The organism is Parasphingorhabdus sp. (assembly GCF_039977335.1).
Taxonomy (GTDB): Bacteria; Pseudomonadota; Alphaproteobacteria; order Sphingomonadales; family Sphingomonadaceae; genus Parasphingorhabdus.
Map to the genome: position 1 here is coordinate 140,001 of NZ_JBDWDI010000001.1, position 57,671 is coordinate 197,671.

The window sequence follows — 57,671 nt, forward strand, 5'->3', positions numbered from 1 at the left end:
CGGGTAAGTTCCGACCTGCACGAATGGCGTAACGACTTCCCCACTGTCTCCAGAATATGCTCAGCGAAATTGAATTCTCCGTGAAGATGCGGAGTACCCGCGGTTAGACGGAAAGACCCCGTGCACCTTTACTGCAGCTTCAGAGTGGCATTAGGAAAGAATTGTGTAGAATAGGTGGGAGGCTTTGAAACTTGGGCGCCAGTCCGAGTGGAGCCATAATGTGAAATACCACCCTATTGTTTTCTGGTGTCTAACCTAGATCCGTTATCCGGATCAGGGACCCTCTGTGGCGGGTAGTTTGACTGGGGCGGTCGCCTCCTAAAGAGTAACGGAGGCGCGCGATGGTGGGCTCAGGACGGTTGGAAACCGTCTGTTAGAGTGCAATGGCATAAGCCCGCCTGACTGCGAGACTGACAAGTCGAGCAGAGACGAAAGTCGGTCATAGTGATCCGGTGGTCCCTCGTGGAAGGGCCATCGCTCAACGGATAAAAGGTACGCCGGGGATAACAGGCTGATGATTCCCAAGAGCTCATATCGACGGAATCGTTTGGCACCTCGATGTCGGCTCATCACATCCTGGGGCTGGAGCAGGTCCCAAGGGTTTGGCTGTTCGCCAATTAAAGTGGTACGTGAGCTGGGTTCAGAACGTCGCGAGACAGTTTGGTCCCTATCTGCCGTGGGCGTCGATAATTGAAAGGAGTTGACCCTAGTACGAGAGGACCGGGTTGAACATACCTCTGGTGTACCAGTCATGCCGCCAGGCGTGCCGCTGGGTAGCTATGTATGGACGGGATAACCGCTGAAAGCATCTAAGCGGGAAGCCTCCCTTAAGATAAGTTATCATAGAGTCGTGGAAGACCACCACGTTGATAGGTTGGGTGTGGAAGCGCAGTAATGCGTGAAGCTAACCAATCCTAATTACTCAATTCGCGCTTGTAGAATCCCGCCATCAACAACAATGTTGGAAGACAATGTCGTTGATGCTGGACATTATAAGCTCAGCCCACGGTAATATGTGCATGGATTTAGACATGCATATCTTACCAACGATATATCGATTAAAAGACCCGTGATTACAGCTTATGCGCTTGCTTCATTGCTTGGTGGCCATAGCGTCTGTGCCCCACCCGATCCCATCTCGAACTCGGCCGTGAAACCAGATTGCGCCGATGGTACTTTGTCTTAAGGCATGGAAGAGTAGGTCGTCGCCAGGCATTGCAGCAGGCGCATCGAGATGTAGTCACGAGGAAATAACCCATTCACTTTTTCAAAAAGCGGCCTGTCCATTGATTGGGCCGGCCGCTTTTTTAGTTTTGGCAGCTGTTGAAATATGGCTTCCATTGGTAGCGCGGGATGGAGCAGTCCGGTAGCTCGTCAGGCTCATAACCTGAAGGTCGTAGGTTCAAATCCTACTCCCGCAACCAAAAAGACTAATAAAGTCAAAGCATTACAAGCCTCGCTGTTACCAGCGGGGCTTTTTCGTGTTTAGGCAGTAAGCAAATAGTAAGCAAGCGAATAAGTGTTGATGAGTATTTCTGAGTAAACACAACATGTTAAAGCTCTCTAGCAGTAAGCACTGGCGCAAGGCCCGACGCTATTTACATTTAGGAGCAGGAAGCACGCCATCACGAAAATGGATGTAAATCAGTATTTTACTGAATTAATCGGTTGGCAGGTCAGCTTCTTCGTGAGAAAAAGTAGGAACTTTCAGGTTGTTGGGTTGCTCGTCAGCCAGCTAGCCTCGCTACGTGAAGTTTGAAGTGCTCTCGGAATAGGGAGATCGTCCATTTATCACCGGATTAACTTAGGACGCATTGAGGTGAAGCATATTGGCTGGCGAATTCATATTTTTAAATCCGAAATCGAGAGATAGCAGCTCGATGGAAGCCAAGATTTGGCGAGTATCGCAGTGGGTCTGAGTCCTTTGGAAATTGGGCTTAAAAGAGCACCTGACGGGCATTGACAAGGGTCTTCAAATACCGCTAAGCGCATCGCCTACCCCGTGCCCAGATGGCGGAATTGGTAGACGCGCTAGCTTCAGGTGCTAGTATTCGCAAGGATGTGGAGGTTCGAGTCCTCTTCTGGCACCAGACATTTGATCTTTGATGTTTCCTAATATTAGCCAAAGAGGCTTTGAAGCCGCTCGAGACGTTGGAAGCTGAAGAACGCTCGAAACACAATGAGCGGTTAGCGATCTATAGAAAGTAGCTAAAAGAATATAAAATTCGGAGATCAGCAGCCGACATGGCGCAAAGAAAAAGCCGTGGAAGAAAACTAACAGGGATTCGCCATATCAATTGCTGAAGGCAATCGATGTGATGGTATTGAAACGATATGTCGTTGCCCAGTCCATCTATGACGACGCGAAGCAAGCACTCGAACATTTCAATCTGGTCATTCGTTATCCCGGTGGTGCTCCTGCCAACAATCCTTGGCTGGGTATATTGAACCGGCAAGCCGAAATTCTATTATGTTTGGATGCCGAATTTGGTTTTACGCCCAGCGCCAGGGTGAGGATCGGGTTCTTGGATAATCCTGACGACGACGATGATGAGGATTACTAGCGAATTCGCTCGTGACCTACTCGGGCGTTAAGTCGGCAATAACCTTCGCTACCGGCTAGCTTTTGCATGACAGGCTAAATCAGGATCTTGTTGCGCCTTCAACACAGCTCCGAGCCGGTTTTCAGCCCCAAGTTTCTGTAGCACAGACGAGACATGGTGCTCCACCGTTCGCGGCGATCTTGAAAGACGTTCGGCAATGTCGGCGTTACTTAACCCTTCGGTCATGAGGGCCAGCACCGATTGTTCCTTCGCGGTTAGCCCAAATGCATTGGCGCGTGCTGCTTTATAGGGTCCGCGCGAGATACGGATGGCATCACGCGGAATACCTCTCTGCGCGGCTAAGTTTACCAGCCGCGCAATGGCAGGTGTTGCGCCCTGCAACTGCAAAGTCGCTAGTGCATCAGAAATCCTTTCGGGATCATTTGTCAGTCCCAGACATATCGCCCCAAGATATTGGCTACCCAAGTCGTCAAAAACGTCTCCTGCCTGGTCCATAGAACCTCCCACTGCCAGCCGGAATGGGCGCGGCATGGTTGGCAGTTTGCCGGCTTCCTGCACGCCTGCCAACGTTGCCCAAAATGTGCATTCGGCCATACCCCATCGGCTGAACCTATTGTCTTTGATCTTAGCAAGCGCGCTCTGTGCTTCTTGGGCTTGGCGCTTGTCGCCAGATAGCCATGCTCGTTCAAGCAAAGCTATCAGAACGGGAATTTGATATTGAACCTCTCCGGTCAACAGCGCATCGGCGCGAGCCTGTTCCAGCGTCTTCAGCGCATTTGCATGTCCCAAACGCAATTGCGCTTTACCCTGCATGATAAGGGCAGGAAGTTGCATCAGCATGGTCTGGTCTGGTTGTGCCAAGACTGTGTCGGCAATCTCCCGCGCTTCTTGCAATCGGCCTTGTTCCAGCCGCAACTGTGCCTGCCGCCCGCGAAGATAGAAGGTCCAGGTATCGAGATCATGTTCGATATCGAACGCAATGCCTTGTTCAAGCACAGCCTCGGCTAAATCCAGTTTGCGCAAATCAACGGCATATTCCGATAGGTTAGTAAAAACCCGAGCGGCATCTTCGTGCAGATGGTTCTTAAGTGCGATACTTAAGCTCAGCTGCAAATCCTCGATACCGTCTTCCTGACCGAGAAACAGTCTCGCAGTGCCAATGTTGTTTAGCGCATGTACGCGAATTTCGGCGGATGCGTCAGTGTCTGCTGTTGCCAACGCCCGATACCCCCAGTCGATGGCTTCATCCATCCGGCTGTTCAACATCATCATTTGTGAACGCATTGAATAGGCCATCGCTAATTTTTGCACGTCATCCAATTGCTCGAACAACGAGATGGACTGATCAAGATAGCGATCCGCTTGTGCTACTTCGCCGCGATACCAATGGAGCCTTGAAAGCCTACGCAGGTTTTCTGCGACTTTATCGGGCCGCCCTATGGCGCGCCATAGGGTAAGTGCATGCCGACGCGCCTCGATCACTCGGTCATCAACCTTAAGCGCCAAACCGGCTTCATAAGCCCAATTTTCGTAAAGCTCCGCGGCCGCTTCTGCGCTCGCATCATCGACAAAATCCAGTGCTGCTCCGTAATAGGCTGCCGCCTCGCAATGTGCGCCGAGCCGTGCGGCCTTTTCTCCCGCCATTGGCGCATAACGGAGCACAGCTTGAGCATCCGCGGCGCCCTTTGCATGATGAACAATTTCACCCGCAGCAAATTTTTCCGGTTGTTCTAACATCAGCGCCAAGTGTTTTTGATGCAGGCTCAATAGTTCGTGGGAGGAACATCGTTGGCTAGTCGCGAGCCGGGCCAACTCATGCCGGAAGCGCAGGCGTCCATCGCTGTCACTTACAAGAATACCCAAGCTCAGTGATTGATCTAGCCACAGGTCGTAGTCTTCTATCCAGCGCCCATGGAGCAGCCGGTCAATGGGGACGGGGATTACACTAAGCGCTTCCAGAAAAGTCCGATGCTGTTCATCCAGCCGGGCCAGGCGGCTAGCCACGGCGTCTTGTACGGATTCCGGAACGCGAGTTTCTTCGGCATCATTGTCCGAGAGAATTTCTGTCACAAAAAAAGGGTTGCCGCCTGTTATCTGCAACAGTTTTTCGGCGTTCCGCTCACTATCGGTGGTCAATCTACGTACCGCATCAATGCTGAGTGGCGATAATTCAATCCGCTTGACCCAGTCCGACGGCAATTCACCCAAGACACGGCGGAGTGCATGGTCGCGATCAACCTCGTCATCGCGAAAAGAAATCACCAGTAGCACCGGGCAAAGAGCGATCCGGCGGCCCAGAAAGCGGATAAAGTCGAGTGTGCCGACATCTGCCCAATGCACATCCTCAATTATCAGGGCAGCAGGTGCATCCCGCTGTTGCAAGCGTGCAAAAAGTTGCGGGAACAGTTCCATTCCGCCTTGGTCGCCCCGACTCCCATTTTCACTGAGCAGCAGCGCTGCAATATCCTGCACCGGGCCAAGCGGGCGGGGGGTGAACAACGCGTCGCACATACCCCAGTAACATTCGCTTTGGCCGGCAAGTCTTGCTGCAAATTCGCGCAGTAGAGACGACTTTCCGATACCAGCCTCTCCACTGAGCGCGACTACATGGCCTACGCCGTGGACAATGTCGGCACCCAAATCAGCAAGAAGCTGCAGTTCAGTTTCACGCTCGAAAAGCATGGAAGCAGGATGGGCTTGTTTTTTGGCTTTGCCAATCAATTCTATGGGAAAATTAGGCAGGCGCTAACTCAAATTTGGGTACCAGCCCCGATGATTTCTGTTCCAGACAGCCTATTCTTCTCGTCAGCATCTCGATTAGCGTGGAGAATTCCGAATGTTTCACCGACCTACCTCGCGCACAGCGCGGTAGCTTTTCTATAACTTGAGATCGCATATCTAGCGGACTGTCCCAATCAGCAGATCGCGCAAGAAAAGGACTATTCCATGACCGATGCAATCCTCCGCAGCCGCCAGAGCGACCTCGACAGCCTCAGCAAACGTGCATTCAGCAATCATATCGCCACGTTGCGAAAACGGTACAGCGTGCCAGAGGAGGTAAAGATCAAGAAGGAAGCTTTTGAGTCAGTGGGCGATCTCGAAGACTTCATGGCCCATCACCACAGCGCTGAGATGCGTTCAGGTAAGCCCACCGCACTCACAAGTCGCAAGACTGGCATCACCCGAGCAACAGACGCCAAGGCCAAGAAGGCCATCGCCACGGCTCTCGCAAAAAAGAAGGCAGATCGCGATGCCCGGCGTCCCCGCCGCGCGGCGCCGTCAGCGCCAAAAGCGAGGAGCGGCCAACCACCTAAGGCTAGCAAATCTGCGTCGAAACCTTCGATCTCGAGTCTCATGACGCCCGGGATTTACAACGATAATCCTTGGCGGCACGTGGGCCTTAAGAGCTTCCCGCGCGAAATCGATCCCACTGTAACCAAGTTTCGGCGACAAAAACGCGGCGTAGGCAAATGTACTGGAAACAAGCTCAAAAGTGTCATGAGTGCTTATTCCAACGCTTATTATCTCGCCGAGAGCGCAAGGCAGGAGGTCTTGGCCATTCGCCAAAGCCTCGATGCCGAATTACTCTGGCACGCATCCTACAAATATGAAGAGGCCTCGCTTGCCCATTGGTTTGGTGCCGATTATAGCCCGCGCCAAATCAATCGTATGTTGACCAAGATCGAGGCCATTCTCACTGAATGGTCGCTGGCCTTTTGCGGTGGCTTTCGAGGGCTTCTGCCGGTGTGGATTCGCTGTAAGTCCAAAAACGGCGTCGGAGGGGGTCCTGCGCGGCATCTCGTGGCAAACACGATTGAGCTCTTCCCGCGCTATTTCGAAATGTCTCAGTATCGCCGCTGGATTACTATGCTGCATGAAATGGGCCACCGCAGCACGGCGCTACTTACCCCGCGCGACGAGCGACACGATCTTTGCGAGGGCGGCTGGAACCGTGCAAACAATATGTGTTACCGTAATCCGGGAGATGTGGATGAACCTAAAACAAACAACTTGTTTCTTGGCGACAACCCCAGGGAGCTCGCGATCGCTGCTACCGATGGTAATCTGAGCGCGCGTAAAACCGCACTCAACAATATCGACAATTACGTTTGTTATATGTGGAACCGTCACCGGGATCATAAAGTCAACATGCTCTATATTCTGCCACCAGGTACCAAGGCGCCGAGACTCTCCCCGGGAGAGCGTACGGCACCGAGCCGATAGTCCTAGATGGTTCAAGTTTAATGAAAAAGTGACTAAAGGGTACTTTTCCGGAGGACCAAAAATCGTATCTCTTAGCTAAACTACGAACCTGAAAGTTTTTCGCTACTAAACAGTTATTTATACAACCATCTCGAGGATCGTCTGTTTTATCCTATAAACTAATCGCAGTTCGGTATCTGCTAATCATCAATCCAATATAGTCAGGAAGGTGCTGATTATCTGAAGGGTTAAAAATATCCGGGTCGTTCATTGAAAGAGCTTGTTCAAAACAAGCCATGCTTAAAGTGAACTGGAATTAGCCATGAAAAAGATTTTGTACTTTGCCGTAATGTTGGCTGCGATGCCTTCGACCAATGCGTTGGCGAGCTATGGTGGGAGCCGAGTTGATCAACAGCGCTGTTCTGCTGGCCAAGCTCGCGCTATAAGAGATTTAGCGTTTATGAAAAGGATTGCATCTGCATCCCCCAGTTATCCAGCTAAGTTAAGCCAATATGTCCGCGAGAGATACGAGCCTCGAGACATCCGGTTACGAAATGAGCCATACAAAAACAGCACTCGGGTTGTTCAAACTCAAAAAGCTCTAGAGGTCGCTCGGAGTAGCAATTTTCTGGAAATCAATTGTCGGAAAATTTTGGCAGGCGGGAATGGTCGAGCATATGACCGCATTGGCGGAGGTTTTGAAACCGACGATCGGAAGAAATACTTCCGCGAAGAAATTCAAATCGACAACGAAGATTTGAGTGATCAGTTTGAAACAAGTGCTGCTGCGCGGACGACCTATTTAAGGCGCATGGGTACTATTCATCATGAAATTTATCACAACTGGAGTTACGATCACAAACCACACGGTAATGATGATTACAATAGCAGCATGAACCAGGTCGCGAGGCATGCGCTGCAAGACTCATTTAGTCAAAAATGGATCCGACCCGCTGACGCTCCTGATGGCAGTTGCAGCCGCCTATGGCGGTGCAGAAATCAGGGCTACCTGTTGATGCGTGACTCGCAAGACCAGAATTATTTGGCTTTTGATCCGGCGCGGCGAGGGTTTGGGTTGTTGGGTTTCAACTACACCGATGGATCCTTGCTACTAAAGAATGACTTGGTTCTGAGAGATGCCGCACTCATGGGTGAAAGTGTTCGGTTTGGCTATTCAGCGGGAGTTACGCCCCCGAGCCCAGTGCCAAACTGGCAACCAGCTCGGCAAGATGTAGTTGTCGCAACCAGTGAGAAAAATACACTGAGCAGCCGGTTGCCAAGCCTCAACGAGTTTTTCGTCAGAACTGGAAACGGTTACAGGGTTATAAAATGGTCTGGCCGTGCCAACGCACCAAATTTTAAGACAAGGCTTCAAATCCCGTTTGATACTGTACTGAATACTCGTGGAGGCGTCAGTTCAGGATGGCGGCTGCGGCGCAATACAGAGTTCCTGGGATATGATCAAACCGGACGAAACCGTGTTTTCGTATCGAATTCAGAAAACGAGATTGTCGTACTCAGGCCCTTGAATGATGAAGTTCAGTTCGCCCTGAGAATAGCGTCGGGTACTCGCCTGCCACTGCACAATGACCGTTCTCGTTCGGTCTTTATCGACGGCCGGTTACGGTTTTTGGGCCAGGCAAACTTTACCGGCCGGGGTTCTCAAGATATTCTTATCGGCACAGAAAGTAAGCTGGTCCTACTTCGCCAAAGCGGAACTGGATATACCGTGCTGGCATCAACCGTCGAAGAAGCATGGTCGGGTCCCAGTCGTTTTGATCGGGATATGCAGCAGAAGAGACCGTCAATGGCCGGCGACTTTGATGGTGACGGGCGGGATGAAATTTTGTTGTTCAATGATAGTGGGCTGCGCATATTAAAGTTTGACGCAGCAGATCAAACGTTCAGGCGAATAGATCAATTCGGTTTCGGGCAAACGAGTGGAGATTGGACGTTTGATAACTCTTACTCGGCAATCAAATTTGGCGAGTATTCAAACTTCAATGACCGCGAAGCAGTGCTGTTTTTTGGCGACGGTATTATGCGTCTGGTCTTTTTTCGGGCCAACGGTCAAGATCCTTCAGTATTTGCTAGATTTGGTACTCAAGTCGAACCAAGAACAGGTATCCGGGGGACTTTAGGCAGGTTAAGAAACCGGCCTTCATTCGCTGGGAGAACCGCCCACAACCGGAGGTTCTGGAGATACATACCGTCTATCGATGAACCGGTATTGGTTGCTGATATGACGGGCAACGGTTTTAGTGAAATTGTTATGCAACGAAACTCTGGTTCAGGCAGTATCGCGGGTCTTGGTATCTTGCAGCTAACCGGTGATAGAAGTTTTTCGATGCGTGATTATCGCTATACGGGCTGTTTCGAAACAGAAGCTTGCCACGAAGGACTATTCGGTCATTGGCTACTGCGAAAAAATGATCAACCGATCGGTTTCTTGAACGACAACGAAACCGGAAATGCTTTGCTATTGATGCAAAACGGACCGGCAAGTTAAGGCTAGTCCTTCGAGCACCTTACGACGAGAACTACAGGCCTAGTTCTGACTTTTGGGTTCAAAGCAGACAGGAACGTTGTGGCTGTAATATCCCGAAAGCGGACATTAGCTAATTATCAAAAGGAGCGTTTCAGAACGGCTCGGTTTTGCCTAGATTATCTCTGGGCTTCAATCCGGTTCAAAATGAAACGGTGAACGACAATCCAAAAAAATTGAACATCACCAAGACCAAAACTGTTGTAATGAATTCAGCCCATCCTTCAAAATCATTGAATTTTTCGTTCAAAAAGAAGGACAGAATAGTGACTGGAACCAAAATTATTGAAATACAAAACACTGTATTTCTAGCTAGCCGACAAAGCTGTTCCTGAACTCGGAGAGATATTGTCGAAGAGCGCTTTCGCATTAAAATTGCCTATCATCCAAATCAGAACACAGCAAAGACACTTGATTTCTAACGTCCGCTTTTGAGCCCAAAGCGGACCCTGACTTAGTTGGACGGGAATTTTTTGGCCGCCGCTGGGCTGCTGGGCACTTGATCCGGATTCCTCGGATATCGTCTCGCCTTCTCATCTGGACTCCATATCAAGTGTGCAGCACAGCCTGCCCTTTTCACCCTCACTTACTAACATGCCTGTCAATGCTCTTGGCAAGGGATCAAAATTGCGTCATTATTGCTCGCAATTGGGAGAGAGAAATATGATCCGGACTTTACTAGCCGCCACCGCTTTGTGCTGTTCTATACCTGCCGCGGCGAAAACAATCACTATAGAAGCTGGAGCGGATGCGCAGGAACGGCTGCAGGAAGCGTTGATTTTGGCGGAGCCCGGTGATGTGGTTGCATTGGGTGCAGGTAAATTTGAGCTGACTGATGGACTTTCTCTGGACGTCGATAAGGTGACCGTTCGCGGTGCCGGAATGGATAAGAGCATCCTCAGCTTTGCCGGACAGCTCGGAGCGGGTGAAGGCTTGCTGGTGACGTCCGACGATGTTGTACTCCGCGATTTTGCGGTTGAGGATAGCAAAGGCGACGGGATCAAATCCAAGGGTGCAGACCGGATTGTCTATCATGCCATCCGTGTCGAATGGACGGGCGGGCCTAAGGCCAGTAACGGCGCTTATGGCATCTATCCTGTCGAGGCGAGTGATGTGTTGGTTCAGGACAGTATCGTACGCGGTGCATCGGATGCGGGCATCTATGTCGGCCAGTCGAAAAATATCATTGTTCGGCGCAACACGGCGATCGAAAATGTTGCTGGGATCGAGATTGAGAATAGCTTTGATGCTGAGGTGACCGAAAATCTGGTGACCGAGAATACCGGCGGCATATTGGTGTTTGATCTACCGAACCTGCCGCAAATGGGCGGTCATAATGTGCTGGTCGCGCGCAACGCTATCATCAACAATAATACCGATAATTTTGCACCCGAAGGCAATATTGTCGCCAGTGTTCCGGCTGGAACCGGCGTGATGGTCATGGCCAATCGCAATGTGCAGGTCATCGAAAACGCGATGATCAACAACGGCACGACCAATGTGATGGTGGTGGCCTATACGCAGAAATTTGATGATGCCAATTATGACCCAACACCGCGCGAGGTTTATATCGCCGATAACGTCTATGGCCGTGCCGGTTTTGCTCCGGACTTTGATGGCGGTAAGCAGTTGGCGGCGGCATTTGGCGGTGCGCTCCCCGCGATTGTATATGATGGTCTCGGCAAAGGCCTGATCGTCAATGACGCGGTTGCAATCCTCAATCTTGGTCTGACGACAGTTGGTCAGGCACCTACGGAAGCCAAGCCATCGCTCGATACAGAACGCGGTGCGGGAGAAACCGTCGCATTGTCTCCGATCGTCTTGCCCGCTTCGATGGAGGCAGCCCTTAAATAATGCGCACCTTCTTCGCTGCCATTACTCTTTGTGTTGCCGGTTTTGCGGTCAGCGCCGCGCCGACTGCGCCTATAGCGCCGGTTGCCGATGCTGTGATTACATCAAAGGGTATGCCTAAAAAACTGTCTGATTTCGGTTTTTTTACCGATGCTGCTGGCTGGAAACCCAATAAGGGTGTCGAGCTCTATCAGCTCAACAGCGCATTGTTCACCGACTATGCCGAGAAATATCGCTATATCTATATCCCCGCAGGGCAGCAGGCGGTGGCCGATGGTGACGGCCTGCTTCAGTTCCCGGTCGGTTCCGCTTTGATCAAAAGTTTTGGCTATAAAATTGATGGTAAAGATCGGCTACTCGAAACCCGTCTGCTGCTACACCGCGCCGATGGCTGGATTGCTTTGCCCTATGTCTGGAATGCCGAGCAGACCGAAGCGACACTGAAGGTTGCGGGGAAGCGGATTCCGGTAAGCTTCACAGATCCGTCCGGGAATAAGCGCGACATCAGCTACGCCGTGCCAAATAAGAACCAGTGCAAAGAATGTCATTCGCTATCCGGCGCTGTGATGCCCATTGGTCCGAAATCACGCAATCTGGCGCATGATACGCTCGATATGCTGCTCAGCAATGCGATGTTGGAGCAAAAATCTGGTTATCACCCGCCCATTGCCAATTATGATGACGAAGCCATGCCGCTGGAAAGCCGGGCCCGCGCCTATCTCGATATTAACTGCGCCCATTGTCATAACCGGCAAGGTTCAGCGAGCAACAGCGGCCTGTTCCTGACTTATGAAGAAGAATCTCCGGTCCATGTAGGTGTCGGCAAACGCCCGGTCGCGGCTGGACGTGGCAGCGGCGGCTTCGAATTTGCGATTGCGCCCGGACAGCCTGATCAGAGCATTATGATGCACCGGCTCAAAAGCCTGGAACCCGGCGTGGCGATGCCGGAAGTCGGCAGGTCGTTAGTGCATGAAGAAGGTGCAGCGCTGCTGAGCGAATGGATCGCAGCGATGGAGAAGGATTAAGGTAAACTACAAAACCACCTATTTCGCCCGGGTCCAATTCTGGCCCTGACAGAAGAAGGCAATACAGCCTTTCATCTTCAATTTCGTCGGCGACGTCAGACTAACTTCTGAACGATAGGTCTTCCCGGTCTTCGGGTCGTAGACCTTTCCGCGCCAGATTTTACCATCCGGTTTGAAACCAGTCAGAATCGCCATGCCCAAAAGCTTGCGATTGCGTAGTTTCTTATTGGGGTTTTCGATGTCTTTCTGGTTCACACCATTGGGCGGTGTCACAAGATATTTGTGAATGCGTCCGCACACCGTATTGCCGCATTTTCCGATTTTGATAATCGCATCGCGATCCTGCGTTACCCAATTGCCGTTAATCGAGTCAGCGGCCAGCGCTGGTGCTGCCATCAATAGACCGCCCATCAACATGGTGGCTTTTGCGATCTGAAACTGATTCATATGGTCGTGCCTCATTTATTCCTAAGATATCTATTCTTTCGGCGATAATGGCTCTTTGGTTACAACTGTCTGAACACGCCGGAAAAGAACGCCCTGTTCTGCCCATAAAATAAACAGAAACGAAGCGATCCCGCAAAAGAAAAATCCGATCACCAGCGGCAGAGTGGTACCATCAAATTGCAGGCCGATAGCGCCGCCAATTGCTGCCGATATCAGGGTCCGGGTGAAATTCTGAAACGACGAAGCAACGCCGGCTGTTTTCCCGAAAGGTTGCATGGCGATGGAGCTGAAATTGGCGCCGGTAAAGCCGACCATGCTCATGGACGCTGCAAGCAATATGACAAAAACTGGCAGGGATAGCCATCCTGCCAACGATATGCCCAGATGGATAATCGCGATGAAGATGAAGAATAGTAGCGCCGCCTGCGACACACGGCGCGCCCCAAATCGCATCACGATCCGGCTGTTGATGAAATTGCCGAAAGCCATAGCCATGGCATTAACCGCAAAGATGAAAACGAAGATATCGGCAGCATCAAAAGTGTCAGAGAATATCTGCTGCGCCGATGCGATAAACGCGAATAGCGGCGCCATCATCAGGCCGCTGGCAAGGACATGACCGACGGCGTTGCGGTGCAGTGTGACGCCGATCCAAGCGCTGGTTACGGAGGACATATTGATCGGTGTTTTGTCTTCCGGGTTAAGCGTTTCAGGTAAGCGGATCAGCACCCATATCAGCGCCAGCGCTCCAAAGGCCGACAGGACGATGAAAATTACCTGCCATGGTGCAAAGACCAGCACGAGTTGACCCAGCATCGGTGCCATCACCGGAACCACCATGAATACCATCATGATTGTCGACATGGTGCGGGCCATTGCATCGCCTTCATAGCGATCACGAATGATGCTGTTGGCAAGGACGCCCATGGCGGAGGCGGCCAGACCCTGAACGAAACGTGCGCCGAGCAGGAGGTCGTAATTCTCACTGAACGCGCACAGGACACCAAAGCCAACATAAATGGCGATCGTCACCAAAAGCACAGGCTTCCGGCCATAGCGATCGGCCAGCGAGCCATAGAGGATCGAGCCAATTGCCATGCCATAGATATAGGATGTGACGATCCATTGCCGGTCATTCTCGCCGGTCAGACCGAAATCATCCGAAATCAGTCCGAGCGCGGGCAGCATGATGTCTATCGCCAGCGCGTTGAGCGACATCAGGCTGGCCATCATGAAGATCAGCTCAAGGCGACCGATGGGAAAAGGAAGGGACTTGTTACTCACTGGCGGGCTATGGCAACTAATATTCATCGTGGCTATAGGTGAAAATGCTATGGTCATTGGCTGGCGTACAAACAGGGAGTTTTCGGGATCGTGAAGAACGGGAAGATGTTGCTTTTGGGCATGATATTGGCACTGTCGTTCATGACCAACCCTGTCGCTGCACAATTACCAACGCCGCCGGTACCGGGCTGCCAATATGCCTATGGCAATATCTATGGCACCGCCGATGGCGCGGCCGCAGGCGAAGCGATGAAAACCTATGACGGCACGAAAATCAGATCGCCTGAGCAGCTCGCTGGCTATTCCAAGGCCGCTGGCGACAAGACCATCCTGATCGAGGGTGGCAATTTTTCTGGCTGGGATTTCACAGGCGTTGAATTGTCCAACATCTGTTTTGTGGAAAGTGATCTCCGCCGCACGGACTGGACCGGGGTAAAGGCGCCCGGCGTTGGTTTCATCAAATCAAATTTGGACGCCGCTGGAATGATCGGCGCAAGAATGCAGGATATCCTGATCCGCAGCAGCATCTTTTCCCGAGTCGATGCCAAAGCCGTTGATTGGAGCAGCGGCAAACTGGATGGCGGCTGGGATGGCGATGTCGAGGGATTGAAACTGGACGGCGCGAACTTGACCGGTTTCAAATTTGATTGCGGGATTACGGTTAGCGATGGCTGTCCGATAGCGCGCAATGGCATTAGTGCGCAGGTCACAAATCTCGCCTTTGCCGATTGGAGCAGCTTTGGCTTTTACGATGCCAATCTGACCGGCGTGGTGTTGAACCAGACAATCATAAGCCCCCGCCAATTGACCCAATTTCAGGATGCTTACCTGATGGGGCCGGTTTTTATATCCGGCGGCGATGAGAAGGTCATGGTGCTTCCCGAAACTTGGGCGGTGCTGATGGCGTCAGCGCTGGCAGCACAGGAAAATGACGCGCCGTCCTTTGATTGCGGCAGGGCGAGGACCGATGTCGAGAAGGAAATCTGCGGCGAATATAACAGCGCCATGCGCTTCTATGACCGGCAAGTTTCTGCGCTTTACAAAGAGGTGCTCAAACGGGATCGCACCGTGAAGGCCAGTCAGAAAGCCTGGCTGAAACGGCGGGATGCTTGCGGACTGGAACAATATCCAACCGATTGTTTGCGCCGCACCTATGATCAGCGTGTCGGTCATTTGATCGGGCTTCTGGGAGAACCGGATTGGGTTAAGCCCGGTGAAGAAGCCTTGTTTTTGGAAGATGTTCTCCCGCTCACCGATGACATCAAACAGTCGCTAAGCTACGCGCAACTGACGCCAATATTGGCAGGTGAGGCGCGTGCGAGCCTGTTTGTAAAACGCAGCATGGACGGCAGTCTGGAGGCCTATGGCGACGCGATTGGTGCTAATGCTCATATTTGCGGGTTGAATGCAGAAGGGCTGCGCTTTGATGCTGCCACCGGCTGGTACAGCATCAAGCAAGAAAAAGACGGTGTGACCCGCAATTTTCCGGTAATGCGCTATCATGACGGGCGCGTGGAAATCTATAAAAGTGGACAGTTGCGCGGTGATGAGGATGGTCCGATGACGGACTATGTCAGCTGCGGCGCGCGGGCGAGTTTTCCGCCCATGGTTCGGATGGCGGTGCCTGAGGCGGTGATGGAACGCTATCGCGAGGCGGCCGAAGAGGAACGATGACGGAACGGCTCGGCATCCGCAAAATCATCCATATCGATATGGATGCGTTTTTTGCCAGTGTCGAACAGCGCGACCATCCCGAACTCCGTGGCAAGCCTGTTGCGGTCGGCGGGTCAGCAGCACGCGGCGTTGTTGCGGCGGCAAGCTATGAAGCACGGCAATTTGGCGTGCGTTCCGCCATGCCATCGGTCACCGCGAAACGGCGTTGCCCCGATCTGATTTTTGTCAAACACCGCTTTGATGTCTATCGCGAAGTGTCACAACAAATCCGCGCGATATTCCGCAGCCATAGCGATCTCGTCGAACCGCTCTCGCTTGACGAAGCCTATATCGACGTGACGCAAGACAAGATGGGAATAGGCAATGCGACCCGGATTGCCGAGATGATCCGCGCAGAGATCAAGAAGCAAACCCGGCTCACGGCCAGCGCGGGGGTAAGCTACAACAAGTTTATTGCCAAGATCGCATCCGACCAGAACAAGCCGGACGGGATTTGCGTCATCAAACCGCATCAGGGCGCAGATTTTGTTGCGCAATTGCCGGTGCGACGGTTCTTCGGGGTTGGTCCTAAGACAGCCGAGCGTATGGCCAAGCTCGACATCCACACAGGCGCGGATTTGCGAGCACAGTCAGAGGACTTTCTCCGCCAGCATTTTGGCAAATCGGCCGGCTATCTGTTCCGTGCTTCTCGCGGTGTCGATCACCGAGAGGTCAAACCAAATCGTATCCGCAAATCGGTGGGCGGCGAACGGACCTATGGCAGCGATCTGGTCAGCGACACGGATCTCGAAGACGCGATGGAGAAGATTATCGATATCGTCTGGAACAGCATCGAGAAATCTGGCGCGCGCGGGCGGACGGTGACGTTCAAGGCGAAATATGCGGACTTCCGTCAGATTACCCGGTCGAAATCACTGGAACGCAATGTCGAGGGCAAAGCGGAATTTGCCGATATCGGCCGCGAGTTGCTCGCTAGCATCATGCCGGTGGAAAATGGCGTGCGGCTATTGGGCCTGACGCTGGCCAATCTCGAAGGGGTCGAAGAGGCGGAAAAGATATCCGCCTCTCATGACGATGATTCAGAGCAATCAGCGTTTAACTTCTGACTAGAATTTGAACCCGGCCTCAATGCCCCAGATGCGCGGTTCGTTGACGAAGCCGGTTAGGTTGTTGAAGTCGATCGCGCCGACGGCGGATTGGTCATTGGTCAGGTTGCGGACGAAACCAGCAACGTCAAAGCTGTCGGTTTTGTAACCGATGCGCAGACCGCCTTCGAGCTGACCGCCATCCTGGAATTCAACTGATTCATAGAGGAAGAAGTTGATTTTCGAGCGGTAAGACCAGTCGGTAAAGGCATAGACTTCGCCGGAACCAACGGGGATACTGTAAGCTGCAGTCCAGTTAGCAATCCAGCGCGGGCTCTGCGGCAAGCTGTTGCCGTCGATATTCACGATAGCGGCCGAGAATGGAGCGGCTGGAGTCACTATTGGGTCAAGCAAAGTACAGAGTGATACATCCGGGAAGGTGTCCACCCGGGTCGCACCGCAAGCTGCAGTAGTTAGACCGTCATCCTGTATCTTGGTATTGTTGTAGCTCAGGCCAGCGGTCAGCAACAGCGCCGGTACGGGCTTGAACTCCATGTCCAGTTCCAGACCATAGCCGCGAACATTATCCGCGTTTATCAAGCGGTTAGCGTTAACTCCGCCACCAACAGCGGTCAGCTGCGCGTCGTTGAGATTATACAGGAAACCGTTGAGGTTGATCCGGCCGCGACCGTCGAGGACCGTCGCCTTGATACCGGCTTCATAGGACTGGCTGGTTTCGGAATCGCCAACCGTAACGCCGTCTTCGAGCGGGGTTGCGGTCGCTGGCGGGAACAGGATGCGGCCCTGAATGCTCGGCGCGCGATAGCCTTTGGCGACGCGGGCATAGAGGTTGATATCATCGGTCGCGGCATAGGTAATGCTCGCGTCCCACGTAACATTGTCATCTTCAACCGAACGGGTAACCGTGCCCAGCGGGTTTTGCAGGAAGGTCGGGAATTGCGTATCCTGAGACCGCACCACGCTATAGTCGCGCTCATCATTATTATAGCGCAAGCCACCAGAGAGGGTTAGTTGATCGGTAATGTCATAGCTTACCGCACCAAAAATACCGAAAGCTTCACTGTCCTGGCGCTGGCGCACAAAGATGTTCACGCCGCCCGGTGCATTGAGCGGATCACCAAGGGTCGAGTAGTTTTCACTGTCGATGCGCAGCTTTTCCTTGAAGTAGAAAACACCGCCCTGATAGCTGAACGGGCCGTCATTGTTGCTTTCCAGCCGCACTTCTTGCGTGAACTGGGTCAGGAATGGCACGCTGTCGCGCGTTTCCGCTGTGAACGGGATATTACCCGGGCCGAATAGCGCGGGTGGCAGGAAGTTTGCGCCAAAGCCGCCATCGACATCGCCAACGGAGCTGGCATCGCCGCCCCAGAAGCTGGTGACAGAGATAAGCGATACGGGCCCCAGATCATGGGAATAGCGCGCTGCGATATTGTAAGTTTCGACGTCCTGCTCATTCTGGCCGTCGGTCGCCACTTCATCGCGCTCGAAATCATCATTGATGCCGGATTGACCGCGGGTGAAGATATTGGCGCGGAACACACGGGCTGTGCCTTCGAGTTCGCGATATTGACCAGTGAGCAACAGTTCTTGCTCGTCGCTAGGCGTGAACAACAGCTGCGCGCGTACGGCAAATTCGTCATAGCCTTCAAAGGCGTTATTTTCCGGTGCGGATGGGTTGGTGTTGTCGACCCAATCGTCCTGACGCTGGTACAGCGCAGAAATGCGCGCGGACAGAACATTGTCGACCAGCGGCACGGTGACAGCACCTTGCGCATTGACGGCATTGAACCGGCCATAGCTGATCTTGCCATAGCCGTTGAGGTCGTTTGTTGGCTTGACCGAGTCAAACTTCACGATGCCTGCCGGTGTGTTGCGGCCAAAGAGCGTACCTTGTGGTCCGCGCAAAACTTCCACGCGGTCGAGATCGAAAACCGGAAAACCTTTGAGGATCGGGTTTTCGAGAACCACGTCATCATAGACCAGGCTAACCGGCTGGGCTGCGTTAAAGTCAAAATCGGTATTGCCGAGACCGCGAATATAAAAGCGCGGGAAGGTACGGCCGAAAGAGGATTCAACCACCAAGCTTGGCACGCGCGCAGAAAGGGCGCGAACGTCCTGACCACCGGCACCGATCGCGTTCAGCTTGTCATCGCTCAATGTAGAGATGGAGAGCGGCACATCCTGCAAGTTTTCTTCGCGCCGCTGTGCGGTCACGACGATCGTTCCAAGCTGATCATCGTCAGCCCCGGTTTCATCCTGTGCGAGAACGGATTGTGAGAGGCCGCCTGCGAGTAGAGCTCCAGCAAGGGCGAAACGAGAAATGGCAGATACAGATATGCGGCGCATGACGATGATCTCCGGCAATGGCGTTGGTATAGGACTCGGAGAGGTTCCCTGTTCTCCGTGCCGCAACCCCTGACCATCCGGTGGTCCCGGGTCAAGTTTACGGCCGTGTTAAAGCGCGGGATCGTGCCGAATCATTAAGAACTGTTGCAATTGCGTTACAAAACCGTCGCTGAAGAAGGTTTTGGGCCGGTATTAGAAACTCATCTCGTCATAGATATGGGATAAATCCCCATTCCAGTCGCCATGATAACGATCGAGCAGCTGCGCGGCAGGTGATTTGCCCTTAGCGACCACTTCGCGCAGCGGATCGAGAAAGCCACTTTCATTGTCGCCGCTGGTGTTGAGGCGGCCACGGGCGGTCAGGCCAGCGGAGGCAATATCGAGGATTTCGCTCGCGAGATCGCGCAGCTTTCCGCCGTTCGGAAGCGGCGCGCTTAGGCCTTGTTTCGGCACAGCGTTGCGCAGTGCTTCGCGTTCTTCCATGCTCCAGCCTTTGACCCGATCCCAAGCGGCATCGAGCGCGGTCTGGTCATAGAGTAAGCCCACCCAAAAAGCAGGCAGCGCGCAAATCCGGTTCCACGGACCACCATCGGCGCCGCGCATTTCGAGGAAGCTTTTTAACCGTACTTCGGGGAAGGCGGTCGAGAGGTGATCATTCCAATCCGCTATGGTCGGCTTCTCGCCGGGGAGCACTGATAATTCCCCTTTCAGGAAATCCCGGAAACTGAGGCCCGCCGCGTTGATATATTTGCCATCGCGAAACACAAAATACATCGGGACGTCGAGCATATATTGTGCATAGCGTTCATAGCCAAAGCCCTCGTCAAATACGAAGGGCAGCATACCGGTGCGATGGGGATCGGTGTCAGACCAGATATGGCTGCGGAAACTTTCAAAGCCGTTGGTCTGGTTTTCCGTGAAAGGCGAATTGGCGAATAGCGCCGTGGCCAGTGGTTGCAAAGCAAGGCCAACGCGGAATTTTTGGGCCATGTCGGCTTCGCTGGAATAGTCGAGATTTACCTGGATCGTGCAGGTACGCAGCATCATATCAAGGCCGAGATTGCCGACTTTCGGCATATGATCGAGCATGATCCCGTAACGCCCTTTGGGCATGATCGGCAGTTCGGCGCGGGTCTTGTCCGGCCACATGCCCATGCCGAGAAAACCCTTTCCGGTCTTCTCGCCGATTGCTTTCACTTGCGTTAAATGGCGGCCGGTTTCGTTACATGTCTCGTGGAGATTTTCGAGCGGCGCGCCGGAAAGTTCCAGCTGTCCGGCTGGCTCCAGGCTAACGGTGCCGTCATCGCCCGCCATGGCAATGACTTTGCCGTTTTCCTCAACCGGCTTCCAACCAAATTCCTGCAGCGCGAGTAGCAGGTCTTTGATCCCGCCGGGTTCGTCATAGCTGGGGGCGTGATGATCGGTGGTGCAATAGACAAATTTCTCATGCTCAGTGCCAATGCGCCATTGGTCTTTCGGCTTCTCCCCGCCTCGCATCGGTTCGATAAGCTGGCTGACATTCTCGATCACAGGATCGTTGCTATTTGAAACTTGTCTCGTGCTCATCACTTGCGTTTAAGCAAGTGTCCGAAATATCGCTAGAAATATTTTATTCGGGCGCGAGGAGTCTTTGTTTGACCTCAGGCGCCGGGCGCGGGCATCCGCCCGCTTGGCCGCGCGCCATAAGGCGCGGCGGCCGGTCGGCCTTGCCTCGCTGCGCTCGGTTACATTACTTCAAGACTGGCACTAAACCGACGCACCGCGTCGGCAAGCGCGACTGCGCGCCCGAGCTTATGCGAGGAAAGCCAAGCGGGCGGATGCCCGCGCCCGGCGCCTGAGGTCAAATAAAATTACAATAACCACTTGACCGCGACAAAGCCGCCGACGAACAAAATACCGCCGAGCGTGGTCGCCAGCGCGAAGTTCTTGTCGATCCAGTCTTTCATAGGCGCGCCAAACTTGGCGAGAAGAACCGCGACGAGAAAGAACCGTGCGGACCGCGCAATAATCGCAGCAAAGATCAGGACATAAAGCGGCATGGCGGTGCTGCCAGCGGCAATGGTGATGACCTTAAACGGCAAAGGCGTGAACCCGGCGAGCAGGACAACTATCCAGCCTTGCTCATTGAAATTTTGCGCAAAGGTATCGAATTTCTCGCCCATGCCGTAAAAGTCCAGAATGGCGATACCTATGGTCTCAAACAGGAAAAAGCCGATCGCATAGCCAAGCAGCGCGCCAAGTACCGATGAAACCGTGCAAATGAAAGCATACCAATAAGCGCGTTTGGGTTTTGCCAAACACATCGGCGCGAGCATGACATCGGGCGGGATTGGAAAGAAACTGGACTCCGCAAAACTGATACCGGCGAGCCATTTGGTGGCTTGCGGATGACCGGCCTTATCGAGCATCCAATCATAAAGGCGTTTGAGCATTGTTTATTTTACCTCAGGCGCCGGGCGCGGGCATCCGTCCGCTTGGCTATCGTGCCAATAAGGCGCGGCGGCCAGTCGGCCTTGCCTTGCTGCGCTCGGTTGTTTTACCTCGAGGTTCGCACCAAACCGACGCATCGCGTCGGCAAGCGCGACTGCGCGCCCGAGCTTATGCGAGGAAAGCCAAGCGGACGGATGCCCGCGCCCGGCGCTTGAGGTTAAATAAAACAACCTAATGCCCTGCTGCGCCCGACACTTCTTCTTGCAGCTCTTTCGGCGTCTCACGGCCATGATCCGTGCCTGCCGTACGGTTGCCCTTCGCAAGAGCAAAGACGACGCCGGACAGCGCCAACAACGCGACGATATTTGGCAGCGTCATGACTGCGTTGGAAATATCGCCCAAGCGCCAAACGAGTTCAAGCGGTGCGAACGATCCTAGGAAGATGACCAAGCACCAGAGAACGCGCCAGGTAAAGTGGAGTTTCTTTTCGCCGCTCAGCGTAGAACTTGGCAGCAGATCATAGAGATATGTAATCGCGCGTTCGCCATAATAGCTCCACGTCAGCAAGGTCGTGAACACGAACAGGATCAGCGCGATTGAGACGATCAACGTGCCGATTGGAATGCTGAAGACTTCAAACGGGAAGGCGGCTGCATAGGCACCCGATGTCATCGCAAAGCCATTGAGATCGGATTGCCAGGCATGTTCCACCACCTGTTTCACGCCATTGGCATCGGTAACGGTAAAGTCGCCAGCGACTGTCAGCATGACCAATGCGGTCATGGTGCAGATCACGATGGTATCGATAAACGTGCCCATCATCGCAAAGCGGCCTTGTGCCGCCGGATCATTGGTCTGTGCCACCGCGTGGGCAATCGGGGTGGAACCCTGACCCGCCTCGTTAGAGAACAGCCCGCGCGCCACACCGGCGCGAATGGCAATCATGATCATCGCGCCAAGGAAACCGCCAGCGGCTGCGTCATAGCCAAAGGCGCCAGCAAAGATGCGGGAGAAGGTTTCCGGCAGATAAGGCAGGTTGATCATCAGCGCGACAAAAGCCATCACCAGATAGGCAGCCGCCATCCACGGAACGATTGTTTCAGCGACTTTACCGATGGATTTGATACCGCCGATAATGACCGCGAAGACCGCAACAGCAGCAACCGCGCCGCCAATCCATTCTTCGACGCCGAACAGCTCATTGGCGCTGTCACCCAGACTATTGGCCTGAATACCGTTGCCAGTAACCAGCGCGGAAAATAGAGCGCCGATACAGAAAAGCACCGCTAGCCAGGTCCATTTCGGGCCGAGGCCAAGGGTGATATAGGTCATGGGTCCGCCGCGATACGTGCCATCTTCCGCCTGTTCGCGAAAGCGTATGGCCAGCGAGCCTTCGGCAAAGGCGAGCGCCATGCCGAACAAAGCAGTCACCCACATCCAGAATATCGCGCCGGGTCCGCCCAGCGTAATCGCGGTAGCCACACCGGCCAGATTACCGGTACCGACTTGCCCGGAAAGCGCGGTCGACAGGGCGGCAAAGGGAGAAATCTCGCCCGCACCCTTATTGTCCGATTTCTTGAAAAGCCCTGCAAGAGCAGGGAAGAGGCGGCGCAGCGGATAGCCGCGCAGACCGATCATGAAATAGATGCCAGCGCCCAGCAAGATTATGACCATTGGTGGGATCGGCTGGCCAGCGATTGAAATAACCGCTTCCCCGTTCCAGGTCCCGCCCCAGATAAAGTCCGATACATTGGTGACTGGTTGAATAGCGGCTTCAAACCCGGAAACTGGCGCTGTACTCACTCAAATTCTCCCCGTTTCGCATGCTTTGATAGCGAAATAATTTCTGTAATTTAATTACAATCGCAACAGGATTAGCAGTCCCGCCGTTTTTGGCAAATGCTTTTGCCAATCGCGCATGAAAGCCTATGATAATGTTAGAAAATCAAAACCAATAATATGATTCTTTGAAAGATGGAGCAGCACATATGAGTGATCAAGTCAGCAGTCTTTGGGTGAAAAAGGCGGACCTTCCGCAAAGTGAATGGCGCAGTTCATCAACGCCGGAGCTCGCTGATGGCCAGATTTTATTGGAGATCGAGAAATATGCGCTGACCGCTAATAACATCACCTATGCCGCGGTTGGGGATGGCTTTGGTTACTGGAATTTCTTCCCGACCGGTGACGCGGACTGGGGCATTGTGCCGGTCTGGGGCTTTGCCAAAGTGGTTGCGTCCAAGCAGGATGGCATCGCGGTTGGCGAGCGGGTTTATGGCTATCTGCCAATGGCCAGCCACCTGTTGGTGTCGCCGGGCAATGTCACCGAAGCGGGTTTTGTCGATCATGCCGAGCACCGGCAGGGTCTCGCGATCATCTATAATCAATATCACCGTCTCGGCACCGATGCCGGGCAGATGGAAGACGAACGCGCGCTGTACCAGCCGCTGTTTACAACGAGCTTCCTGATTGAAGACATGATGCGCAAGGCCGATTGGTATGGTGCGGAAGCGGTGCTGCTGACCAGTGCATCATCCAAAACGGCCTTGGGTCTGGCGCAGGTTGCGAAAAATCTTAGCCCCAACATCAAACGCATCGGCCTGACATCGGCTGGCAACAAGGCGTTTGTTGAGGGAACCGGGCTTTATGATGAAGTGCTGACCTATGACGATTTGCCGAGTGCCGATGCATCGCAAGCTATTGTGTCGGTAGACTTTGCTGGCAACAGCACTGTGCTGGCTGCGATCCATAGCCATTGGGACGCGAACCTGAAGTTCAGTTCCATGGTGGGCGCAACCCATTTTGAGGAACGGACGGGTAGAGGCGATCTGAAAGGGCCGGAACCCATCTTGTTTTTCGCGCCAACGGCCGCGGAATCACTGATGAAAGAAGTCGGCCCCGCAACCTTCCGCGCGATGGTGGACGAGCAATTCGCAGCTTTTGTCGCCAGCGTGGCAAACTATCTGTCAGTCGAACATCTCGCTGGGCCCGACGCCCTGCAAAGCGCCTATCTTGAGATGCTTGCCAATAAGGTTGCGCCCAGTCGCGGTTTGATCTGCGCCATCGGTTAGGACCGAAAGCCATTGATTATCAAGGAGGAACGGCAGATAATGGGCTGAACGAGGTCGCACCTGTTAGGGGATGGGATGAATAAAGCACCGGTTTCCGGCCCAAATCTGGCCCGCCATGCGCTGTTTGACGGCGTGTCTGCTGCGGCCGTCGATGCGCTGCAATCCGTCTCCACATTGAAATCCATATCAGGCGGCGAGACGCTGGTGGCGCAAGGCGATGATGCCGATGCGCTCTATTTTGTGGAATCCGGACGGTTCCGGGTGGTGGTTAACAAGGTCCATATTGTCGCGCATATCGAAGCCGGTGAAGCGGTCGGCGAGTTAGCCTTTTTCGCTGGCGGCAAACGCACGGCCGACGTGATCGCAACCCGCGATTCCGCTGTCCTTAAAGTCTCTCGCAGCGCTTTTGATGACATAGCCCGCTCGCATCCTGAACTCACGCAAGCGATGCTCAAACTTGTTTCCGAGCGGCTGGTGGTGGCCACCAGCCGGGCCGGTTCGGTGTCAAGCAACACCCCGCGCGTCATTGCCTTGCTCCCCGCCGGGACCAGTCAATTACCAGACGGTTTGCTGGCGCGTCTGACCGCGGCGTTTGAGGCGGTCGTGGACGCAGACACGCCGGTTATCGCGGTGGACCAAGCAACCAACGAAGCCTCCGACGGCGCGGCCTATCAGGCGTGGCTCGCAGAGCAAGAGGCCAAGGGCGCCTATGTCCTGATCGATGGCAGCGGCTCGGACGAATGGGGCGAGCAAGTCTGCCGCAATGCCGATGCGCTGGTAATGGTAGGACGCCCCGGACGGGCTGAGCCAGCACCCAATGCGATGGAGCAGTCAGCGATGCGCTGGATCGCCGCACCGCAGCGGACGCTATTATTGGTCCGCGAGAAAGCGGACAAGACGATCAGCAAAAGTGCCGCGTGGATCGACCCACGCGAACCCAAATTACACCATCATGTTGCGCTTGATAGCGATGCCGATTTCGCCAAGGCCGCCCGTTTCCTGACCGGGCGCGCTGTCGGGCTGGTGCTCGCCGGCGGCGGTGCTTTGGGCTGTGCCCATCTCGGTGTGATTCAGGCGTTGAGAGAGGCCAATGTCCCGATCGACTTTATCGGCGGTGCCAGCGCTGGTGCGGCCATGGGCGGTGCTATTGCGCGCGGAATGACGGTTGAGGAAACGCTCGACCAGATGGAAGCGATGTTCATTAAGGCCAAGGCGATGCGGCGGCTGACCCTACCGCTTTATTCCTTGCTCGACCCGACCGTGTTTGATGCCGAGCTGCGCCAGCGCTACGGGACCAAGGATATTGCCGATCAACCGATTAATTTCTTTGGCGTTTCCACCAACCTGTCGACCAATGGTTTGCATATCCACAGGCGCGGACCGCTATGGGAATGTGTCCGTGCATCGGGGTCGCTGCCAACCATTTTGCCGCCGTTTATTGATGGCGACAGCAATATTCTTGTCGACGGCGGTGTGCTCGACAATGTGCCGGTGAAGGTCATGCACGGCCTGAAGACCGGACCGAATATCGTTGTGTCGCTCGGTGATCCCGACGAGATCTGGCGCACGGACGTTGAATATGACGATATCAGAGGCCGCTGGACGCTGATGAAAGACGTGCTGCTGCGCAGAAAGCGTGAGGCGGAATTCCCGTCCATAGTTGAAATCATGTCGCGCTCGATGGTCGTGGCGAGCCGGATGGCGTCGAAAGAAATGCTCGGCGATGAAGATATATTGGTTAATCCGCCGATCATCCCTGATATGCAAATACTCGACTGGCATTTGGGCCGCGAGCTAGCCGAAATGGCGTCCGAATATATCAGCAGCCAGGTGATCGAAAGTGCCGGGTTGAAACATCTCTAGGCGAGCAGGCCATCCCCTGGCCAGACGCGCAAACAGGAATGAAGCGTATGACCTCTACCGCTAATCCGTCACAAGTCCTTGAATTTCAATGCCAATGCGGCGCCATTCAAGGCGCTGTGCATGAAACCGCACCGCCAACCGGCCGCCGGCTTGTCTGTCATTGCAATGATTGCCAGGCCTTTGCCCATTATCTCGGCAAGGAAAAACTGATGCTGGATGATCATGCTGGCACCCATGTCTATCAGATGGATTCGTCGAAATTCACGATCAATAAAGGTCAGGATCAGCTCGCCTGCGTCACCGTCACCGGCGGGCCGCTGCTGCGCTGGTATTGTGCAACATGCAAAACGCCGATTGCCAATACGCTGAGTTCCACGCGCTTTGCATTTTTGTCACTGATCCTCTCCGGCTTTGATCGCGGCAAAACCGATGCTTTATTGGGCCGGGAGGTCGAACATGTGGCTATCCCTTCAGGGGTTGGCGAATTGGGTAAGGTCAGGACCGCCAATATGCCGGGCATGTTATGGAATTTACTGGTCCGCACGATCAAAGCGCGGTTCAATCCGGAGCTCAAAAAATCGCCATTGTTCGATGACACGACTGGCAAGCCGCTGGCCGTGCCGGTCAAGCTGGAACCGGCTGAGCGTTTGGCGATAGATGAAAAAGCGGATATTTACCGCGAGGTGTTAGCGGAGATAAAATAGGCGATCAGGCCGTTCCATAATGCCTGAGGACTGGAATGATCCGTTCAGCACTTTCTCGACCAATCGAGTTTGATTCAAGTCAGCTTTAGAGTTAGCTTTGGGCGCAAAGCCCACATAAGAAGATTGTCCCAATTCGACACAGGTAATCCAAATAAGATGAGACGGTTGTCAGCGACGATGAAATAGGTTAAAAAAGTGTTAGGGTTCGCAAAATTTCGGCGCAGCTTGGTCGTTTGTGACCGACCTTCTGCCTTCGGTACACATGGGGTAAAAATGAAAAAAATTATACTTGCAACAGCAGCAGCGATGCTGCTGTCTTCGACCGCCAATGCAACGGTTCTCTTTTATCAAGAGGGCTTCAGCAATAACCTTTATTCTTATGATACAGACACAGCAACCGAAACGCTTGTTGGTGATTTGGGACTGGGTGCCGATTCTACGGGGCTGAGCTTCGGCCTGAACGGCGCACTCTATGCGTTTGAACGCGCTTCACAGAGTCTTTATACAATCAATACAGCTACCGCTGCGGCGACGCTTGTGGGCAACGCCGGGATCGGCGCAGAAGATTTTACCATTAGCTTAGATGGCACACAGGGCTTTGCGACAGCTAGCGGCAGTTTATATAGCATTGATCTTGCGACTGGAGGCTCGACTCTTATCGGCGCCACAAGCCCAACACTAGATGGCCTGACTACGGCTTTAACTGATGTCACCATCAATGGTAGCATGTTCGCAGCTGGCTCTATCTTTGGTGTTGATAGCGGTGATATCTTTTCAGTGGATGTTTTGACTGGGGCATCAAGTCTGCTGGGCAGCTCTTCCGGCGTGAATGAGGCGTTGGCCTTTGGATCGGATGGGTTTTTATACGGTTACACCGGTGGTGGTCTCAATACTATTGACCTTGATACTTTTGCATCAACACAGATTTTCGATGGCACCCCTGGAAATGTGTTTGGTTTGGCAGCACAAACAAATCGTTCAGTAGGAGCAGTCCCTGAGCCAGCCACATGGGCTTTCATGATCTTCGGCTTTGGTGCCATTGGCGGAGCAATGCGTCGTCAGCGCAAAGCGAATGTGAAAGTTAGCTACGCTTAAGCAAAACAACAAGTTTACCCCAAAGCCCTGCCAGAGCAATCTGGCGGGGCTTTTTGTTTTTGCGCTAATGTCCGCTTTCGGGATAAAATAGAAGCAAGTCCTTTGACCATAAATAACCAAATAGGTAAAAACATCTTGACATCGTCACGCTGTTTGGGTACATATCGGGAACATCAAGAAATTGTGATTCGGGCCGAGCGGCTCTGGACCATCGGCTTCCCTTCTCTTTAGGGGCGCCGGATGTTTCAGCGCGCTAGCCCCTTTTAATGCCCGCGTTCCAAGCGATCCGGGCGTGAGGATAGATATGGCTGAAACAAACGAAGACCCTACAGTGCAAGCGGACCCGCGCGGAAATCATAAAGTGACCAGGCAGAAGGTTTTTCTGGAACAGCTGGCGATGACATCCAGTGTCAAGCAATCGGCGGAGATTGCCAATATCGCCAATTCGACGCTCTATTCGTGGAAGGAGAATGATGCCGATTTCGCTGCTGCCTGGTTGAAGGCGCTAGCAGCGGGCTATGAACTGCTGGAAATGGAAATGCTCGAACGGGCCCGCAAAGGGGTGGAGCGCAAGATTTTCTATCGTGGCAAGCAAGTCGATACTGTCCGCGACTATGATCATCGCGCGGCGTTGCAACTGCTGCGGCTGCACAAAGAAACCGTAGCGCTGGTCCGAGCAGCTCAAGCGGAAATGGCAGCCGAACCGGAGCCGGTGCGTGATACGCTGGATGAAAAACTGAAAAAGATAAACGTGCGCCTGCGAAAATTTCAGGCGGAGAAACGCCGCAAGCAGGCGGGCGATTCCGCACCTGATCGCGGCGAAAGGAACGGTGCAGTGCATGGAGCATGATGATGACGTTGATGTGATCACCGCACAGCAGATCAACCGGCTGGATGATGAGGACCACGCGTTTTTCCTGAAAGGCCTGGGTCCGGAATACCGCCTCGAATATGAAGCGAGTTGGCACAAATGGGCGCGTGATGAACAGCTGGCTCCCGCTGGTGACTGGACCGTGTGGATGATCATGGCCGGACGCGGTTTCGGCAAGACCCGCGCCGGAGCGGAATGGGTCCGCGAAATTGTCGAAGCCGATGGTAGCGCGCGTTTTGCTTTGGTGGGAGCAAATTTTGCAGAAACGCGAATGGTGATGGTGGAGGGGGAAAGCGGTTTGCTATCCATCGCTCCGCCAGAGAACCGGCCGCTATGGGAACCATCGCTGAAACGCCTGCGCTGGAACAATGGCGCGGAGGCCTATCTCTATTCGGCGGCGGAACCGGAAGGTTTGCGCGGACCGCAGCATAGTCATTCATGGTGCGACGAGATCGCGAAATGGTCCAACAATAGCGGGCAAGCGCAGGCGGCATGGGACAATTTGAAAATGGGATTGCGCCTTGGCCACGCACCGAAAATTGCTGCAACAACAACGCCAAGGCCGGTGCCGCTGGTGCGCGCGTTGGTGAGTGATAGCGGCACCGTGATTACGCGTGGCGGAACGGTAGATAATGTCGCGAACCTGTCTGAGGCATTTATCGAAGTGATGCAGTCCGACTATGGCGGAACCCGATTGGGACGGCAGGAGCTCGATGGCGAACTGATCGAAGAACTTGAGGGCGCATTGTGGACGCAGGCGATTATTGAGGAGGGCTGGGTAAACGCAGACGATATATCCCAAGCGGTTCGCATCGTCATCGGCGTCGATCCGCCTGCCTCACAAACCGGGGATGCTTGTGGGATCATTATCGCCGGCCTGCGCGCCGACAATAAGGCTGTCGTCCTCGCCGACCATAGCGTTGAGAAAGCCAGCCCCGAAACATGGGCGCGCGCTGTTGCCAATGCCGCTGTCCGGTGGGGCGCAGACCGCGTGATTGCGGAAGCCAATCAGGGCGGGGCGATGGTGAAATCGGTCCTGCAAGCGGCAGATATTTCGCTGCCGGTAAAGCTGGTGCATGCCTCGCGCGGCAAGGTTGCGAGAGCCGAACCGGTGGCGGCGCTTTATGAAGCAGGGCGCGTGCTGCACGCCGGAACCTTCCCGCGCCTGGAGGACGAGCTATGCGGGCTGCTCATCGGCGGTAGCTATGAGGGACCGGGCCGTTCACCAGATCGGGCGGATGCGCTGGTCTATGCGCTGACGGAGTTGATGTTGGGGCGGAAACGCGAGCCGCGGGTGCGGGTGTAGGAGGGAATTTTTATTGATTCCCTCAAGTGCCGGGAGTTTTTATTTAACCTCAGGCGCCGGGCGCGGGCATCCGCCCGCTTGGCTATGCGCCAAAGGGCGCGGCGGCCGGTTGGCCTTGCCTCCGCTTCGCGTCGGTTTGGTGCCGGTCCTAAAGTCAGTCTACCGAGCGTAGCGAGGTAAGCGCGACCGCGCGCCCGAGCTTATGCGAGGAAAGCCAAGCGGGCGGATGCCCGCGCCCGGCGCTTGAGGTCAAAAAAAAGGAACCATAAAACCATGAACATTTGGAACAGTCTAACCCTCGCCTTCAAAGGCGGGGGAGAGCGATCACAGCCGCCTTTGGGGCGCAGCTATATCGGCACCTATGGCGGTGCTTCTTTTTCAGGAGACACACCTTTTTCTTATGAAGGGCAGGTGCGTGAGGCCTATGTTAATAATGCCGTGGCCCAGCGTGCCGTGCGGATTGTCGCCGAAGGGGTTGGCGGTGCGCCGCTGGCATCTATGGGCGATGATATCGCACCGCTGGTCAACGCGATCAGCGCGGGACAGTCATTGCTCGAAACCATCGCCGCGCATCTGTTGTTGCATGGCAATAGCTATGTGCAGGTGATGTGCGGACCGGACGACCAGCCCGTCGAACTATTCGCCCTGCGCCCCGACCGGATCACGATTGAGCCGGACGAAAAAGGCTGGCCGGCCGCCTATGCCTACCGTGCGGGCGAGCATCAGACCCGCTTTGCCGCGCTGGATGCGATGGGCCGGCCCGCGATCATCCATATTAAGGCATTCCACCCGACCGATGATCATTATGGTCTCGGCTGTTTGGGGGCAGCGGCCAAGGCGGTCGCGGTACACAATGCGGCGGCGCATTGGAATAAGGCGCTGCTCGACAATGCCGCGCGGCCTTCGGGCGCGTTGGTGTTTGATCCGGGACCAGATGGCTCCGTTTTGTCTGCGGACCAGTTTGATCGTTTGAAGGCCGAGATGGAAGCAAGTTTTGCCGGCTCTGGTAATGCCGGAAGGCCGATGCTGCTCGAAGGCGGTCTGAAGTGGCAATCGATGAGCATGACCCCGGCGGACATGGATTTTGTGGCGCTAAAAGCGGTAGCTGCGCGGGAAATTGCGCTGGCTTTCGGGGTGCCGCCAATGCTGCTCGGGCTGCCCGGTGACAATAGCTATGCCAATTACCGTGAGGCCAATCGGGCGCTGTGGCGGCTGACAATATTGCCGTTGGCGGGCAAGATTTTGGACGGGCTGTCGGGTGCGCTTGGCGCTTGGTGGGATGATGTCGGTTTGACGGTTGATCGCGATCAGATACCCGCGCTGTCAGAGGATCGCGAACGGTTGTGGAAACAAGTGAGCGCTGCAGATTTTCTGTCGCCGGAGGAGAAAAGGGCGATGTTGGGGGTGGAGTAGAGGTTTGAGTTTTTATTAGATTGAGTTTTATTTTTAACCTCAAGCGCCGGGTGTTTTTATTAGACCTCAGGCGCCGGGCGCGGGCATCCGCCCGCTTGGCTTTCCTCGCATAAGCTCGGGCGCGCGGTCGCGCTTGCCTCGCTACGCTCGGTAGACTGACTTTAGGACCGGCACCAAACCGACGCGAAGCGGAGGCAAGGCCGACCGGCCGCCGCGCCTTATGGCGCGCAGCCAAGCTGGCGGATGCCCGCGCCCGGCGCCTGAGGTCCAAAAAAGGAATCACACAAAATGCAAAATGAAGAAATGCTCGCCCGCTTGGTGGCGCAGGCGGAAGGCGATGGGGCGGACCTGGTCACGCTCCGCGCAATTGTCGAGGAAGCAACCGATAGCGGGGCCGAGCGTGTGCTCGACCGGCTGGGTCTCGCCGATCATAAAGCGCAAGATGATCTCGACGAACTGCGTGAACTGCTTCGGGCTTGGCGCGACGCCAAGGCCAGTGCATGGAAAGCGGCGATTACCTGGATCGTGCGGGGCGCGCTGGCGCTGCTTTTGATCGGAATTGCCATGCGCTTTGGGTTCGGGAATCTGATAACATGAGCGCCATATGCTTTGCCGGTTATGCTGCGATCTTCAATCGGATCGACAAGGGTGGCGATATCATTCGTCCTGGTGCCTTTGGGACGCTGGGCAAAGGGCAATCCCTGCCATTGCTATGGCAGCACAATCCGGACCAACGCATCGGCAACATCACTTATGCGCGTGAAGACCGGCGCGGCTTGCGAGTGATGGGGAATTTCTCAACCAACACAAGGGCCGGACGCGAAGCGGCAGCGATGCTGGACAGCGGTATCGTGAAGGGGCTGAGTTTCGGTTACCGGGTGACGCGGGCGGCGGGACAGCGACCGCGTGAGCTCGTCGATCTTGATGTCGCCGAAGTGTCGCTTGTCACCCATCCGATGCAGCCTTTGGCGCAGATCCACCGCATTCTCTGACACCCCGAACTCCGCATCCAGTGCAGAGCGCGAATATTGATATTACCCACAAGAAAGGAATAACATGGACATTTCCCACACCCCACTCGAAACCAAAGCCGACCCGCTGGAGGCCTCTTTCGATGCCGTCTTGCAGGCCGAAGAAAATGAAAATCACGGCAAGGCAATTGCCGATCTCCGCACTGATGTTGATGGCTTGAAAACCCAGATGACGGATATTTCCCGGGCATCGGCGCGGCCGGCTTTGAACGGCGCGAAAGGCATGATGCCGTCTTCTGCTGCACGCGATTTCACCGCAAAATATCTCCGCCGCGGCGATCATGCCGGGGTGGAGCTGAAAAGCTTTTCCGGCGCATCCGGCCCCGAAGGCGGCTTTGCGGTGCCGCAGGAAATTGACGCTCTAATCGGTCGGACGCTTAAAGATATCTCGCCGATCCGGTCGATCGCCACGGTCGTACAAACGGGCAGCGCGGGCTATCGCAAGCTCGTCACCAATGGCGGCACACCTTCTGGCTGGGTCAGTGAAACGGCGGGACGACCAGAAACGGATACGCCCAATTTTAACGAAATTACGCCGCCGACCGGAGAGCTTTATGCCAATCCCGCGGCGTCTCAGGCGATGCTCGATGATGCCGCCTTTGATGTCGAAACCTGGTTGGCCGATGAAATTGCCCGCGAATTTGCTGCCGCAGAAGGCGCAGCCTTTGTTGGTGGTTCCGGGGTCAACCAGCCGCGCGGTTTCCTGAACGCGCCCGTCACGGATGAGCTGGATGATGTGCGGGCTTTCGGGTCTCTGCAATATATCCCGTCGGGGGCAGCGGGTGCTTTCGCTGGAGCGGATGGGGAAGACGCGTTGGTCGATCTCGTCCACGCACTGAAACCCGCCTATCGGCAGGGCGCAAGCTTTGTGATGAACAGCGCGACACTGGCGCAGATCCGCAAATTCAAAACCGCTGATGGCGCGTTTCTGTGGCAGGCTTCGCTGGCGTCGGGTCAGCCGGATATGCTGCTCGGTTACCCCGTGGTGGAGGCGGAAGACATGCCGGATATTGCGGCGGACAGCCTGTCCATCGCCTTCGGCAATTTCCGCGCCGGTTATCTGATTACCGAACGCAGCGCAACGAGCATCTTGCGTGATCCGTTCACCAACAAGCCGTTTGTGCATTTCTACGCAACCAAGCGTGTTGGTGGTCAGGTGATGAACAGTGAAGCGATCAAACTGATGCAGTTTAGCGCGAGCTAGGTTTTTATTTTACCTCAGGCGGAGGAATTTTTTTAGAACCTTAAGCGCCGGACGCGGGCATCCGCCCGCTTGGCTACCCTCGCATAAGCTCGGGCGCGCGGTCGCGCTTGCCGACGCTATGCGTCGGATCGGCGCGACCTTGAGGGGTATCACCAAACCGAGCCTAGCGAGGCAAGGCCGACCGGCCGCCGCGCCTTATGGCGCGTAGCCAAGACGACGGATGTCGCCGCCCGGCGCTTGAGGTTAAATAGAAAATCTCCGCCTGAGGGAATAAACAAAACTCCTCCCCCCAACTGAAAGGACCTCCGACCTGTGAGCTTCCCCCCTGAAAACCTGCCCGCTGTGCCGGTAGAGTTGATCCAAGACATGAAAAGCTTTCTCCGCATCGATCATGGTGAAGATGATGATGCCATGAAACAATTTCTGCGCAGTGCCGCGCATTTATGCGAAAATTTTATCGGTCAGATGCTGATTACCCAGTCCGTTTGCGACCGCATGCCGGTTGGTGCCGAGTGGCAAAAGCTGAAAAGACGACCGGTACAAGCGATTAGCCTTGTCGAAGCCGTGGCACCCGATGGCGCCACGACTGCGTTACCTTCTAGCGACTATGCGATTGATATTGATGGTGATGGCACTGGCTGGGTGAAAGTCCATGCTGCACGCGGTATTACGCGTATTGCGGTTACTTATCACGCCGGATTGGCCGTCGATTGGGCGGCAGTGCCAACGGCCTTGCGGCAAGGCGTCGTGCGGCTGGCGGGCTATCTCTATTCCCATCGCGATGGCATGGATGCAGCCGGACCACCCAGTGCGGTGACCGCTTTGTGGCGACCGCATCGCCGGATGAGATTGGCATGAGCGGGTCAAAATTCCTTGGGCGTGAATTTAGCGGACTGTTGCACGAGCGCATCCGCATCGAACGCCAGTCATCACAGCGCGACGCCATCGGATCAGCGGTCGATCAAAGCCAATGGATCGGCGACTTTTGGGCTGCAGCAGAGCCAATCGGCATGGGCAACGAAATGCAGGCGGAAAGCCGGTCCGCTCTGCCGCGCTGGCGTTTCATTCTGCGCCAAACAGACGCCATTCGCCCGGGCGATGATCTGAATTGGGGCGATCGCAAGATGGTCGTTCGCACGGTTTCCGCCGATCATCGCTTCATCCCAAAAACCATGTTGGAAGCGGAGGAGAAACGGTGATGGAGAATCTGAAACGTAAGGCGGAAGGCTTGGCAGCGAGCAAGGTTGAAAAAACCAAAGCGCAATTGAAAATGGCGCTGGTCAAGGAGTTACCGGGCGAAGTTTCGGTCGAAGAGACCAGCGGCGGGGTCGTGGTTTCCGATCGTCATCTGGGATCAGAGATAATCGATAATAGCAGCTTGCGCGATGTCGCTTTCCTGATGCGAGGTGTCCGGTGAGCGGCGCGCTGGAAGCGGTGCAGCACAGTCTCTACAGCGCCCTGAACGCGCATCAACCGTTTATGGATGCGATTGACGGAATCTACGATGGCCCTCCGCCGCGAGCCCGGTTTCCCTATTTGGCGCTAGCCACGGGTGCGTCGCTGGACTGGAGCTTTAAAGGGGGCGTGGGCCGCGAACTTAGCTTGGCGCTGACGGTGCATGATGATGGCGATAGTGCCGCGCGGTTGCACCGGATCATGGCACTGGTGGAAGAGGCGTTGGCGGCCGGTCTGACGGACCCGGACGATTGGCAAATCATCACCTTCGATTTTCGCCGCACACGAGTTTTGCGCAATGCCGTGAGCCCGTGGAGCGGATTAGTCGAGTATCGCGCGCGGGTTTTGAGAAGAGATTTTATTTAACCTCAAGTGGAGTTTCTATTTGACCTCAAGCGCCGGGCGGCGACATCCGTGCCCTTGGCTTTCCTCGCATAAGCTCGGGCGCGCGCCATCTGTTTTTGGCGCGCTTGCCTCCGCTTCGCGTCGGATCAGCGCGACCATTTACGCAACCTCAAGAGCATTGTCCGAGCGCAGCGAGGCAAGGCCGACCGGCGCTTGAGGTTTAACAAAAATTCCCGCGCCCGGCGCTTGAGGTCAAACAAAGACTCCACACCCTTTAACCCCCCGCTCCCCTTCAAGCGTGGAGTACCCCTTCACAAACTATAAAAAAGGAACCCAATATGCCAGCAGAAAAAGGCAGTGCCTTCCTCCTTAAAATCGGTGACGGCGAAAACCCGGTGGGCTATTCCACCATCGCCGGGCTTCGCACAACGCAGCTATCAGTCAACGGCGAGCCGGTGGCGATTACCAACAAAGATAGCGGCGGCTGGCGAGAGCTTTTATCCGGCGCGGGTGTGCGGTCAGTATCCGTATCCGGCGCAGGCGTGTTCACCGGCTCGGACGCCGAAATCCGTATCAAGAACCACGCGCTGGGCGGGGTGATTGACGCCTATGAACTCAGCTTTGAAGGCGGCGATCGGATGCGCGGTGATTTCCTGGTCACGCGGCTGGATTATAGCGGCGATTATAATGGCGAACGCAGTTACACACTGAGCCTCGAAAGTTCTGGTGCGGTGATCAATGTCTGAGCGGGCGAACGCCCTGCGCGGCGAGGCAGAGCTGATCTTCGGCGGTGAGCGATTGGTATTGCGACCGAGCTTCGCGGCGCTGGTTGCGGCCGAAGAGGAACTTGGCTCCCTGTTCGACCTGGTCGAGCGGGCCGCAAATGGTCGGCTAAAGCTGTGCGAAGTTGCCGGGCTATTCTGGCATGTGATCCGGGACCGCCCGGATGATCTGACGCGAGAGGCTTTTGGGGAAGAGGTGATGGCGATCGGCCTGACCGGTCTCACGCCTCCGCTGAAAACCCTCCTCAAACAGATTTTGCAAGGGCGGTGATGGTGGCTCCGCAGGAATGCAGTGATTTCTGCACCTCGGCGGCCCATCTCGCGGGGCTTATCCCTGCCACTGTCGGCTGGACGCCGGACCAATTCTGGGCCGCAACTCCCGCTGAATTGACCGCCATCCTCACCGCCTTTTCGGCTGCATCGCCGGTTCCCCAAAACACCGAACCGCTCGACAAAACCCAACTCCAAAAACTGAAAGAAACCCTCAACCATGGATGAAGAAATCGAACGTCTGGTCATCGCTGTGCGCGCCGATACCGCCGGTTTTGCGAAGGACGTCGCGGACATGAAAAGCCAGTTAGATGGTCCGCTGGCCAGCGGTATGGAGCGCGCTGGTTCTGCTCTCGAAACCAGTCTGAGCCGGGCGATCCGTCGCGGGTCGCTGGATTTTCAGGATCTGAAAGGCGTCGCGCTGTCCGTCATGGCGGATATTGCCAGTGCGGCGGTAAGCAGCGGCATTGGCAGCCTATTTGGCGGCGGTACCGGAGGCGGCGGCTTGCTTGGTCTTGGAACATCGATCCTGGGTGCAGCGTTCGGTGCGCCGGGGCGAGCGACCGGCGGTCCAGTAACCGGCGGCCGCGCCTATATGGTGGGAGAGCAGGGGCCGGAGCTATTTGTGCCGACTGCTGCAGGGCGGATCGAGCCCAATGGCGCACTGGCGACGGCACCCAATGTCCGCCTGACCATCAATGTCTCTGACAATGGCCAAGGCAGTGCGCCTGATCAGATGCGTCGTTCGAGCCGGCAGGTTGCCCGCGCGGTGCGCAGTGCGCTGGCCTATCGGGAGGGTTGAGCAATGGGTTTCTGGCTCGCGAAAGAACGCACCGCTCAACAGACAAATTTCATTCAACGCTTTGACCCGCGTTTCTGGACGGTCAACTTTCCGCGCCCGATGATGGCATCGGTGGTGACGACCGCGCCCGATGCGCTGCGGGTGGATGCGGTCTTTTATAATTCGGATGATCTGGCCGGACTGATCTGGGACAGCGAAGATACGCTCGACCATCCGTTGCTCGCTTATGAGACAAGTCATGATTATGCGCGACTGAGCCTGAATTTCCGCTGGCGCTCGTCGGGGATCATGCCGCTCGACCAGGTCAATGGACCCACCTTGACGATTGAGGGTCGGGATGCGACGGGCAATCCGAAAGCTTGGTATGTCCGGTTGTGGAACTATGCCACCGGCACGCCAACCGATGCCTATATCAAGCTGGAATTTTCCAGTCTGGATGGCGGTTTCTTGCTGCCGGGAGAGGCCGACCCGGTCCATCCCGAAGATATCGACCGGCTGTTTATCTCGATCATTCCGCCGGATTATGATGGCACGGCCACACGCTATCCCACACCCCAAATCGGCTGGGTCGAAATGAGCGCTATCGCGGCCGATGGGGCAGGAGCGGTGCTGGAAATTGGCGATATCATGGTACCCGAAAACGGCCTGTCGATGGCGACCGGCTATGACGACAGTTTCAACCAGACACCGGAACGCCTGCTGCGCTCGGTCCGCGCGCTCGGCTATCGCGGGGCGATCAACCATTATGTCGGGATGAGCCATTATTTCCGGCTCGAAACCAACGGGGCAGGGCTCTATGTCAGCCTGTCGGCACCGCAGTCGGGTGAAGAATTTGCGGCTATCAACCAGCCTTGCACGGCTTGGCACCGCGACTTTGTCACGCGGGCTGAGGCGATGGATTTCACCGTTATTTTCTCGCTGTCTTACGAGCTGTTCGATGCCCATTGCTGGAACAATTGGAAACAGCGTGCGGAAAATGGCGATCCAGCTCTAACCGGTTGGGTGCCGCCGTCGACCTTGTTGTCCCCGGCACGGCAACCGGCGATGCGCTACCTGCAAGCTGTCGCGCGAGCCTTTACTGCGACTGCGCGCGATGCCGGGGCAGCGATCCAGTTTCAGGTCGGTGAACCGTGGTGGTGGGTGATGCCGGACGATGGCCGGATTTGCCTCTATGACCCCGCAGCCAAGGCGGCATTTGGCGATGCGCTGGTCAGCATCCCCGATATCCGTGGACCGAAAACAGCAGCGCAAAAAGCGATGTTGGATCAGGCTGGAGAGATGCTCGCGCAGTCGACAGCGGATCTCGTCACTGCTGTTAAGGACGAGGCGCTGGGCGCGCCGGTTAAGACATTTTTACTCGCCTATCTGCCGACCATATTGGATGAAGCTGCTCCCGAAGCGAAGCGTGCAAACCTGCCGGTTGGTTGGGCCAGCCCCGCCTTCGATATCTTGCAGCTTGAAGATTATGACTGGGTCATTGCGGGCGATCAGTCCGCGACCCAGCGCGGCATTGATCTGGCCACCGAGCGGCTCGGCTATCCCATGGCGCAGCAGCAATATTTTTCCGGCTTTGTCCTCACCGCTGATGGCAGTTTTATCTGGGCCAATATAGTCGATGCCGTTGCAGCGGCACAGGCTCGCGGGACGCCAGATATCTTCATCTGGGCGCTGCCCCAGGTGGCGCGAGATGGCTTTACTTATTTTCAGGAACAGGAGGATGATATGAACGCCTTTGATGACGTGCAGTTCCCGATTGCAATCGGTCGCGGCGCGACTGTTTCGCCGCGTTTTTCAACCGATGTTGTGACCACGCTTTCCGGTCATGAAAAGCGCAATAGCGACTGGGCTGATGCGCGGCTGGAATTTGATGCTGGCCCGGGCGTGCGGTCGGAAGAAGAGTTGCGGACGCTAATCTCTTTCTTCCGTGCCAGACGCGGCGCAGCCAAGGCGTTTCGTTTCGCCGACCCCTATGATCACAGCAGCAACAACATGGTTGAAACGCCGACCCCTACGGATCAGTCCATTGGCATTGGCAATGGTGAGCAGACCCGGTTTCAGTTGGCCAAAAGCTATGGCGAAGAAGAGGGCGAGAGACAGCAACGACTGATCACGCGACCAGTGTCATCATCTATCCTTGTTGCGATAAATGGTGCTCTGGCCAGCAATTGGTCATTGGGCGCATTTGGACAGATAACTTTTGATAGTCCGCCGCCTCCCGATGCCAAGATAGAAGCCGGCTTCCTATTTGATGTTCCGGTTCGATTTGCGGAGGACCGGCTCGACGTCAGTGCCAGTACATTTCTGGCCGGTGACATATTAGAGGTACGCCTGATTGAAGTGCGGGAAACGCCATGAACTTGGCTTGGCTTGATCTCCCACTGACAACCAGTTGCTATGCGTGGCGGCTGGAGCGGGTCGATGGTGTCGCTTTGGGTTTCGTGTCGCATGACCGTGATCTGGTCATCGACAATCTCCTCTATCGCGCCGCGCCGGGTATGGTCCCATCGACCATCGCTTTGTCCGACAATCTGGAGATGGACAGCGTCGATATAGAAGGTGTGATGACCAGTGGGGCCATTGCCGAAGCCGACCTGATTGCAGGCCGATGGAATGGTGCGCGCCTACATATATCGCTGATCAATTGGGAAAGCCGGGAGGAGGAGCCGCTTCATTTGATCAGCGGAGAATTTGGTGAAATCACTCGCTCCGGTGCCGCGTTCCGCGTGGAAATGCTGGGTGCGACTTCGTTCCTTGATGAAGCGATTGCGCCGCTGACCTCTCCTACCTGCCGCGCGCGATTGGGTGATCGGCAGTGCAAGGCCAGTCTCGTGACGCATCAGACAGAGATAACATTGACACAGGTCACTGGGGGTGAGTTAAAATTTGCCGATCTGCAAGGCAGGGCCGCGGACTATATTTATGGCGAATTGCGTTGGTTAAGCGGTGAAAATTGCGGCCTGAGTTTCGCGATCATCAACGGTGAGGGCAATGCGATCCGCCTCGCTGATCAGCCCGCGCAGCCTGTGTTTGTCGGAGACCGAGTCCTTCTGACTGCTGGCTGTGACAAGAATTTCGCGACCTGCAGGGACCGCTTTCAAAACAGCATCAATTTTCGCGGGGAGCCCTATTTGCCGGGCAATGACCTGCTCACGCGCTATCCGGGAGCATGACTAATGACATCCAATGAATCGCAAACAGACCGTTCCGCCATGATTGCCGAAATGGCGCTGCAACTATGCGGCGCCGATTTCCGGCTGCATGGTCGCAGCCCGGATCATGGACTGGACTGCATTGGATTGGCGGCCCAATGCCTCGATGCAGCTGATATGACCTGCGATATTCCCACCGGCTATTCCATCCGTGGCGGGTCCGCCGAGCAGATCGAAGACGTGATGACGCTCGCTGGATTTGCAGCCCTTGCGCCCGATGAAGCACCAAAAGAGGGCGATATCGTGCTGGTAAAGCCTAGCCCGATTCAATGGCATTTGATGGTGAAAACCGAGGGCGGTTTTGTCCATGCTCATGCCGGGCTGGGTCAAGTGGTTTTCACGCCCGGCTCGGCGCAATGGCCGATCGAAAAAATCTTTAGAATAGGGGAGAGCTAGATGGCGACCTTGGTTTTGACCGCCGTGGGCACGGCTCTGGGCGGGCCGATTGGCGGCGCACTGGGCGGGCTGCTTGGGCAGCAAGTAGATCAGAATATCCTGTTCAAACCAAAAGGCGTAGAAGGTCCGCGCTTGCAGGAACTGGCGGTGCAAACCTCAAGCTATGGTTCGCAAATACCCCGGATCTTCGGTAAAATGCGAGTTGCCGGGACTGTGATCTGGGCCACCGATCTCAAGGAAACGAGAGAGACGCGCGGCGGCGGCAAGCGACGCCCGAGCAGCACAACCTACAGCTATTCCGTCAGCTTTGCTGTTGCGCTGTCGAGCCGAAATATTGAAAATATTGGCAGGATATGGGCGGACGGGAAAATCTTTCGTGGCAGGGCTGAGGATTTCAAAACCGAAACGGGATTTCGGTTTTACAAGGGCCGTGAAGATCAAGCTGCTGATGGCCTTATCGCCAGTGCTGAGGCGGCGGCAGGAACGCCAGCCTATCGCGGACTCGCCCTAGCGGTGTTTGAGGATATGGATTTGACGGATTATGGCAATCGCATCCCGTCATTGACCTTCGAAATTATCGCTGACGACGGGACGGTAAGCCTCGGCACCATTGTCGATGATATCTCTGGACATGCAATCGGAACATCTGCGGATGAGACGCTTCAGGGATTTACCGCTGCGGGGCAAAATCGCCGCGAAGTTTTGGACGCGATCAGTGATAATTTTTCGCTGTCATTCCAATCTGTATCGTCCGGAAAAATAGATGTGAAATCCCGTGAGTTGGCTACAAATGATGTAGTCTTTGCTATGGGTGATCAAATATTGTCCAGTCGGAATGGCCGGCCTGTTGACCGCGCCGAAACGCAAATCTTGCCCGAGACCAAATTACCACGGAAATTTGCACTACGCTATTATGAACCAGCGCGGGACTATCAGTCGGGCTTGCAAAATGCGTTTCGCCCCGGATTGAGCAGAGTGGTGCTTGATCGCGATTTTCCGGCTGCCATGTCCGCCGCGCAGGCGAAACAAATCGCTCAGGAAAAGCTATGGTCTCTCTATCAGGAACGCGTCACGGCGCAGGTACATATTGCCCGGACGGGACAGCCTGTTGCACCTGGGGATTTCATTCGGATCGATAATAGCGATGACATCTGGCTGGTTCGGAATTGGGAACAGAACCATATGAGCATTGCTCTGGGCCTGTCGAAAGCGACCAGTATATTGGCGGTTGCCGACAGGCCAACGGATAATGGTCGTCCGGTGAAGGAACTCGATGTGCTGGCGGGCCCTACGCGTCTCGCATTGGTTGATCTGCCCTTTGCGCTTAATGCGCCGACGCAAGTGTCCGAGAGTTCAAGACTCTATGCCGCTGCTACTGGTAATATCGGCTGGCGCAGTGCGCAGTTATTTGCGGCAGGTCCTGTTGGGACTGGCAATGATTTTATCGGACAGATTGCGGTGCCAGCTGTCATGGGAACAACATCGGAAGCTCTTGGACCCAGCGGGCGGCATATTATTGATCGGAAGAACAAGCTGTTGGTGCAGATGCACAACCGCAAGATGATCCTGAATGACGCAGACAGGGCGCAGCTGCAGGCCGGACATAATATAGCCGCCATTGGTGCAGAACTCATTCAATTTGGTTTTGCCGAGCCAATTGGCGATAGCCGTTACCTGCTCTCCCATATTTTGCGCGGTCTGGGCGGCACGGAGCAAGAAATGGACCGCCATATCGCCGCCGAAGATTTCATATTGCTCGATGGCTCCGGCCTGACCGAGATTGATGCGCGTTTCTATACGCCTTTTCAGTCCTTCCAATTGTCAGCGGTGGGGAGGGGAGATGATGAGCCGGTATTGCGTTTGATTGAAGCACCGGGTCGCGCCCTCAAACCCTGGTCTCCGGTTCATCCACGCTATGACTTCAACGCGCAAGGAGACCTTGAAATTGGCTGGACCCGGCGTTCGCGTGCCGGACTAACATGGCCGGATAATATCGAGATACCACTGGCCGAGGAAACCGAGCTTTATCGTATCAATATCGGGCCAAATGTAGCTCTCGAGACGGTGCTGCCATCAGCCACTATTTCGGCAGATCAGGTGCAGGACTATCGGGACTCTGGGGCAACGAAGCTGGCCATCGAGGTGCGGCAGGTTGGCCGCCACAATATTTCGGACGCCCTATCGTTTGTCGTGGAAATATAGATGCCTTTTTCCGGCCTGATGATATCTAATCAAAGGAAAGCAAATGACAATATTTGAAACTCCACGTTTTTCACTGCCCTTACTGGCTGCCGGACAGGCGCATAAAGAGCTATTTCACAATGACGCGCTTTTATTACTTGATTTCTTAATTCATCCGGTGGTTCAAGCTGTCGCAGATGACCCGCAAGATTTATCGCCAGCGGCTGGCCAATGCTGGCTCATCGGTCCTGCAGCTGTTGCCGAATGGAGCGGTAAGGACAATCAGATTGCAGGTTGGTCAGATGGTGGATGGCATTTCATTAAACCGCAGGAAACAATGAAGATTATGGTGATCGAGAGCAAGCAATCAGCATTATATCATGATGGCAACTGGCGGCTTATCCCAGCGATTGATGTGCCAGCGGGAGGTGCCATTGTCGATATAGAGGCTCGATCGACGATTGATTCGATATTGAACGCCTTAAGAATAACCGCGATTTTACCTCAAATTCCCTGAGATGATTCTCATTCTGGCTAACAATTTACCCTGTTTGCAGCACCTTAGAGGGCATTTTTTCGGTTAAATCACGAAAATGGCGACATTTTCGCAACAGTTACGCGATTTGTCGGCTTGCACTGGCTTTGGCGACAGGTTACAAAGCGCCGTGAATTCAGAACCTAAATGAGAAGGGGAATATAAATGCGGAAGCTTGCCATAGGATTGGCGCTTGCCTCCACGGCGCTCGCTTCACCTGCCCTGGCCCGTGATGGCCAATGGTATGTGGGCGTAGAAGGCGGCGCGATGCTGGTTGAAGATGTTACATCCGATATCGGTGCAAATAGTAATGCGTCAGAAGTTGACCACGATGCTGGTTACGATTTCGACGGTATTGTCGGTTATGACTTCGGCGGTTTCCGTTTGGAAACAGAAGTTGCTTACAAATCAGCAGCGGCTGATCGTCTGCAAGTCGGCGCACCAGGAATTCCATCCAATCCCAACGGAACCGGAACCTTTGCTGGTACTACTCCAATTAACGGCGAAGTTAATGCGCTGAGCTTCATGCTCAACGGTTTGCTCGACTTTGGCGATGATGACGGCATTCAAGGCTTTGTCGGCGGCGGTGTTGGTGTAGCCCGTACCGAGGTTACCAATATTTTCGCTGGTCCTTATCTTGATGATTCGGACACTGGTTTTGCTTGGCAGGCTATTGCGGGTATCCGCGCGCCACTGAGCGATAGCTGGGACGTTGGCCTGAAATATCGTTTCTTCAATGCTGACAAGATCGACCTCGTTGATCAAGTTGGCAATGATGTAAGCACCCGTTTGCGTACGCATTCGATTTTGGGTAGCTTGATCTACAACTTTGGCGGAGAACCGGATGCACCTCCACCGCCTCCACCTCCACCGCCTCCACCACCTCCACCGCCACCACCGCCGCCACCACCGGCTGCAGTATGTGCGCCTGGACCGTATATCGTGTTCTTTGACTGGGATCAGTCAGACATCACACCAGAAGCTGCTACAGTTCTGGACAATGCGGTTACAGCATATGGTGATTGTGGTTCGGCTCAGGTTATGTTGGCGGGTCACGCTGATAAATCTGGTTCAGCTAGCTATAACGTTGGTTTGTCCCAACGTCGTAACGCTTCGGTTCGTGCATATCTCGAATCACGCGGCATCGGCGGCGGAGCGATCTCCAGCGAAGCCTTCGGTGAATCGCGTCCTCGCGTTGAAACCGCAGACGGTGTTCGCGAGCCACAAAACCGGCGTGTTGAAGTTATGTACGGTCCTGGTTCAGGAAACTAATAACTTTCAATCTCGATTTAATGAAAAGGGCTGGTCTTCGGACCGGCCCTTTTTGTTTGTGCGGCTTGCAGGCTTTGCGGGACTGCAGGCCTCACTACCCAAAAGCCATATCAGTATGCTCATTTGGCCTTTCGGGGATATCCATTGATACTTGACCGCGAGGCCCAAATCATCCTTCATGGCCAAGAAGGTCATGACCCGTTTTTCAAAGATCAATCGGAAGAACGCGGAAGATTACAACCCGCATTATCAACGGCATCATCTGATACCTCTGCAAGTGGGGACGCTGCCGGACGTTTCCATTCCATTGAATACCGAGATTGTGGGCGGCTTTGACTTTAATGATTTTGACAGAAACGGGGTCTTGCTGCCGTCAGACGAGCAATTGGCCTTGGAGACCGGCCGCCCGCTCCATCGCGGACCCCATCCACGCTATAATGAGCTGGTCATTGATCGCTTGCTCCTCATCATCCGGTTGAGCGAGCAGATCAAAAGCCGGAATGAGCGCCAGACCTTTTTCCGCTTCCGGGTCAACTTGTTACAAGCAACGCTCCGCCATGTGCTACTTGGAAGCGGTTTGTCGAAGCTTCGCCTTAACAAAAGGGATCCGGGGCCATCTGCGGCGGCGTTCAGAGAGTTGGATGCGTGCGTTGATATACTCTCTTCGCAAACCCAATGGCCGCCGGTAAAATAGCGGCCGGATTAGCCCAAGAGGCTCTGAAACAATCGCAAACCATCGGTCCCGCCATGCTTGCTATCGATCGCGCGTTCGGGATGAGGCATCATGCCGAGGACATTGCCTTGCGCATTGAATATACCGGCGATATCGCGTGCTGACCCATTTATTTTCTCAGCATATCGAAATGCAATTTGGTCATCATCTTCCAGCTTGTCCAAACTCGCATCATCGGCAAAATAATTACCATCATGATGGGCAACGGGAATGTTGATCGCCTCGCCTTTGTCATAGCCCGAGGTGAAAGGAGAACCCGCTTTTTCTACGGTTAAGGCAGCATCTTTGCAGATAAACTCGATATTTTCGTTGCGCATCAAAGCACCGGGCAGCAATCCGATTTCTGTCAAAATCTGGAAGCCATTGCATACACCAAGGATTTTGATCCCGCTATCAGAGGCCTGCACCACAGCATCTATAATGGCCGAGCGCGATGCCATGGCGCCGGATCTGAGATAATCACCATAGGAAAATCCACCTGGAATAGCGATAATATCGAGACCATCGGGCAGCACGCTATCGCCGTGCCAGACCATATATGGTTTATTGCCAGTGACGGTTTCCAATGCCACCGCCATATCGCGATCGCAGTTAGAACCGGGAAAAACAAGAACAGCGGATTTCATCGGTCAGGCTTCTTCCGTCGCTTGATCGGTCATTCTTTCAATTTCAAAATTCTCGATCACGGTATTCGCTAATAGTTTTTCGCACATTTTCTCGATATCGCTATTGCTTGTTCCATCATCAACATCGAGCTCGATGAGCTTGCCTGCGCGCACGTCATTCACGCCTTTAAAGTCAAGACTTTCCAAAGCATGATGAATGGCTTTTCCCTGAGGGTCGAGGACACCGTTTTTCAGGGTCACAAATATTCTTATCTTCATGGATCTCGCTTTTCCAGTGGCCGACATGGTGCGCTCTTTCCTATAGCGCTGTCGCCACGAGGAGCAAGAGGTGGTTGTCAGATGATGGATTGAATCATCACCACTAACCCGCTGAAGTTAGAAAAATTTGGCGAGCTTGAAATTTACCCGGTGCCGGTTCATCTGATACAGTTCGTAATTGCTGTCCACGCGCGAATAATTATAGTCGACAGATGGCGAGAAGCCGAGAAACTTAACTTGGCGGCTGCCAATATAAGCGCGACCGAAACTCCGCCAGTCCTTGCGCTTCTCGGTCGAATATAGCTCTATCGCTTCATCAAATGTGGACCGGCTGATACTGCCAGAAATGCCGGCATTCAAACCGAAGGGTAATTCGCCACCAATGCCCAGATTGACACCATAGTTGATGCTAGAAAAGGCATCAGAATTGAGCAGATCGCGTCGCGCAAACAAGCTGGCGGATGCGATGAGCGATTTGCCGATGAGATGCTCATAAGTTGTATTGGCACCCAGCTGCCAACCGCTAAAGCTGTCGCTTAACTTAGAGTCTGTCCGGCGACCATCCAATTCGATGCCAACGCGTTGTCCTTGACTTAGGGCTGCCTGAAAACCTACGCGAGCGCCATATTCGCGTGTTGCCAATTTGCCGCCAAACCAGCGTTGCTGACCAACAGCTTGCACGGAAACGCTGGCATAACGCGCTATGCGGAGTTCCGGACCCACAGCGATTTGACCGACAATATCATCGGCGGCTTTGCCTTGGTAATTGATAATTTTGCTATCGGCATCAAAAAGGAACGCCAGTTTATTGCTGGCTTTTAACCGAACACCGCCTGAGAAACCGGCAATTTGTCCGATACCGGATTTTTGCCGCGCATCTTCGTCCAGTTCCAGTTCGCCTTGCGCATCGCCGAGCACAGGAAAAATCGCACCAAAATTGACATCAATCGTCTCTGCGTTGGTCGCACCGTTAATATTGGTATCGGGAGCGAAGCCAAAATCAAAACTGAACCGCCAAACGCGCTGGTCTCTCAGGATGCTGCGGGTGTTGCGAATAGTCCGGGAAATTTCGTCCGGCAGATTATCGTCATTTTGTGCCAGACGGAAATGATAGTCAGCGCTCGCTTCTTTCCCGCTCATTAAGTAGGTACGGGCAAGCTCTAGTCGAACGCGGGTTTGTCCAGGATTTTCGTCAAGAATGGAACGAAATGTCTTGATTGCCTTTTTCAGATCACCGGTTTCAACAGCTATATAGCCGGCCAGAAACTGCTGTTGCATTTTCAGATCGGGGACTTGTCCCAATGCTTCGACGAGGGGAAGAGCGCGATCATATTGCTTGGCGTGGATCAAAGCTTCGGCTTTGGCCATCATCTGGGCCGGTGTGATCTGGAAACGACATGTACCGTTCGCATCACATTTAGGCGTAGATGCCGGAACGATATTATCTGCTGCGGTCTCAACCGCCGCGTCTTCGCCTATCGCTTCCTCAGCAGCTGCCGGAACAGCGCAAAGAGAAGCGGCGAGACCGCCTCCCAAAAGAAGCGCTCGTTTTGTAGCAGCCTGTACGAACATGGTTGACCTCTAGTTGCCTCTGCCGACAAAGGTGCCCAATATATCAATCCGCTCATCCGGTGTTCCACCGACGATACGGTATCCGCCACCAATTTCTTCGCCATTGGGACCATAGAAAGCACCGTCGATACTGGATCCGGCAATATTAATATCCAGACGTCCGCCACCGGGATTGACAACCCATGCTTCGTTAAACTGACCGAAAAAACCACCTGCTGCTACTAAGTCGATTTGACCAGCACCATTGGCGCGGAACTGCGCATTTGCCAAAACGCTATGGGCGCGGCTGGTACCATCGAACAGAGGAGCGTCAACAATACCGTCAAGCGAAAGGGCGAAAGTGTTCGCGCCAAAATCAATAGAGGTATTTGCTCTCCCTGCTATCCATTGGAAATAGGTGTCCGCATTACCGGCAGAGTCAGGGAGATTGTTGAATACCATTGTAGCCAGCATTGTTCCTTCAAACGATCCGGTTCCAGACGTTGGAATGTCATCATTTGCCGCCAGTTCGCCAAAAGCAAAGGCGCCGCGTTCGAAGGTGTTGGTTTGCGTCACGATGGTGCTGGTGCTGCCATCTGCGTTGTCTATTTCGGACTGCACAACGCCGGCTCGATTACGTAGATAACCTCCGAAAGTAACATATTGCGTTTCTGTCCCAGGCGTCTGGTAAAAGAAAGTGGTGACATCGCGGCTACCCGGTGCTCCGGTATCGATAAGATCGTAGATAAATTCACCGCCCGGGCGACGTGTTAGATTATCTGAACCGCCGGACTCGAGATAGTTGATTCCCTGAAGACCAAAAGCGGCTGATTCCAAATCGGGTGTTCCAAACTGCGGTTCAAAAGCACCGCCAAAATCTGTGCGATGCAGCGGGTCTTGGAATCGGCTGGCACCACTTGTTCCGGCGAGACCGTTAGTAAAGCTGACATCAAAAATGGCGTCGCGCGGATTATAATCAACGGTTAGGTTGGAATTGCGGACTGTTTTCGCGTCGCCTTGATAAAGCTGTGAACCTTGACGCGCGCCGGCACTGCCAGCATTAACGACCTGATATTGATAACTGTGCGTACTTCCGATTGCGGTATAGGTCTTTTGTTCGGTCGGATTGACAAATGTATGGGTTTCGCCGCTGCCATCTCCGGCACCGCCTCCACCTGATCCAGTTGGTGGCGCTGCACTACCCGCAGATTGGGGGCCGGCACCGCCGCATGCGGCAAGCATTGTTGTACTGGCTAACAAGATCAAAAGACGCATCGGACAAATTCCTCACATGAGTTCCACATGAGGGCGGTGCTATCAGTCTAATGGTTAAATTCGCGTAAACCAACAGCGCAATTTATGGGTGAACTGCACGCCCTCTGGGGGACTAAATGCATCCTATCGTTTAACAACAGCCCGAAAAACTATGGTTACTTTCCGCGCTTTTTCCGTTCACTATCCAGGTCGAGCACCTCGCTAAGGCCGCCTTCCGGGAAAAGACCCATGCGCCGCGCAACTTCCTGATATGCTTCGGCTTCTCCTCCGAGATCACGGCGGAAACGGTCTTTGTCGAGCTTTTCGTTAGTCTCAATATCCCATAAACGGCAGCCATCCGGGCTGATTTCATCAGCCAAGATGATACGCGAGAAATCACCGTCAAAAAGCCGGCCGAATTCGAGTTTGAAATCTACCAATTTTATTCCGATTCCGGCGAACATCCCCGCCATGAAATCGTTAATACGGATCGCCATGGCCGAAATATCCTGCATTTCTTCCTGCGTTGCCCAGCCAAAACAGGCAATATGTTCCTCCGCGACCAGCGGGTCACCCAGCGCATCATCTTTGTAGCAATATTCGAGCAGCGTATGGGGAAGGGGTGTGCCTTCTTCAATGCCGAGGCGTTTGCTCAACGAGCCAGCGGCAACGTTGCGGACGATAACTTCGATCGGAACAATCTCAACCTGTTTTACCAATTGCTCGCGCATGTTGAGGCGGCGGATGAAATGGCTAGGTATGCCGATATGGCCGAGCAGCGTGAAAATATGCTCGCTCACGCGGTTGTTGATCACGCCCTTGCCGTTGATCGTACCCTTTTTCTCTGCGTTAAAAGCGGTCGCATCATCCTTGAAATATTGAATGATCGTGCCAGGCTCTGGTCCTTCATAAAGGATTTTGGCCTTGCCTTCATAGATTTGGCGACGACGGGACATATTGGGTTCCTACTCACAGGAAGAAGCATCAAAAACCAAGCCCCGATTGTGCGAATCAAACGGATCCGGACCAATCGGGGCAATGATTTCTCTCTATAAGCCAAACCATGAGGTGGTGCAATCAATCCTCTGTTGGTGCGGAAGGCTCGATTTTTCGCCCCCAGAAGCTGCGATCTGCGCTTTTGAACCGGCGGCGCAGATAAATTGCGAGAGCCAGCAGCAATATCCAGGGCAGCGTAACAGCGATAAAGGTAATTGCTGCGCCAACAGAATATCCCAAAGTGGAAGCAATGCCGCCAAAGGCTTCGCGGATCGGACGGGTAAAGCCGCCGGAACCCGGCACGCCCGACTGATAGTTCACCATGACTGTACTATAGGCGACACGGCCGCGCATTTCTTTAAGCCAGCTGCGGGCTTGGTCAATTTCTTCATTTACGGTCGTAACGGCGCGTTCCGCTTCGACCAGTTCAGCAACGGTGCCTTTGCGGGTTCGGAGCAATTCGGTGAGGCGTTGGGATAGCAATACCCGGCTGCGCAGGCGCGCCTCGGTATCGACAATTTTCTTGGAGAGATCTTCGCCGGTGATGGAGGCTGCGATCTGACTGCCACCGCTTTGATCCACAGCCTCGGCCAATTGTTCACCAAATGCGCGGGCCTTGGGTGCTGCAACTTCGAGGTGCAGGCGGCCTGTGGCGTAATCCCCTTCGCTGCCGCTATTCGACATGTTGAGAACGCGGCAACCATTGGCGGGCATCTGGTTGCATAGGGTGACATGCTGTTGTTGGGCTGTTGGAATTTCGGATGAAGGGAGTCGGAATCCGTAGTCATAGCTATAGGCAATTTGAGGTTGGCTGATCGGTATTTCTGTCGCAGTGCTATTGCCGTCCGCTGTTTGTTTGCGCGACATCAAAGCGGGAGCCTCCGCCTCAACGCCAGCGATATCCGTTTCGACCATATCATAGGACGCCATATTTTGCGACCCATCGGCGCAGGCGGCCAGGCTGAGAATAGCTGCGGTAATGAACAAACTTCTTGTCATGATAATTTTCTCCCAGTCGGGACGAGATGATAGAGATCAATTAACCCGACCGCCAGCCACGATTGCCAAGCGGCCGGGTAACTTGAACAATTATGCGGGCACTGGATCGAACCGCATTTTGTTGCGTTGCGAACGATAAACGCCAACACCAATCACAGCGAGCATCAGCAAGGCGAGCAAATAAGGCAACCATGGTCCGAAGGTCGAAAGGCCGACATAACTAATGCTGAGCTTTGTGTAACCGAGCTGGCTGGCAACATTGTCCAATCTCTGCTGGTTAGCATTGATGCGCGGCGCCAGCGTGGCCAGCTGTTGAGCCGCAGCTCGTTTTTCTGCACGGGTTGAGCGGCGATCATCGATGATCGCTTGCAGCCGTTCTTTTTCGGCAAGAGTGTTCTTCACTTGCAATTCGGCTTGTTCAAGCTGGCGGGTTGTGTCTGTGCCGATAATATTGGCCTCGACCCGTTCTCCGCCAAAGTCGCGGGTAATGCCGGTCATTTGATCCGCCAATATCCGCACTTTGTCTGTGGCAACATATAGTTCCAGCGAAGCGACGGCGCCAGCTATACCGTTCATTTCCTGCCGGAAATTTGCAAGGCGACACTGCTGCGCGCCCATTGCATCACAGGCTGCGACATGGGCATCTTGGACTCGGCCAAGATCGGTATCGGGCACCTCGAACTTATAATCATATGTATAAGTAAATTCTGGCATGGATGCGCGACCTACCGGATCCTTGGAACGAAGAGGTTCAGGCATCGCATTGGGTGTTGCAACGGGCCGTTGAGGCACAATATCGGGACGTATGATAGGCGCGATTTCTTCTCGTGTAGATTGTTCTGATTCTCGCACTGCAACTGTATTTGATACGACCTCGGATGCAGCAGCGGCGTCGCTATCTCGGGCGGCCACCTCATCATCTGCCGGTGCCTGTCCGCAGCCAGAAAGCATCAACGAAAATGTCAGGGAAATAATCGAAACTCTGGTAAAAATCTTACGCATTTTTTCTTCCTCTCCTCATTGGGGGAGGATTAGGATTAATGAGATAATGTTACATCGTCAACGACAAAGCGTTGCTTATATACGATGAAACGATAGCATTCCCGATTTTCCGCCTGATGTAGCTCAAATTTTTCTTTAGGCTAAATGGAAGAAAATTGCTTCCCGGGATCTTATTCATGACCAAATATGCCACCATCGATGAAGTCATGGAAACGCTATATGACTGTATCTCAGGGCCACCCGGCAGTCAGGATTGGGAGCGAGATCGCGAAATTTATCATCCACGGGCGCTCATCAATCGCACACGTATCGTTGATGGTAAGCCGGTTATCTTTCCCTTCACCTATGATGAATTTGTCGAAGCGACCGTCCCGTTGCTAGAAGGTCGTTCCTTTTACGAGATAGAAATTGGCCGCAAGACGGATGTTTTCGGACAGATTGCCCATGTCTATTCGACCTATGAAGCACGCGAGACGCCGGATCATCCGGAAATCCAGTTTCGCGGGGTGAACATGGTGCATTTATGGAATGATGCGCCCAATCGTTCTGGCCGTTGGTGGATCATGGCGATGATTTGGGACAATGAGCGCGATGGCGTTCAATTGCCCAAGGAATGGTTGGGTTAGTTTGCGCTTGGGAATAGCGGTTCCGAAGAGTCTGGTTTGCAATCAGTAAACCACTTCATCTGATGGCGCTGAGGGACACGAGTAATAAATTTACCTGTGGCCATGTCGTACCAAACGGCATCGAAGCTGCCGTCTGTCTTCAGATTGGCGCGCCAGTTGACCGCTTTATCCGTTCCTCCAAAGCGTTCGCGGCGAGGATGATCGGCGGCCGGCTCGCCAAGCACAGCCAGATTGATAACAAAGTCCGAAAGTTGGACCTCGACCTCTTTACCGTTTCGGATGGATATCCAGACCGGCGTGGCACTATGTTCAATGGTCCGGCTGGGATCGGCCGCACGTTTTGTACCCCAAGCCACACGAACCTGACAGCCACTGCGGATTCCAGAAATCAATGACTCGTGGTTCCCTGCCTGTATATTGCCGTCTCGATCATGTGCCAATGCGAGATGCCAAGGGGAGGCGGCCTGCGCTCCAGACAAAGGTGTTATACTGAACAGGGCGACAACAAGTAGGGGGGAGTCGAGTCGGATCATGCGTCATCGTTAGCTGATAATCTTCCATTGCTCAAACTTCCCACTACACAGCATGAATCCACCCTGCTATCGCTCATCCCATGAGTGATGTAACCGATCCGCCCGAAGCGGCACCAGAAGATGAATTTGACGCGATAGTCGATGCGCCCTTTGATTCGGCCTTGTCCGAACGCTACCTGATTTATGCGATGTCTACGATTACTGCGCGGTCTTTGCCGGATTTGCGCGATGGCCTGAAACCTGTGCATCGGCGGCTTCTATGGGCGATGCGCTTGCTGAAACTGGATCCGGCGCAAGGTTATAAGAAATGCGCCCGTGTTGTCGGCGATGTCATCGGTAAATATCACCCGCATGGGGATCAGTCGGTCTATGACGCCATGGTCCGTCTCGCGCAGAGTTTTGCGATGCGCTATCCGCTCGTTGATGGGCAGGGGAATTTCGGCAATATCGACGGCGATAATGCCGCTGCCTATCGGTATACCGAGGCACGGCTGACTCGCACAGCGATTGAATTGATGCACGGCCTCGACGAAGGCACTGTTGATTTCAAGCCCACTTATAATGGTGAAGATGAGGAACCGGAAGTCATGCCCGGCCTGTTCCCCAATCTGCTTGCCAATGGTGCCAGCGGTATTGCTGTGGGTATGGCGACCAGTATCCCATCCCATAATGTCCACGAGATTATCGATGCCGCAACCTTGCTGATCGAAAAACCCAAGGCCGAGCATGCCGAGATAATGGAGATCATCAAAGGGCCTGACCTTGCCACGGGCGGTACGCTGGTTGACCCGAAATCAGTCATCGATGCCGCTTATGAAAGCGGTCGCGGCGCAATGCGCGTACGTGCCAAGTGGGAAAAGGAAGATGCCGAAGGGCGCGGGGCTTGGCAGATTGTCGTCACCGAAATTCCTTATCAGGTGCAAAAGGGCAAGCTGATTGAACAGATTGCCCAGATTATCGCCGATAAGAAGCTACCCATTCTTGCCGACATCCGTGATGAATCTGACGAACAGGTTCGCATTGTGCTGGAACCCAAAAGCCGCGCGGTCGATCCCGATGACCTTATGAACGCGCTATACCGGATGAGCGATCTGGAAAACCGTTTCTCGCTGAACATGAATGTGCTCGACAAGGACCGCACGCCCAAAGTCATGGGTATTACCGAAGTTCTGCAACATTGGATCGTCCATCAAATTGAAGTGCTGGTGCGCCGGTCCCAACACCGCATGGACAAGATTGATGCGCGGCTGGAGCTGCTCGAAGGCTATATTATTGCCTATCTCAATCTCGACCGTGTGATCGAGATTATCCGTAATAATGACGAACCAAAACCGATGCTGATGGAGGAGTTTAAGCTTACCGACCGTCAGGCAGAGGCGATCCTCAACATGCGGCTGCGGTCACTGCGCAAGCTTGAAGAAATGGAGTTGCGGACCGAGCGGGACAAGCTGCTCGAAGAGCGCGAGGGATTGGCAAAACTGATCGAAAGCCCTGCTCGGCAGAAGACAAGGCTTAAAAAAGACTTGGCGGCGATGCGCAAATTATATGCCGAGGATACGGACCTAGGCGCACGTCGGACGATGCTGGAAGAAGCAGCGCCAGCCCGGGAAATTTCGCTCGAAGCCTTTATCGAGAAAGAACCGGTCACTGTGATCATGTCCCAGCGCGGCTGGATCAAGGCGATGAAAGGTCATGCCGATCTCAGCGCTCCGGATAGCTTCAAGTTCAAGGAGGGGGACGGTCCGAAATTCGCCTTCCACGCTCAGACGACCGACAAGCTGCTCATGTGCTGTGACAATGGTCGTTTCTATACGTTGGGCGCCGATAAATTACCGGGTGCCCGCGGTTTTGGGGAACCCGTCGCCTCAATGGTAGACATGGATCCCGGTGCGGAACCTAAGGCGATGATGGTTGCGGACATGAAAGCGAAATTGCTGATTGCCTCAACATGGGGGCGTGGCTTTGTCACGAATATTGCCGATGTAGTTGCCGAAACCAAAAAGGGCCGCCAGGTCGTGAACCTGAAAGGCGACGCGAAATTACTGGTCGTCCGCCCCGTGTCAGAAGGTGCAGACCATGTCGCCGCCATTGGAGAGAACCGCAAGCTAGTAGTATTCGCACTGTCCGAAATGCCGGAGATGGCCAAGGGGCAGGGCGTCATGCTGCAACGCTATAAAGATGGCGGCCTGTCAGACGCGACGGTTTTCAAACTTGAAGAAGGCCTAAGCTGGGCAATGGGAGGCGACACCGGCCGGACGCGGACCGAGCATGATCTGACCATGTGGCGGGTTGCACGCGGGGCCGCGGGAAGACTGCCGCCAACGGGTTTTCCGAAGACGGGTAAGTTTGACTGACGTGTAACGCAAAGTCTCACTTTGGCACAAAAGTGTAAAAGGTTAACAAATCCTTGCCAAAAGTTTGACTTTTCACGGTTTTCCCGGCCATTGAAGCAATAACGGATGGTCGTGAGGGGTCGCGCTCGATTCGATTTCGTTATGTTTTAACGTGTAACGCCAGCTTTTCTGGCGAAAGGGCATATAATGCGTAAGTTTCTAGCAGCAGTCGCTTTGACGGCGATGACGACTTCACCAGCCTTTGCTGGCGTTGTCTTTTCAGACAATTTCGACAGTGAAAATGGCGGTGCAACTGCACTCAACTACACCGGTTATGCGAATTTTGCATCAACCGGAGCTGGCAGAACCGACCTAGTTGCAGATGGTGATTTCTCGATCGCTTGTTCCGGTTCTTGCGTCGATTTGGATGGCTCACCAGGTCCAGGTACGCTTACTAGCCTCGATAGCTTTGCGTTTAATACAGGCGATTTTGTCCGGCTGACGTTTGACATTGGTGGCAGTCAACGGAGTTCCGGTAGCGACAATTTTTCTGCTGGTTTCACATTCGGTGCCGCGACATTGCTTAACGACTATGGCTTCAATTTTAGTGGTTCAGACAATGTCGTGATACCATCAACCAGCACCACGAATATAACAACGAGCTCGTCTGTTGCTTTTGATGCACCGTTCTTCACCCGGTCGATATTTTTCACGGCCGGATCAGCCGGTTCATTAAACTTCAACTTTGGTTCCAGCAGTTCAGACAATGTTGGGCCTTTGCTTGACAATGTGTCACTGGAAATCGGCGCTCCTGTTCCTGAGCCGGCGACCTGGGCGATGATGATTTTTGGTTTCGGACTGGTTGGAGGCGCGCTACGGCGTAACCGCAAGTCGGTAAAAGCAACACCAGCTCTAGCCTAATTCCTGCAGCCTCGCGTTGCGGGGTGACGAGTATGAAATTAACAAGAGCTTCCCGCCTGTGCGGGAAGCTCTTTTTCTTTGCCGCTATCCAGTCATTTTTTCATATACCATAACGCATTAACAATGAGCCATTTCCCGTCAAAATTACCCATGTGGAAATAATCGACAAACCAAGGTGTTTCGAGCCGAACCGAGGCAGCGTTGCCGGTCACATCGAGGATTTTGCAAGTGCGATCCCATTTATCGGCAGGCGTTTTCAGAGCACCGCGCTTGGTGAGGGAAACAAGCTCTTCTTTGCTCATTCGCCGCAGCCCGAAGCTTTCGTACTGCTGGTCTCCAACGACTGCACGTTTGGCGAGATCAGGGTGCAGCGATCGTGCGACGCGATCAGGGTCTCCTTCAAGCTGGCCGTCAATATAGTCGTGACAGGTTGAATCAATGGCCGCTAGCGTCGCCGCATCTGATCCAATTGGCTGGCTTGCCGCTACTGCGGTAATAACAATCGCAATGAATTCCATGATCTGAGCCTCTCTCCTGAAACTAGTTTAGTGGCCTCAACCTG

At 54.3% G+C, this 57,671-nt stretch carries 52 protein-coding genes, 2 tRNA genes and 2 rRNA genes (2 of these 56 cut by a window edge); 39 read left to right on the forward strand and 17 right to left on the reverse strand.

Annotated features, from left to right (window positions below):
• The 5 genes from ABJM21_RS00670 to ABJM21_RS00690 form a co-directional block, all read left to right on the forward strand.
• Window positions 1–938 (forward strand): 23S ribosomal RNA (locus ABJM21_RS00670) (it extends 1,859 nt beyond the left edge of the window).
• Window positions 939–1,099: 161 nt separating this feature from the next.
• Window positions 1,100–1,214 (forward strand): 5S ribosomal RNA (gene rrf, locus ABJM21_RS00675).
• 133 nt (window positions 1,215–1,347) lie between these two features.
• Window positions 1,348–1,424 (forward strand) — tRNA-Met (locus ABJM21_RS00680).
• 580 nt (window positions 1,425–2,004) lie between these two features.
• Window positions 2,005–2,090, forward strand: a tRNA-Leu gene (locus ABJM21_RS00685).
• A 141-nt stretch (window positions 2,091–2,231) separates the two neighbouring features.
• Window positions 2,232–2,564 (forward strand): phage terminase small subunit P27 family, encoded by a 333-nt coding sequence (locus ABJM21_RS00690; protein ID WP_348302644.1) that lies wholly within the window; start codon window positions 2,232–2,234, stop codon window positions 2,562–2,564.
• A gap of 48 nt (window positions 2,565–2,612) precedes the next feature.
• Here ABJM21_RS00690 and ABJM21_RS00695 read toward each other — a convergent pair whose 3' ends face one another.
• Window positions 2,613–5,246 carry an AAA family ATPase gene (locus ABJM21_RS00695; RefSeq protein WP_348302642.1) on the reverse strand — a complete coding sequence of 878 codons (2,634 nt, stop codon included), beginning with the start codon at window positions 5,244–5,246 and terminating at the stop codon, window positions 2,613–2,615.
• A 264-nt stretch (window positions 5,247–5,510) separates the two neighbouring features.
• Between ABJM21_RS00695 and ABJM21_RS00700 the strand changes: the two genes are divergently transcribed.
• The 4 genes from ABJM21_RS00700 (at window position 5,511) to ABJM21_RS00715 (ending at window position 12,188) form a co-directional block, all read left to right on the forward strand.
• A complete protein-coding gene (locus ABJM21_RS00700; protein WP_348302641.1) occupies window positions 5,511–6,788 on the forward strand; it encodes a hypothetical protein in 1,278 nt (425 codons plus the stop codon).
• Window positions 6,789–7,089: 301 nt separating this feature from the next.
• Entirely contained in the window at window positions 7,090–9,276 is a 2,187-nt protein-coding gene (locus tag ABJM21_RS00705; RefSeq protein ID WP_348302640.1) for a VCBS repeat-containing protein, read from the forward strand.
• Between the two features lie 699 nt (window positions 9,277–9,975).
• Entirely contained in the window at window positions 9,976–11,166 is a 1,191-nt protein-coding gene (locus ABJM21_RS00710; protein WP_348302639.1) for a parallel beta-helix domain-containing protein, read from the forward strand.
• Window positions 11,166–12,188, forward strand: a complete 1,023-nt coding sequence (locus ABJM21_RS00715) for an SO2930 family diheme c-type cytochrome (protein WP_348302638.1) — start codon at window positions 11,166–11,168, stop codon at window positions 12,186–12,188. Before ABJM21_RS00710 ends, ABJM21_RS00715 begins: the two co-directional genes overlap by 1 nt.
• An 18-nt stretch (window positions 12,189–12,206) precedes the next feature.
• On the opposite strand, the gene ABJM21_RS00720 is transcribed toward ABJM21_RS00715, so the two are convergent.
• Entirely contained in the window at window positions 12,207–12,635 is a 429-nt protein-coding gene (locus ABJM21_RS00720) for a DUF2147 domain-containing protein (protein ID WP_348302637.1), read from the reverse strand.
• Between the two features lie 30 nt (window positions 12,636–12,665).
• Window positions 12,666–13,976: a multidrug effflux MFS transporter gene (locus ABJM21_RS00725; protein WP_348377219.1), complete on the reverse strand. Its 1,311-nt coding sequence runs from the start codon at window positions 13,974–13,976 to the stop codon at window positions 12,666–12,668.
• 33 nt (window positions 13,977–14,009) lie between these two features.
• On the opposite strand from ABJM21_RS00725, the gene ABJM21_RS00730 reads away from it, so the two are divergent.
• Both ABJM21_RS00730 and dinB read left to right on the forward strand, forming a co-directional pair.
• Entirely contained in the window at window positions 14,010–15,593 is a 1,584-nt protein-coding gene (locus ABJM21_RS00730; RefSeq protein WP_348302636.1) for a hypothetical protein, read from the forward strand.
• Entirely contained in the window at window positions 15,590–16,699 is a 1,110-nt protein-coding gene (dinB, locus tag ABJM21_RS00735) for a DNA polymerase IV (RefSeq protein ID WP_348302635.1), read from the forward strand. Before ABJM21_RS00730 ends, dinB begins: the two co-directional genes overlap by 4 nt.
• Here dinB and ABJM21_RS00740 read toward each other — a convergent pair whose 3' ends face one another.
• The 4 genes from ABJM21_RS00740 to ABJM21_RS00755 form a co-directional block, all read right to left on the reverse strand.
• The gene (locus ABJM21_RS00740; RefSeq protein ID WP_348302634.1) at window positions 16,700–19,045 is read right to left on the reverse strand and encodes a TonB-dependent receptor; all 2,346 of its coding nucleotides are present in this window, start codon (window positions 19,043–19,045) and stop codon (window positions 16,700–16,702) included.
• A gap of 192 nt (window positions 19,046–19,237) precedes the next feature.
• Complete coding sequence (locus tag ABJM21_RS00745; RefSeq protein ID WP_348302633.1) at window positions 19,238–20,611, reverse strand: glutamate--cysteine ligase; 1,374 nt, start codon at window positions 20,609–20,611, stop codon at window positions 19,238–19,240.
• A gap of 284 nt (window positions 20,612–20,895) precedes the next feature.
• A complete protein-coding gene (locus ABJM21_RS00750) occupies window positions 20,896–21,477 on the reverse strand; it encodes a YqaA family protein (protein WP_348302088.1) in 582 nt (193 codons plus the stop codon).
• A gap of 229 nt (window positions 21,478–21,706) precedes the next feature.
• Entirely contained in the window at window positions 21,707–23,278 is a 1,572-nt protein-coding gene (locus ABJM21_RS00755) for an alanine/glycine:cation symporter family protein (protein WP_348302089.1), read from the reverse strand.
• A 185-nt stretch (window positions 23,279–23,463) separates the two neighbouring features.
• On the opposite strand from ABJM21_RS00755, the gene ABJM21_RS00760 reads away from it, so the two are divergent.
• The 25 genes from ABJM21_RS00760 (at window position 23,464) to ABJM21_RS00880 (ending at window position 45,971) form a co-directional block, all read left to right on the forward strand.
• On the forward strand, window positions 23,464–24,543 hold the full coding sequence (locus tag ABJM21_RS00760; protein ID WP_348302090.1) for a DUF2855 family protein: 1,080 nt from the start codon (window positions 23,464–23,466) through the stop codon (window positions 24,541–24,543).
• 75 nt (window positions 24,544–24,618) lie between these two features.
• Window positions 24,619–26,406, forward strand: coding sequence for a cyclic nucleotide-binding and patatin-like phospholipase domain-containing protein (locus ABJM21_RS00765; RefSeq protein WP_348302091.1), 1,788 nt, complete (start codon window positions 24,619–24,621; stop codon window positions 26,404–26,406).
• A 47-nt stretch (window positions 26,407–26,453) separates the two neighbouring features.
• The gene (locus ABJM21_RS00770) at window positions 26,454–27,110 is read left to right on the forward strand and encodes a DUF6151 family protein (protein ID WP_348377221.1); all 657 of its coding nucleotides are present in this window, start codon (window positions 26,454–26,456) and stop codon (window positions 27,108–27,110) included.
• A 225-nt stretch (window positions 27,111–27,335) separates the two neighbouring features.
• Entirely contained in the window at window positions 27,336–28,205 is an 870-nt protein-coding gene (locus tag ABJM21_RS00775) for a PEPxxWA-CTERM sorting domain-containing protein (protein WP_348377552.1), read from the forward strand.
• A gap of 304 nt (window positions 28,206–28,509) precedes the next feature.
• Window positions 28,510–29,055 carry a hypothetical protein gene (locus tag ABJM21_RS00780; RefSeq protein WP_348302094.1) on the forward strand — a complete coding sequence of 182 codons (546 nt, stop codon included), beginning with the start codon at window positions 28,510–28,512 and terminating at the stop codon, window positions 29,053–29,055.
• Complete coding sequence (locus ABJM21_RS00785; RefSeq protein ID WP_348302095.1) at window positions 29,045–30,382, forward strand: terminase family protein; 1,338 nt, start codon at window positions 29,045–29,047, stop codon at window positions 30,380–30,382. Before ABJM21_RS00780 ends, ABJM21_RS00785 begins: the two co-directional genes overlap by 11 nt.
• Window positions 30,383–30,655: 273 nt before the next feature.
• Complete coding sequence (locus ABJM21_RS00790; RefSeq protein ID WP_348302468.1) at window positions 30,656–31,795, forward strand: phage portal protein; 1,140 nt, start codon at window positions 30,656–30,658, stop codon at window positions 31,793–31,795.
• A 288-nt stretch (window positions 31,796–32,083) separates the two neighbouring features.
• On the forward strand, window positions 32,084–32,392 hold the full coding sequence (locus ABJM21_RS00795; protein ID WP_348371122.1) for a DUF6127 family protein: 309 nt from the start codon (window positions 32,084–32,086) through the stop codon (window positions 32,390–32,392).
• Window positions 32,389–32,787 (forward strand): HK97 family phage prohead protease, encoded by a 399-nt coding sequence (locus ABJM21_RS00800; RefSeq protein WP_348371125.1) that lies wholly within the window; start codon window positions 32,389–32,391, stop codon window positions 32,785–32,787. Before ABJM21_RS00795 ends, ABJM21_RS00800 begins: the two co-directional genes overlap by 4 nt.
• 64 nt (window positions 32,788–32,851) lie before the next feature.
• Window positions 32,852–34,030 (forward strand): phage major capsid protein, encoded by a 1,179-nt coding sequence (locus ABJM21_RS00805; protein ID WP_348371128.1) that lies wholly within the window; start codon window positions 32,852–32,854, stop codon window positions 34,028–34,030.
• Window positions 34,031–34,342: 312 nt separating this feature from the next.
• Window positions 34,343–34,888, forward strand: a complete 546-nt coding sequence (locus ABJM21_RS00810) for a phage head-tail connector protein (protein WP_348302467.1) — start codon at window positions 34,343–34,345, stop codon at window positions 34,886–34,888.
• On the forward strand, window positions 34,885–35,229 hold the full coding sequence (locus ABJM21_RS00815) for a head-tail adaptor protein (RefSeq protein ID WP_348302466.1): 345 nt from the start codon (window positions 34,885–34,887) through the stop codon (window positions 35,227–35,229). The genes ABJM21_RS00810 and ABJM21_RS00815 overlap by 4 nt, the downstream gene beginning before the upstream one ends.
• Window positions 35,229–35,447 (forward strand): hypothetical protein, encoded by a 219-nt coding sequence (locus tag ABJM21_RS00820; protein WP_348302465.1) that lies wholly within the window; start codon window positions 35,229–35,231, stop codon window positions 35,445–35,447. The genes ABJM21_RS00815 and ABJM21_RS00820 overlap by 1 nt, the downstream gene beginning before the upstream one ends.
• Window positions 35,444–35,851, forward strand: a complete 408-nt coding sequence (locus tag ABJM21_RS00825; RefSeq protein WP_348302464.1) for a DUF3168 domain-containing protein — start codon at window positions 35,444–35,446, stop codon at window positions 35,849–35,851. The genes ABJM21_RS00820 and ABJM21_RS00825 overlap by 4 nt, the downstream gene beginning before the upstream one ends.
• Window positions 35,852–36,168: 317 nt before the next feature.
• Window positions 36,169–36,576 (forward strand): phage tail protein, encoded by a 408-nt coding sequence (locus ABJM21_RS00830; protein ID WP_348302463.1) that lies wholly within the window; start codon window positions 36,169–36,171, stop codon window positions 36,574–36,576.
• Window positions 36,569–36,883, forward strand: coding sequence for a gene transfer agent family protein (locus ABJM21_RS00835; RefSeq protein WP_348302462.1), 315 nt, complete (start codon window positions 36,569–36,571; stop codon window positions 36,881–36,883). Before ABJM21_RS00830 ends, ABJM21_RS00835 begins: the two co-directional genes overlap by 8 nt.
• 2 nt (window positions 36,884–36,885) lie before the next feature.
• Window positions 36,886–37,110 (forward strand): phage tail assembly chaperone, encoded by a 225-nt coding sequence (locus ABJM21_RS00840; RefSeq protein WP_348302461.1) that lies wholly within the window; start codon window positions 36,886–36,888, stop codon window positions 37,108–37,110.
• Window positions 37,103–37,684 (forward strand): tail tape measure protein, encoded by a 582-nt coding sequence (locus tag ABJM21_RS00845; RefSeq protein ID WP_348302460.1) that lies wholly within the window; start codon window positions 37,103–37,105, stop codon window positions 37,682–37,684. Before ABJM21_RS00840 ends, ABJM21_RS00845 begins: the two co-directional genes overlap by 8 nt.
• A gap of 3 nt (window positions 37,685–37,687) precedes the next feature.
• Window positions 37,688–40,039 (forward strand): DUF2460 domain-containing protein, encoded by a 2,352-nt coding sequence (locus ABJM21_RS00850; protein ID WP_348302459.1) that lies wholly within the window; start codon window positions 37,688–37,690, stop codon window positions 40,037–40,039.
• Window positions 40,036–40,854, forward strand: a complete 819-nt coding sequence (locus tag ABJM21_RS00855) for a DUF2163 domain-containing protein (protein ID WP_348302458.1) — start codon at window positions 40,036–40,038, stop codon at window positions 40,852–40,854. The genes ABJM21_RS00850 and ABJM21_RS00855 overlap by 4 nt, the downstream gene beginning before the upstream one ends.
• A 3-nt stretch (window positions 40,855–40,857) precedes the next feature.
• The gene (locus tag ABJM21_RS00860; RefSeq protein WP_348302457.1) at window positions 40,858–41,289 is read left to right on the forward strand and encodes a peptidoglycan endopeptidase; all 432 of its coding nucleotides are present in this window, start codon (window positions 40,858–40,860) and stop codon (window positions 41,287–41,289) included.
• Complete coding sequence (locus ABJM21_RS00865; protein WP_348302456.1) at window positions 41,290–43,491, forward strand: phage tail protein; 2,202 nt, start codon at window positions 41,290–41,292, stop codon at window positions 43,489–43,491. It begins immediately after the preceding gene.
• Between the two features lie 43 nt (window positions 43,492–43,534).
• Window positions 43,535–43,987, forward strand: coding sequence for a DUF2793 domain-containing protein (locus ABJM21_RS00870; RefSeq protein WP_348302455.1), 453 nt, complete (start codon window positions 43,535–43,537; stop codon window positions 43,985–43,987).
• A 183-nt stretch (window positions 43,988–44,170) separates the two neighbouring features.
• Window positions 44,171–45,277, forward strand: coding sequence for an OmpA family protein (locus ABJM21_RS00875; RefSeq protein ID WP_348302454.1), 1,107 nt, complete (start codon window positions 44,171–44,173; stop codon window positions 45,275–45,277).
• Window positions 45,278–45,470: 193 nt separating this feature from the next.
• The gene (locus tag ABJM21_RS00880; RefSeq protein ID WP_348302453.1) at window positions 45,471–45,971 is read left to right on the forward strand and encodes an AHH domain-containing protein; all 501 of its coding nucleotides are present in this window, start codon (window positions 45,471–45,473) and stop codon (window positions 45,969–45,971) included.
• Between the two features lie 8 nt (window positions 45,972–45,979).
• Here ABJM21_RS00880 and purQ read toward each other — a convergent pair whose 3' ends face one another.
• The 7 genes from purQ to ABJM21_RS00915 form a co-directional block, all read right to left on the reverse strand.
• Entirely contained in the window at window positions 45,980–46,636 is a 657-nt protein-coding gene (gene purQ / locus ABJM21_RS00885; protein WP_348302452.1) for a phosphoribosylformylglycinamidine synthase subunit PurQ, read from the reverse strand.
• Between the two features lie 3 nt (window positions 46,637–46,639).
• The gene (gene purS / locus ABJM21_RS00890) at window positions 46,640–46,894 is read right to left on the reverse strand and encodes a phosphoribosylformylglycinamidine synthase subunit PurS (protein WP_348302451.1); all 255 of its coding nucleotides are present in this window, start codon (window positions 46,892–46,894) and stop codon (window positions 46,640–46,642) included.
• Window positions 46,895–47,011: 117 nt separating this feature from the next.
• Complete coding sequence (locus tag ABJM21_RS00895; protein ID WP_348302450.1) at window positions 47,012–48,466, reverse strand: surface lipoprotein assembly modifier; 1,455 nt, start codon at window positions 48,464–48,466, stop codon at window positions 47,012–47,014.
• 9 nt (window positions 48,467–48,475) lie between these two features.
• Window positions 48,476–49,720, reverse strand: coding sequence for a hypothetical protein (locus ABJM21_RS00900; RefSeq protein ID WP_348302449.1), 1,245 nt, complete (start codon window positions 49,718–49,720; stop codon window positions 48,476–48,478).
• A 155-nt stretch (window positions 49,721–49,875) separates the two neighbouring features.
• On the reverse strand, window positions 49,876–50,655 hold the full coding sequence (gene purC / locus ABJM21_RS00905; RefSeq protein ID WP_348302448.1) for a phosphoribosylaminoimidazolesuccinocarboxamide synthase: 780 nt from the start codon (window positions 50,653–50,655) through the stop codon (window positions 49,876–49,878).
• A gap of 121 nt (window positions 50,656–50,776) precedes the next feature.
• A complete protein-coding gene (locus ABJM21_RS00910) occupies window positions 50,777–51,694 on the reverse strand; it encodes a DUF4349 domain-containing protein (protein WP_348302447.1) in 918 nt (305 codons plus the stop codon).
• Between the two features lie 90 nt (window positions 51,695–51,784).
• Window positions 51,785–52,696, reverse strand: coding sequence for a DUF4349 domain-containing protein (locus tag ABJM21_RS00915; protein ID WP_348302446.1), 912 nt, complete (start codon window positions 52,694–52,696; stop codon window positions 51,785–51,787).
• Window positions 52,697–52,872: 176 nt separating this feature from the next.
• Between ABJM21_RS00915 and ABJM21_RS00920 the strand changes: the two genes are divergently transcribed.
• Complete coding sequence (locus tag ABJM21_RS00920) at window positions 52,873–53,322, forward strand: hypothetical protein (RefSeq protein ID WP_348302445.1); 450 nt, start codon at window positions 52,873–52,875, stop codon at window positions 53,320–53,322.
• On the opposite strand, the gene ABJM21_RS00925 is transcribed toward ABJM21_RS00920, so the two are convergent.
• Window positions 53,319–53,855, reverse strand: coding sequence for a hypothetical protein (locus ABJM21_RS00925; RefSeq protein ID WP_348302444.1), 537 nt, complete (start codon window positions 53,853–53,855; stop codon window positions 53,319–53,321). The genes ABJM21_RS00920 and ABJM21_RS00925 overlap by 4 nt on opposite strands.
• Before the next feature lie 80 nt (window positions 53,856–53,935).
• Here ABJM21_RS00925 and parC point away from each other — a divergent pair, with 80 nt between their 5' ends.
• Together parC and ABJM21_RS00935 are read left to right on the forward strand one after the other, a co-directional pair.
• Complete coding sequence (gene parC, locus ABJM21_RS00930; RefSeq protein WP_348302443.1) at window positions 53,936–56,209, forward strand: DNA topoisomerase IV subunit A; 2,274 nt, start codon at window positions 53,936–53,938, stop codon at window positions 56,207–56,209.
• 186 nt (window positions 56,210–56,395) lie between these two features.
• A complete protein-coding gene (locus ABJM21_RS00935) occupies window positions 56,396–57,109 on the forward strand; it encodes a PEPxxWA-CTERM sorting domain-containing protein (RefSeq protein WP_348302442.1) in 714 nt (237 codons plus the stop codon).
• 92 nt (window positions 57,110–57,201) lie between these two features.
• Here ABJM21_RS00935 and ABJM21_RS00940 read toward each other — a convergent pair whose 3' ends face one another.
• Together ABJM21_RS00940 and ABJM21_RS00945 are read right to left on the reverse strand one after the other, a co-directional pair.
• Window positions 57,202–57,627 carry a nuclear transport factor 2 family protein gene (locus ABJM21_RS00940; protein WP_348302441.1) on the reverse strand — a complete coding sequence of 142 codons (426 nt, stop codon included), beginning with the start codon at window positions 57,625–57,627 and terminating at the stop codon, window positions 57,202–57,204.
• A 36-nt stretch (window positions 57,628–57,663) separates the two neighbouring features.
• Window positions 57,664–57,671, reverse strand: partial view of an SDR family NAD(P)-dependent oxidoreductase gene (locus tag ABJM21_RS00945; RefSeq protein WP_348302440.1) — the 3' end only. Its footprint extends 832 nt past the window's final position; 8 of the gene's 840 nt are visible here — the last part of the coding sequence; its start codon lies beyond the right edge, outside the window — the gene reads right to left on this strand; its stop codon occupies window positions 57,664–57,666.

Excerpts from the sequence above, each read along its gene's own strand:
- ABJM21_RS00875 (WP_348302454.1), top strand. The coding sequence starts at position 44,171 with ATGCGGAAGCTTGCCATAGGATTGGCGCTTGCCTCCACGGCGCTCGCT.
- purS (WP_348302451.1), bottom strand. The coding sequence starts at position 46,894 with ATGAAGATAAGAATATTTGTGACCCTGAAAAACGGTGTCCTCGACCCT.
- ABJM21_RS00710 (WP_348302639.1), top strand. The coding sequence starts at position 9,976 with ATGATCCGGACTTTACTAGCCGCCACCGCTTTGTGCTGTTCTATACCT.
- dinB (WP_348302635.1), top strand. The coding sequence starts at position 15,590 with ATGACGGAACGGCTCGGCATCCGCAAAATCATCCATATCGATATGGAT.
- ABJM21_RS00745 (WP_348302633.1), bottom strand. The coding sequence starts at position 20,611 with ATGAGCACGAGACAAGTTTCAAATAGCAACGATCCTGTGATCGAGAAT.
- ABJM21_RS00895 (WP_348302450.1), bottom strand. The coding sequence starts at position 48,466 with ATGTTCGTACAGGCTGCTACAAAACGAGCGCTTCTTTTGGGAGGCGGT.
- ABJM21_RS00790 (WP_348302468.1), top strand. The coding sequence starts at position 30,656 with ATGAACATTTGGAACAGTCTAACCCTCGCCTTCAAAGGCGGGGGAGAG.
- ABJM21_RS00830 (WP_348302463.1), top strand. The coding sequence starts at position 36,169 with ATGCCAGCAGAAAAAGGCAGTGCCTTCCTCCTTAAAATCGGTGACGGC.
- ABJM21_RS00935 (WP_348302442.1), top strand. The coding sequence starts at position 56,396 with ATGCGTAAGTTTCTAGCAGCAGTCGCTTTGACGGCGATGACGACTTCA.
- ABJM21_RS00880 (WP_348302453.1), top strand. The coding sequence starts at position 45,471 with ATGACCCGTTTTTCAAAGATCAATCGGAAGAACGCGGAAGATTACAAC.
- ABJM21_RS00900 (WP_348302449.1), bottom strand. The coding sequence starts at position 49,720 with ATGCGTCTTTTGATCTTGTTAGCCAGTACAACAATGCTTGCCGCATGC.
- ABJM21_RS00770 (WP_348377221.1), top strand. The coding sequence starts at position 26,454 with ATGACCTCTACCGCTAATCCGTCACAAGTCCTTGAATTTCAATGCCAA.
- purC (WP_348302448.1), bottom strand. The coding sequence starts at position 50,655 with ATGTCCCGTCGTCGCCAAATCTATGAAGGCAAGGCCAAAATCCTTTAT.
- ABJM21_RS00870 (WP_348302455.1), top strand. The coding sequence starts at position 43,535 with ATGACAATATTTGAAACTCCACGTTTTTCACTGCCCTTACTGGCTGCC.
- ABJM21_RS00915 (WP_348302446.1), bottom strand. The coding sequence starts at position 52,696 with ATGCGTAAGATTTTTACCAGAGTTTCGATTATTTCCCTGACATTTTCG.
- ABJM21_RS00845 (WP_348302460.1), top strand. The coding sequence starts at position 37,103 with ATGGATGAAGAAATCGAACGTCTGGTCATCGCTGTGCGCGCCGATACC.
- ABJM21_RS00780 (WP_348302094.1), top strand. The coding sequence starts at position 28,510 with ATGGCTGAAACAAACGAAGACCCTACAGTGCAAGCGGACCCGCGCGGA.
- ABJM21_RS00855 (WP_348302458.1), top strand. The coding sequence starts at position 40,036 with ATGAACTTGGCTTGGCTTGATCTCCCACTGACAACCAGTTGCTATGCG.
- ABJM21_RS00940 (WP_348302441.1), bottom strand. The coding sequence starts at position 57,627 with ATGGAATTCATTGCGATTGTTATTACCGCAGTAGCGGCAAGCCAGCCA.
- ABJM21_RS00920 (WP_348302445.1), top strand. The coding sequence starts at position 52,873 with ATGACCAAATATGCCACCATCGATGAAGTCATGGAAACGCTATATGAC.
- ABJM21_RS00720 (WP_348302637.1), bottom strand. The coding sequence starts at position 12,635 with ATGAATCAGTTTCAGATCGCAAAAGCCACCATGTTGATGGGCGGTCTA.
- ABJM21_RS00705 (WP_348302640.1), top strand. The coding sequence starts at position 7,090 with ATGAAAAAGATTTTGTACTTTGCCGTAATGTTGGCTGCGATGCCTTCG.
- ABJM21_RS00750 (WP_348302088.1), bottom strand. The coding sequence starts at position 21,477 with ATGCTCAAACGCCTTTATGATTGGATGCTCGATAAGGCCGGTCATCCG.
- ABJM21_RS00795 (WP_348371122.1), top strand. The coding sequence starts at position 32,084 with ATGCAAAATGAAGAAATGCTCGCCCGCTTGGTGGCGCAGGCGGAAGGC.
- parC (WP_348302443.1), top strand. The coding sequence starts at position 53,936 with ATGAGTGATGTAACCGATCCGCCCGAAGCGGCACCAGAAGATGAATTT.
- ABJM21_RS00860 (WP_348302457.1), top strand. The coding sequence starts at position 40,858 with ATGACATCCAATGAATCGCAAACAGACCGTTCCGCCATGATTGCCGAA.
- ABJM21_RS00760 (WP_348302090.1), top strand. The coding sequence starts at position 23,464 with ATGAGTGATCAAGTCAGCAGTCTTTGGGTGAAAAAGGCGGACCTTCCG.
- ABJM21_RS00765 (WP_348302091.1), top strand. The coding sequence starts at position 24,619 with ATGAATAAAGCACCGGTTTCCGGCCCAAATCTGGCCCGCCATGCGCTG.
- ABJM21_RS00850 (WP_348302459.1), top strand. The coding sequence starts at position 37,688 with ATGGGTTTCTGGCTCGCGAAAGAACGCACCGCTCAACAGACAAATTTC.
- ABJM21_RS00700 (WP_348302641.1), top strand. The coding sequence starts at position 5,511 with ATGACCGATGCAATCCTCCGCAGCCGCCAGAGCGACCTCGACAGCCTC.
- ABJM21_RS00740 (WP_348302634.1), bottom strand. The coding sequence starts at position 19,045 with ATGCGCCGCATATCTGTATCTGCCATTTCTCGTTTCGCCCTTGCTGGA.
- ABJM21_RS00725 (WP_348377219.1), bottom strand. The coding sequence starts at position 13,976 with ATGACCATAGCATTTTCACCTATAGCCACGATGAATATTAGTTGCCAT.
- ABJM21_RS00715 (WP_348302638.1), top strand. The coding sequence starts at position 11,166 with ATGCGCACCTTCTTCGCTGCCATTACTCTTTGTGTTGCCGGTTTTGCG.
- ABJM21_RS00800 (WP_348371125.1), top strand. The coding sequence starts at position 32,389 with ATGAGCGCCATATGCTTTGCCGGTTATGCTGCGATCTTCAATCGGATC.
- ABJM21_RS00835 (WP_348302462.1), top strand. The coding sequence starts at position 36,569 with ATGTCTGAGCGGGCGAACGCCCTGCGCGGCGAGGCAGAGCTGATCTTC.
- ABJM21_RS00865 (WP_348302456.1), top strand. The coding sequence starts at position 41,290 with ATGGCGACCTTGGTTTTGACCGCCGTGGGCACGGCTCTGGGCGGGCCG.
- ABJM21_RS00805 (WP_348371128.1), top strand. The coding sequence starts at position 32,852 with ATGGACATTTCCCACACCCCACTCGAAACCAAAGCCGACCCGCTGGAG.
- ABJM21_RS00785 (WP_348302095.1), top strand. The coding sequence starts at position 29,045 with ATGGAGCATGATGATGACGTTGATGTGATCACCGCACAGCAGATCAAC.
- ABJM21_RS00925 (WP_348302444.1), bottom strand. The coding sequence starts at position 53,855 with ATGATCCGACTCGACTCCCCCCTACTTGTTGTCGCCCTGTTCAGTATA.
- ABJM21_RS00695 (WP_348302642.1), bottom strand. The coding sequence starts at position 5,246 with ATGCTTTTCGAGCGTGAAACTGAACTGCAGCTTCTTGCTGATTTGGGT.
- ABJM21_RS00910 (WP_348302447.1), bottom strand. The coding sequence starts at position 51,694 with ATGACAAGAAGTTTGTTCATTACCGCAGCTATTCTCAGCCTGGCCGCC.
- purQ (WP_348302452.1), bottom strand. The coding sequence starts at position 46,636 with ATGAAATCCGCTGTTCTTGTTTTTCCCGGTTCTAACTGCGATCGCGAT.
- ABJM21_RS00815 (WP_348302466.1), top strand. The coding sequence starts at position 34,885 with ATGAGCGGGTCAAAATTCCTTGGGCGTGAATTTAGCGGACTGTTGCAC.
- ABJM21_RS00820 (WP_348302465.1), top strand. The coding sequence starts at position 35,229 with ATGGAGAATCTGAAACGTAAGGCGGAAGGCTTGGCAGCGAGCAAGGTT.